Origin of the sequence: Falseniella ignava, assembly GCF_002847645.1 — a bacterium.
Taxonomy (GTDB): Bacteria; Bacillota; Bacilli; order Lactobacillales; family Aerococcaceae; genus Falseniella; species Falseniella ignava.
This window is the reverse complement of the sequence record NZ_PKHE01000014.1, coordinates 1-51075: the sequence shown is the minus strand read 5'-3', so window position 1 is coordinate 51075 and position 51075 is coordinate 1. Positions and strand designations below refer to the sequence as shown.

General features: G+C 36.4%; 44 protein-coding genes, 3 pseudogenes and 1 riboswitch. Of the genes and pseudogenes, 2 read left to right on the top strand and 45 right to left on the bottom strand.

Features of this window, described 5'->3' with window-relative positions; translation table 11 throughout:
* Nucleotides 1-1261: 1261 nt before the first annotated feature.
* The 16 genes from CYJ57_RS05795 to CYJ57_RS05715 form a co-directional block, all read right to left on the bottom strand.
* Entirely contained in the window at nucleotides 1262-2935 is a 1674-nt protein-coding gene (locus tag CYJ57_RS05795; protein ID WP_101954453.1) for a sensor histidine kinase, read from the bottom strand.
* On the bottom strand, nucleotides 2910-3683 hold the full coding sequence (locus CYJ57_RS05790; protein ID WP_101954452.1) for a response regulator transcription factor: 774 nt from the start codon (nucleotides 3681-3683) through the stop codon (nucleotides 2910-2912). The genes CYJ57_RS05795 and CYJ57_RS05790 overlap by 26 nt, the downstream gene beginning before the upstream one ends.
* Nucleotides 3684-3689: 6 nt before the next feature.
* Nucleotides 3690-4796, bottom strand: a complete 1107-nt coding sequence (msrAB, locus tag CYJ57_RS05785) for a bifunctional peptide-methionine (S)-S-oxide reductase MsrA/peptide-methionine (R)-S-oxide reductase MsrB (protein ID WP_101954451.1) — start codon at nucleotides 4794-4796, stop codon at nucleotides 3690-3692.
* Nucleotides 4797-4808: 12 nt separating this feature from the next.
* Nucleotides 4809-5477: a redoxin family protein gene (locus CYJ57_RS05780; protein ID WP_180764412.1), complete on the bottom strand. Its 669-nt coding sequence runs from the start codon at nucleotides 5475-5477 to the stop codon at nucleotides 4809-4811.
* Between the two features lie 15 nt (nucleotides 5478-5492).
* On the bottom strand, nucleotides 5493-6212 hold the full coding sequence (locus tag CYJ57_RS05775; RefSeq protein ID WP_101954449.1) for a cytochrome c biogenesis CcdA family protein: 720 nt from the start codon (nucleotides 6210-6212) through the stop codon (nucleotides 5493-5495).
* Between the two features lie 208 nt (nucleotides 6213-6420).
* On the bottom strand, nucleotides 6421-6894 hold the full coding sequence (locus tag CYJ57_RS05770; protein WP_280522420.1) for a methylated-DNA--[protein]-cysteine S-methyltransferase: 474 nt from the start codon (nucleotides 6892-6894) through the stop codon (nucleotides 6421-6423).
* Between the two features lie 510 nt (nucleotides 6895-7404).
* Entirely contained in the window at nucleotides 7405-9363 is a 1959-nt protein-coding gene (locus tag CYJ57_RS05765; protein ID WP_219525578.1) for a DUF4767 domain-containing protein, read from the bottom strand.
* A 192-nt stretch (nucleotides 9364-9555) separates the two neighbouring features.
* Nucleotides 9556-10032: a methylated-DNA--[protein]-cysteine S-methyltransferase gene (locus CYJ57_RS05760; protein WP_180764410.1), complete on the bottom strand. Its 477-nt coding sequence runs from the start codon at nucleotides 10030-10032 to the stop codon at nucleotides 9556-9558.
* 465 nt (nucleotides 10033-10497) lie between these two features.
* A complete protein-coding gene (locus CYJ57_RS05750) occupies nucleotides 10498-11175 on the bottom strand; it encodes a Crp/Fnr family transcriptional regulator (protein WP_101954444.1) in 678 nt (225 codons plus the stop codon).
* 40 nt (nucleotides 11176-11215) lie between these two features.
* Entirely contained in the window at nucleotides 11216-11449 is a 234-nt protein-coding gene (locus tag CYJ57_RS05745; RefSeq protein ID WP_101954442.1) for a heavy-metal-associated domain-containing protein, read from the bottom strand.
* Between the two features lie 15 nt (nucleotides 11450-11464).
* Nucleotides 11465-11752, bottom strand: coding sequence for an iron-sulfur cluster repair di-iron protein, ric (locus tag CYJ57_RS05740; protein ID WP_101954441.1), 288 nt, complete (start codon nucleotides 11750-11752; stop codon nucleotides 11465-11467).
* A gap of 58 nt (nucleotides 11753-11810) precedes the next feature.
* Nucleotides 11811-13676: a heavy metal translocating P-type ATPase gene (locus tag CYJ57_RS05735; RefSeq protein WP_101954454.1), complete on the bottom strand. Its 1866-nt coding sequence runs from the start codon at nucleotides 13674-13676 to the stop codon at nucleotides 11811-11813.
* Nucleotides 13677-13974: 298 nt separating this feature from the next.
* On the bottom strand, nucleotides 13975-14928 hold the full coding sequence (locus tag CYJ57_RS05730; RefSeq protein ID WP_101954440.1) for a hypothetical protein: 954 nt from the start codon (nucleotides 14926-14928) through the stop codon (nucleotides 13975-13977).
* Between the two features lies 1 nt (nucleotide 14929).
* Complete coding sequence (locus tag CYJ57_RS05725; protein WP_101954439.1) at nucleotides 14930-15769, bottom strand: hypothetical protein; 840 nt, start codon at nucleotides 15767-15769, stop codon at nucleotides 14930-14932.
* A 311-nt stretch (nucleotides 15770-16080) separates the two neighbouring features.
* Entirely contained in the window at nucleotides 16081-17490 is a 1410-nt protein-coding gene (locus CYJ57_RS05720) for an aldehyde dehydrogenase family protein (protein WP_101954438.1), read from the bottom strand.
* Nucleotides 17491-17706: 216 nt separating this feature from the next.
* Nucleotides 17707-18045, bottom strand: coding sequence for a winged helix-turn-helix transcriptional regulator (locus CYJ57_RS05715; RefSeq protein WP_101954437.1), 339 nt, complete (start codon nucleotides 18043-18045; stop codon nucleotides 17707-17709).
* Nucleotides 18046-18153: 108 nt separating this feature from the next.
* Here CYJ57_RS05715 and CYJ57_RS05710 point away from each other — a divergent pair, with 108 nt between their 5' ends.
* Nucleotides 18154-18708 (top strand): NADPH-dependent FMN reductase, encoded by a 555-nt coding sequence (locus CYJ57_RS05710; protein WP_101954436.1) that lies wholly within the window; start codon nucleotides 18154-18156, stop codon nucleotides 18706-18708.
* Nucleotides 18709-18798: 90 nt separating this feature from the next.
* Here the strand turns inward: CYJ57_RS05710 and CYJ57_RS05705 are convergent, their stop codons facing one another.
* The 17 genes and pseudogenes from CYJ57_RS05705 to CYJ57_RS05625 form a co-directional block, all read right to left on the bottom strand.
* On the bottom strand, nucleotides 18799-19659 hold the full coding sequence (locus tag CYJ57_RS05705) for a VOC family protein (RefSeq protein ID WP_101954434.1): 861 nt from the start codon (nucleotides 19657-19659) through the stop codon (nucleotides 18799-18801).
* Between the two features lie 680 nt (nucleotides 19660-20339).
* A complete protein-coding gene (locus CYJ57_RS05695) occupies nucleotides 20340-21839 on the bottom strand; it encodes an RNA-binding domain-containing protein (protein ID WP_101954432.1) in 1500 nt (499 codons plus the stop codon).
* 1857 nt (nucleotides 21840-23696) lie between these two features.
* Nucleotides 23697-23999 (bottom strand): hypothetical protein, encoded by a 303-nt coding sequence (locus tag CYJ57_RS08000; RefSeq protein ID WP_244896587.1) that lies wholly within the window; start codon nucleotides 23997-23999, stop codon nucleotides 23697-23699.
* An 80-nt stretch (nucleotides 24000-24079) separates the two neighbouring features.
* Nucleotides 24080-24235, bottom strand: coding sequence for a hypothetical protein (locus tag CYJ57_RS07840; protein WP_180764409.1), 156 nt, complete (start codon nucleotides 24233-24235; stop codon nucleotides 24080-24082).
* Nucleotides 24236-24618: 383 nt separating this feature from the next.
* Nucleotides 24619-25463 (bottom strand): annotated as a pseudogene (locus tag CYJ57_RS05685) (nucleotidyl transferase AbiEii/AbiGii toxin family protein).
* Nucleotides 25460-26047, bottom strand: coding sequence for a type IV toxin-antitoxin system AbiEi family antitoxin domain-containing protein (locus CYJ57_RS05680; RefSeq protein WP_101954429.1), 588 nt, complete (start codon nucleotides 26045-26047; stop codon nucleotides 25460-25462). Before CYJ57_RS05680 ends, CYJ57_RS05685 begins: the two are co-directional and overlap by 4 nt.
* A gap of 441 nt (nucleotides 26048-26488) precedes the next feature.
* The gene (gene abc-f / locus CYJ57_RS05670) at nucleotides 26489-28018 is read right to left on the bottom strand and encodes a ribosomal protection-like ABC-F family protein (protein WP_101954427.1); all 1530 of its coding nucleotides are present in this window, start codon (nucleotides 28016-28018) and stop codon (nucleotides 26489-26491) included.
* 278 nt (nucleotides 28019-28296) lie between these two features.
* Nucleotides 28297-28394: riboswitch (SAM riboswitch) on the top strand.
* 621 nt (nucleotides 28395-29015) lie between these two features.
* Nucleotides 29016-30236, bottom strand: a complete 1221-nt coding sequence (locus CYJ57_RS05665) for an ATP-binding protein (RefSeq protein ID WP_101954426.1) — start codon at nucleotides 30234-30236, stop codon at nucleotides 29016-29018.
* A gap of 167 nt (nucleotides 30237-30403) precedes the next feature.
* Nucleotides 30404-31495, bottom strand: a complete 1092-nt coding sequence (locus tag CYJ57_RS05660; protein ID WP_101954424.1) for an alpha/beta hydrolase — start codon at nucleotides 31493-31495, stop codon at nucleotides 30404-30406.
* 247 nt (nucleotides 31496-31742) lie between these two features.
* Nucleotides 31743-32699: a glutathione S-transferase family protein gene (locus tag CYJ57_RS05655; protein ID WP_101954423.1), complete on the bottom strand. Its 957-nt coding sequence runs from the start codon at nucleotides 32697-32699 to the stop codon at nucleotides 31743-31745.
* 204 nt (nucleotides 32700-32903) lie between these two features.
* On the bottom strand, nucleotides 32904-33926 hold the full coding sequence (locus CYJ57_RS05650; RefSeq protein WP_101954422.1) for a phosphotransferase: 1023 nt from the start codon (nucleotides 33924-33926) through the stop codon (nucleotides 32904-32906).
* Nucleotides 33927-34215: 289 nt separating this feature from the next.
* Nucleotides 34216-34650, bottom strand: coding sequence for a hypothetical protein (locus CYJ57_RS05645; protein ID WP_101954420.1), 435 nt, complete (start codon nucleotides 34648-34650; stop codon nucleotides 34216-34218).
* Between the two features lie 75 nt (nucleotides 34651-34725).
* A complete protein-coding gene (locus tag CYJ57_RS05640; RefSeq protein ID WP_101954419.1) occupies nucleotides 34726-36033 on the bottom strand; it encodes a uracil-xanthine permease family protein in 1308 nt (435 codons plus the stop codon).
* Between the two features lie 14 nt (nucleotides 36034-36047).
* Nucleotides 36048-37409: a guanine deaminase gene (gene guaD, locus CYJ57_RS05635; RefSeq protein ID WP_101954418.1), complete on the bottom strand. Its 1362-nt coding sequence runs from the start codon at nucleotides 37407-37409 to the stop codon at nucleotides 36048-36050.
* A gap of 315 nt (nucleotides 37410-37724) precedes the next feature.
* A complete protein-coding gene (locus CYJ57_RS07835; RefSeq protein WP_180764408.1) occupies nucleotides 37725-37868 on the bottom strand; it encodes a hypothetical protein in 144 nt (47 codons plus the stop codon).
* Between the two features lie 75 nt (nucleotides 37869-37943).
* Nucleotides 37944-38297 (bottom strand): hypothetical protein, encoded by a 354-nt coding sequence (locus tag CYJ57_RS05630; RefSeq protein WP_101954417.1) that lies wholly within the window; start codon nucleotides 38295-38297, stop codon nucleotides 37944-37946.
* A 68-nt stretch (nucleotides 38298-38365) separates the two neighbouring features.
* Nucleotides 38366-38608 carry a hypothetical protein gene (locus CYJ57_RS05625; protein ID WP_180764407.1) on the bottom strand — a complete coding sequence of 81 codons (243 nt, stop codon included), beginning with the start codon at nucleotides 38606-38608 and terminating at the stop codon, nucleotides 38366-38368.
* 443 nt (nucleotides 38609-39051) lie between these two features.
* On the opposite strand from CYJ57_RS05625, the gene CYJ57_RS05620 reads away from it, so the two are divergent.
* Nucleotides 39052-39468, top strand: a complete 417-nt coding sequence (locus CYJ57_RS05620; RefSeq protein WP_006701849.1) for a helix-turn-helix domain-containing protein — start codon at nucleotides 39052-39054, stop codon at nucleotides 39466-39468.
* 59 nt (nucleotides 39469-39527) lie between these two features.
* Here CYJ57_RS05620 and CYJ57_RS05615 read toward each other — a convergent pair whose 3' ends face one another.
* From CYJ57_RS05615 to CYJ57_RS05550, 12 genes and pseudogenes are all read right to left on the bottom strand, one after another.
* On the bottom strand, nucleotides 39528-39746 hold the full coding sequence (locus tag CYJ57_RS05615) for a hypothetical protein (protein WP_101954415.1): 219 nt from the start codon (nucleotides 39744-39746) through the stop codon (nucleotides 39528-39530).
* 21 nt (nucleotides 39747-39767) lie between these two features.
* Nucleotides 39768-40001, bottom strand: coding sequence for a response regulator transcription factor (locus tag CYJ57_RS05610; RefSeq protein ID WP_101954414.1), 234 nt, complete (start codon nucleotides 39999-40001; stop codon nucleotides 39768-39770).
* Between the two features lie 400 nt (nucleotides 40002-40401).
* Nucleotides 40402-40851, bottom strand: coding sequence for a GNAT family N-acetyltransferase (locus CYJ57_RS05605; RefSeq protein ID WP_101954413.1), 450 nt, complete (start codon nucleotides 40849-40851; stop codon nucleotides 40402-40404).
* Nucleotides 40852-40928: 77 nt separating this feature from the next.
* Nucleotides 40929-41643 (bottom strand): annotated as a pseudogene (rhuM, locus tag CYJ57_RS07895) (RhuM family protein).
* 186 nt (nucleotides 41644-41829) lie between these two features.
* Nucleotides 41830-42840 (bottom strand): virulence RhuM family protein, encoded by a 1011-nt coding sequence (locus tag CYJ57_RS05585; protein ID WP_101954408.1) that lies wholly within the window; start codon nucleotides 42838-42840, stop codon nucleotides 41830-41832.
* A gap of 420 nt (nucleotides 42841-43260) precedes the next feature.
* A pseudogene (locus CYJ57_RS05580) lies at nucleotides 43261-43542 on the bottom strand (phosphoribosylanthranilate isomerase); the annotation flags it as partial.
* A gap of 54 nt (nucleotides 43543-43596) precedes the next feature.
* Nucleotides 43597-44964: a 23S rRNA (uracil(1939)-C(5))-methyltransferase RlmD gene (gene rlmD, locus CYJ57_RS05575; protein WP_101954405.1), complete on the bottom strand. Its 1368-nt coding sequence runs from the start codon at nucleotides 44962-44964 to the stop codon at nucleotides 43597-43599.
* Between the two features lie 145 nt (nucleotides 44965-45109).
* Nucleotides 45110-45463, bottom strand: coding sequence for a hypothetical protein (locus tag CYJ57_RS05570; protein WP_101954404.1), 354 nt, complete (start codon nucleotides 45461-45463; stop codon nucleotides 45110-45112).
* Nucleotides 45464-45534: 71 nt separating this feature from the next.
* Nucleotides 45535-45843, bottom strand: coding sequence for a DUF4298 domain-containing protein (locus CYJ57_RS05565; RefSeq protein ID WP_101954403.1), 309 nt, complete (start codon nucleotides 45841-45843; stop codon nucleotides 45535-45537).
* A gap of 64 nt (nucleotides 45844-45907) precedes the next feature.
* A complete protein-coding gene (gene msrB / locus CYJ57_RS05560; RefSeq protein WP_101954401.1) occupies nucleotides 45908-46855 on the bottom strand; it encodes a peptide-methionine (R)-S-oxide reductase MsrB in 948 nt (315 codons plus the stop codon).
* 513 nt (nucleotides 46856-47368) lie between these two features.
* Entirely contained in the window at nucleotides 47369-49144 is a 1776-nt protein-coding gene (locus CYJ57_RS05555; protein ID WP_101954400.1) for an ABC transporter ATP-binding protein, read from the bottom strand.
* Nucleotides 49144-50859 (bottom strand): ABC transporter ATP-binding protein, encoded by a 1716-nt coding sequence (locus CYJ57_RS05550; RefSeq protein ID WP_101954398.1) that lies wholly within the window; start codon nucleotides 50857-50859, stop codon nucleotides 49144-49146. The genes CYJ57_RS05555 and CYJ57_RS05550 overlap by 1 nt, the downstream gene beginning before the upstream one ends.
* Nucleotides 50860-51075 lie beyond the last annotated feature (216 nt).

Here is a 51075-nt window from a genome sequence, read left to right as displayed (position 1 = left end):
TGATTGTTTTGTCGTAACTACAATCTTACAAGATAAAGGTCCCTTTTTCTATGGACTTTGGAGGTTACACAAGAAATTTTACACTATGTTCTGGCTCCGTATCTATAAAATTAGTTGTCACTTTACTTTCTGTTATCTGTAGTAAAGGATTCACACACGAGTTTAAGCGAATCTGTCACCTCGCTTTTTATTTGAAATACACTTCAAAGTCTTGATTCAATAGTGTTTATCCTTATATATAAGAGTCGCAGCTCACATTTTTGAACTGCGACTTTTTGAAATTATAATTATTTACTTACTGTTCAATTCATCTATTAATCTCTGTATAAGATAAGCCTGAATCACTGAATATTTCGTTTAATTGTTCTACAAATGCTACGAATATATCTGTTTTCGCTTATAGTAAATAAAAGTAATTGGGTCTTCAACTGTATCAGGTTCATTTAGAATAATGTTTCTTCATTTTCATCTATTAAATAATTAAAACCTCATCGAAAAAATTTTATCAAAATTCACCAGTTCTTGCCGAAGTCAGCAATCCAAGCTTATCCATTATACGGTACAGTATTCCAATTATTAGTTTTTCATTTATCTTGTATAGCTTTTGCTACACCATGCTCATTCTTCACTACCATTAACCAAATATTTTTTTACATGTTAGTTCTCTTAAGACTAGAGTGCCTCGATTAATATAAATGGTAATTTATCTCAAATGGATTTCTTTATCCATGGTTAATACCTAGTAAATAAAGCCATACGAAACATTTAAACCATAATTGTTAATATATGAGACAATTAATCACGTCCTTTGTCAGATAAGATTTATAGAACACTTTTTAGTACTCGGCTTTCTGAGTTTCAGAAGAAGCTATCATTGCTTGTAGAGGGCACTTCTTTTCGTCCGCAATCGCCTAAAAAATCGATGCATCGCTAATCTTTTTATTATCATTCAAATCAAATTGAATATAAAAAATTCCTCAAATGATGTTCGTTGCGGTAGGTCTTGATTGTAGCTAATCTCCTTCCGAATTCCTCTACTTGATATATGTTATCGTGCTTAGTAATATTCATACAATTGTTGTCTCCTTAGAGTAAAGTAAATAACAAGGTTGTTTTTTCTACGAATCGGTCATTCCATACTATAATTTTTTAGCAGTACGTTAGGAGATCGTCAAAAAGACCAAACAACCATTCGTTGCTTAGTCTTTCATGTCCACTATACAGATAATTTAAAGTCACGCCTAAATGATTGAGTGCTTTCTTATAAACTCAATCGATATTCAACTACCGTGACCTCATCTTGCCGATACATTTTAATACCGTATTGATTGCCACAGAGAATCTTAATTCTCTGTTCAACATTCTTCATTCCGATGCCACCCAGTTTCGTTTTGATCCGATTTTGATGGTCTCTTTCAAAGTCTACCCCATTATTTTCTACTTTAATCATTAAGTCTCCATTCTCAATATAGGAAGAAATTTTGATAAATGATTTTGTTTTTTTAGGTTTGATTCCATGATAAATTGCATTTTCTACGATGGGTTGCAATATTAATTTAGGGACCATTATTTCAGGTGTATTTTCCTCAAGATCCAATATATATTCAAACTTATCATCATAGCGAACTTTTTGGATGTCCATATAATTTTGAACATGTTCGATTTCTTTGGCTAGAGGGATAAAATCTTGATTAATACTCAAAGTACTTCTTAAAATCATTCCTAGCGCTTTCGTAACCTCGATTGCTTTTTCATTTTCACCAAATTCGATAAGCCAAAGAATTGTGTCTAAAGTATTATAAATAAAATGGGGGTTGATTTGGCTCTGCAATGCTTTCAACTCAAAGTTTCTTTTAGCATTCTCTTTTTCTTCGATGTTTTTTGTCAGAATTTTAATTCGATCCAATAAAAGATTGTACTCTTTTTTTAAGGTATGAATTTCAATCGAGTCGCTGTCTTCAATCTCTATCTTCGAAAAATTCTCATCAACCTTCTTCATTTCTTCGGCTAAACTCGTGATTGGTTTACTAATCCACTTCGAAATAAATAGTGATAAAGCAACCGTTAAAAATAAAATAATCATAGACCATGTCACTGTATTTTTAATTAATTTCTTTTGAAGCGTATCAATTTGCTCAGTTGAAGCAACGCCTACTAGTAACCAATCGGTATTTGGAATGTAGACATGTGCCCCGACAAACCCTTTATCTAACGATTTCATTCTATTATTAATCAGTTGTAAATACTTATCTTGTTCTACCAATGAGCTAGTGCCCTTCTGATTAGAGTCAAATAATAATTTTTCTTCAGAAGTTGTTATAAAGGCATAACCATTTTCGCCAAAATTAATCACGGATACATAGTCTTCAATCAATTTATAGGACAGATCGATGACGACATACCCTTGAACTTCGTTATCTTTGACGATTTGACGACAAATTGAAATGACTCGTTCATTTTTATCCATTGAAAATCCTTTGTGATTTTCCGTCGTGACCATGGCCATATTATTTGATTTCTTTAGATTTTGATACCATTCCAGATTATTCATATCATCCGATTTTTCAAAATCGATTGGCGAGGTTGAAATCAATTTGCCGCGATTTGAGATAACCGATATTCTCTTGATCAATGGGTCATTTTGTTCAACTAAATCAATGATATTTTTAATCGAATCGCTACTAGAATTCTCTATTTTTTCAATTTCTGGTGTCATGACTAATACACTTGAAATGCCTTTTATTTTCTCTAAATAGGAAGAAATATAAATGCTGGCATTTTTTAATTGTTGCTCTGTTTGTTGGTACTTACTATCTTTTAAAATAGTGACAGAATATGTGTAATAGCGATACGACAAAATCGTTACCAATAATATTGAAATAACGAAGAAATAAGCGCTTATTTTCGTACTAAATTTTCTCAGTTGATTCTTCATCGCTTAATCCTTGCTTAAACTGCTTTGGAGTTATATTGTAATATTTCTTAAATTTGGTCATGAAATAATTCACATCTTCAATTCCTATACTTTTAGCTATTTCATAGTTTTTCATATCCGTTGAAAGGAGAAGAAGCTTCGCCTTTTCCATCCTTTTCTTATTAATATAATCTTGAAAAGGAATGCCATAGATTTTCTTAACAAGCACACTTAGATAGTTGCTGTTATAGCCTATGTCTTCGCTCATTTTAATCAAGGACAGATCGATATTAAATAGATTCTCTTCAATATATTCCTTGATTAACTTATTTTCCTCATCGATTTCAACATTTTCTGTCTGCTTTAAATCTTTAATGGATTGTTCTTTTCTTAAACTATCAATGTTATCGATGGCATTTTTCAAGATATATTCAATTTCTTTTTTGGAGATCGGCTTTAAGATATACTCATCCACTTTTGCTCTAATGGCTGTTTGTGCGTATTCGATGTAATCATATCCGGTCAGAATAATAATATAGACATTGGGATTGTTGTCTTTAATTATCTTTGCAGCGGTTAAACCATCCATTTCAGGCATATTGATATCCATCAAAATAATATCTGGGTGATGAGTATTAGCCAAGTCTACGGCTTCTTGTCCTTCTTCAGCTTCTAAGACTTCTGAAATATTTAGATTGTCATAGTTAACTAATTTTTTGATCCCTTTTCTGATGATCGATTCATCATCTGCAATTAATAATTTATACATATTTACCTACTTTATTAAATGTGTTAAATAGCCATACCCTTCTTGCTCCATCTCTTCTAACGGTATAAAGCGGATGGAGGCACTATTGATACAAAATCTTAATCCACCTAACTCCTCTGGTCCATCGTCAAATACATGACCTAAATGTGAATCTCCAGAGCGACTTCTAACTTCAGTTCTCTCCATATTATAACTTAAATCTTTGTGATAAGTCACAACATCCTTTGCTATCGGTTTGGAAAAAGATGGCCATCCACAACCTGAGTCAAATTGATCAGTTGAAGTAAATAAAGGTTCACCTGTGGCTATATCTACATAGATTCCTGGCTCCTTATTATCCCAGTATTCATTTGAAAAGGCACGTTCGGTATCATTTTCTTGTGTTACCTTGTATTGAATGTCTGTTAATTTTTTCTTTAGCTCTTCATCTGAAGGTTTTGGATACTTCGATGGGTCAATGATTACTTCACTGGCTTTAGAAATATCAATGTGACAATAGCCATCTGGATTTTTCTTTAAATAATCTTGATGGTATTCTTCAGCTTCATAGAAATGTTCTAAGTCTTCAACTTCTACCGCGATTTTTGCTTCATATTTTTCTTGTTCTTTGTTCAATCTCTCTTCGATAATTTTTCTTTCATTTTCATCGGTAAAATATACACCCGATCTGTATTGGATGCCGCGGTCATTTCCCTGTCTATTCACACTCGTAGGATCCACCACTAATAGATAATAGTCTAGAATTTGTTCCAATGAGATTTTTTCGGGATCATAGTCTACTTTCACCGTTTCTGCATGTCCTGAATTTTTATAGGATACATCTTCATAAGTTGGATTTTCGGTATCACCATTAGCATAACCACTGACTGCATTAGCGACGCCGTAGATTTTTTCCATATAGGCTTCTAATCCCCAAAAACAGCCGCCTGCTAAATAAATCGTTTTTAACTCCGCTTTCGAATAGTCGACTCCATCATTTGGATTTTTATTTGCTGTTTTCTTTTGTTGTTGGGTAATAATTTCATCAATTTTATTGGTCGTATCAGCTTTGACGGTATATACTGAAACTAACAACGTTGCCACCAATACTATGAATAAAAGTATTTTTTTCATTTTTATCCCTACCTATTGAACTACTTCATAAATTTGGTCTAATATCTCTTTATTTAATTGTCCTGGAATGACTTTAACTAAAACACCATCCGAACCGACAATCACACTTGTTGGAGCTGAACGAACGTGATAATCTTCAATGAATTTGCCCGATTCATCCAATAATACTTTCATATTTTTATAGCCTAAGCTCTTAAACCATTTGATAAAATCTTCTTTATTCATTTCACCAAAATGCCCTGGTGAAACTACCGTTACAACTTCATAGTCTTCTGCGTCCTTTGATATTTCATCCGTTTCTGATAGTCCAGCTAAACAAATCGGACACCATGAAGCCCAATGTTTTACATATATTTTCTTTCCTTTTTGATCACTTAATTTGTACATATTGCCATCTAAATCTGATAAATTGAAATCAGGCGCTAAATTACCTTGGTTCACTTGCTTGCTAGCCATGCTATCTTCCATTTTAGTTGTTTCATCGGCTTTAGTCGTTTCATCTTCGGTCATCTCGACCAATTCGATATCCTTCGTTGTAGTTGATTCTGCCTGATCCATTTGTTCTTCTAGCTTTGTCTCTTCTCGATCATTCATCCCCTCATTCTTTGACTGGTTTTCTGTTGCACAACCACTTAATATGACTGACACCGCGACTAATCCAACTAATAATCTTTTTTTCATGATTGTCCTCCTTGTTTACTGATTAAATAAATTGTTAAAGAACGCTGTTAAATTCGGTAACTGGTTGCTCATTAACACAATTCCCATTAAAGCAACTAAAAATCCACCAACCCGTTTTATTGTCACTAAATGTTTATTAAGTTGTTCGAAGTGATTCATCAATGCACTTGAAGCAACGGCCATTATTAAAAAAGGGATCATCAAGCCGAGTGAATAAATCAACATTAAGAACGCACCATAAAATTGTTGTCCACTACTTGCAGAGGTTATTAATACGGCAGCTAAGATGGGGCCAACGCAAGGCGTCCATCCCAAACTGAATGACACTCCCATTAAATAGGCCCCCAATGCTTTCGGCTTATTATTAGAGAAATGAATGCCGTTGATTTTATTTATTTTATCAAATTGAATTAGATCCATTTGATGAATACCCAACAAAAATACTAAAAACCCTGCGAACATCAATATCCATCGATTGTTTAATAATTGTCCAATAATACCTGCTCCAAAGCCTAGGATCACAAAGCTCGTGGAAAGGCCTAAAACAAAGGCCATTGTCTTGATAATCGCTCCTTGATTAATCTCTAAACTTCCAATTGTAATTTTTTTGTATTCTCCTGCTTTATCTGTCATCAGCCCAATGTATACCGGCATCAGTGGAAAGGTACACGGTGCAAAAAATGAGAGAAAACCAGCTATAAATACCGAACTCATCAACAGTTCATTTTGTACCATAATGATACGCCCCCTTGAAATACTAATTTATACCTTTATTATAAGCGCAATCATTTTACCAGATAATCGAAAATAAAGTTTAAAAACTTGAAAATCATTAGATGCCCAGTAATATTATGTGAATTATATAGGGAATAAGCATGAATTGATCATGATGACTATGTAGATATGAGAATCCGACGCAGGTTCTCGTAATTAATGATCTGTTTTAATCTCTCCTCTTAACCCGCTGTTCCATCGCTAATAACTCTCTCTTCATAGCAATTCCCTCTCCGTAACCTACCAGCTTGCCATTTGTACCGGTCACTCTGTGGCATGGGACAACTATCATCAGTGGGTTTTTATTGTTAGCCATTCCAACAGCACGACTGGCATTAGGGTTTCCAATCGCTATGGCAATTTCTTTGTAGGTACGGGTTTCGCCATAAGGAATTTTTGTCAGCTCTTGCCATACTTTCTTCTGAAACGCCGTTCCTTCCAGCTCATAGGCAATATCAAATGTTGTTCGCTCACCCTTTAAACATTCCATAATTTCTGTATAGACGCGTTCCGTAAAATCCGTCTTCTTTCCAACATTCTGTGATTCGTCAATCTTTTGTAGCAACAACAAAGCTTCCACTTGATAGCCAATTTTTAAGAATCCAAAGGGAAACGCATAAACGACGAAATCCAATCTTTGCACCTCACTCTTATTATTCCTATCGCATATAATGCTCAATGTAATTAGCGACTATATTAATTCTATTCTAGTTTATATTATTCATGATACAATACACATTTTATTTGTTTCAAATGTGGTTAATGATATTCAAGATCTAATCTATTCCACTGTTAACTCGAATTTCTCTGATTACACCTAAACCTACTCCTAAACATATTAAAGTAACCTTTATATATTTAATATTCGATTATATTGTACCCTAAAAAAACAGCTCGTTTTGAGCTGTCTCTAATAAGGTTCTATAATAAATATAACCGACGAGCGTAAAATTAAATTTTACGCTCATCGATTTTTTAGAGACTTTTGTCCCAGCCTCGTTTTAAGTCTATACATTCTTCTTCGGATAATTACTATTTTTTTGTATCCTCAATATATTATTTTACAATATTTTGTAGATAATATGTGCGTATTATCTATATTTTTCGTATCTAGCAACGATTATAGAGCGAATGTCTCAGTCTCTCTTTAATTTTATTCCTGATAAAGTTCCTTCACGAGGAAATTGAAGCGTCCGATGAGATCGGAGTTCTGAGTGTCCCAGAAGAGGGTATGGCCATCGGCATCTGGTCCCTGTAACGCTACAAGGACTCTAGGGTGAGTTGGGTCAGCTACAAATAAGTATAAGTGTCGTTCATCAGATGAATTTGCAGTATCTTCAATATCTGAGTAGACGGCATCAATTCGGATACCAAGAATTCCGTCACCGTCGTGCTGATAGTGAATCGTTGTAATCTCACCGTCGAGATTGATTTCGAACGTCTTACGCGGGAATGTTCCGCCATAGAAATCAACCGGATGTTCGAGAGTATATTGTTGATAGACTTGATTCATCGTGCTTCCCCAACTTTGCATAATATTGCCTAATCGTTCATGAGCCTTAGCATCGAATGATGGTGCCGGTAATTCAGGGAACTCAACAGGTTCAAAAGCTGGATAATGATTCGTCACATCTACTTGATAGTATGCTTGATAATCAAATGGATCAATCTCTTTCGGATTATTAGTGTTCCCTAGTGTTGCGAATTGCATTTCACCAGTATGTTTGTCAATGAAGAAAATCCCGACCCCACTAATATCTTGTGCACCAGCTGATGTTCGCATCGATACAATATGGTGCGTGCCTTCTGGATATGGATTCTGGAAATATTCCATTTTCCAATATTTGAAGCCAAATCCATTGATTTCTGCGGATTCTCCGGCAACAATGCTAATGCGATTGAGTAAGTCGTATCTGGCATCATCCACCGTGAACAGTTCTGCGACATCGTATTTCATGCCATCTAAAGATTCTAGTATGAAGCCGTACGATAAGAATCCAGTTTCCTTTTCTGCCTGATTGATAGCTTCATAATAAGCCGCTAAGCAATAAAATCTTAAGTGATTGAGTGCCTCGAGTGATTCATCCGTTAATTCAGGAAGAAGCATCTTCTCAATCGCAAAGGTATTCTGGGCAATCGTCTTTAAATCGGAAATATTTCTAATCCGATAATGTGCGTCTTCCGACTCGTCATATTCAGCAGCAACATCTTGAGCTTTGCGATACATTGCTGGAATAATGGGGTGATAAACATTCGCATCATCAAATACTTGAATATCCAATGCCATCAAGTCGTGTACAGTGATTCGCTCCGTATCCCATGATGTATCAAGCAACTCATACCAGCGATGATTCAAATCCCGCAGTCGGTTCAAGTAACCTTGCATCTCTTCGGAGAAGGCCACATCAACTTGGCTTGACTCTTGGACACTCTCTCCGCCGCCAATCTCATACCATTGCCAATCCTCATAAATATCAATCAATTCATCATCTCCAGGCATGATTGAACGGTATTCATCTTCTGTTAGGAATTTTTGATGTGTTTTATCTTCGTACACCATTGTGTCGTTTTGTGAGTAAGAGGAATATTCGGCAATCGGGACAATATCGTCACCCGTTTCATTGAATGTAACAAATGCATAGAAATTTCCGGTGGAAGAGGACTTTAATCTATAACCTAACCTACCATCCTGATAGAAATCTAACCCACTTTTAGGAGATAGATGAACATATGGGGCTTCAATTTCTCCTGTATCAGGTCTTTCTGGATAGTCGTAACCGGCGACAGTAACAACTTCTTCTCCATTAAAGGTAAAGATATGGAACAAACTCCGGTATTCATTCACACCAGTCAATAGCAATTCAGGAATCCCATTATGGTCTAGGTCCTGAATAGAATAAATAATTTTATCGCTAGGACGCGCATTTGCAATTCCTAGTTCAGAAATATAAGGACTATCATAAAGACCCGTGAAATCAGCATCCAATATCCGGTCCAAATTCTTCTCATAATCCTCAATTACAGGGCGATAGTATTCAGGAAGCTCTTCATTTGCTCTGACTGGCTCGCCTGTTAACAAACTCATCCCTGTCACTAACATTATCCAACGCATGCATTTCAACATTTTCATGTAGTACACCTCGGTTCTATATTGTCACTTTATGAATAAATATAGGTCATAATAATTAAAAATACAACTGACAGAACAAATGAGAAGTAAACAGAACCTCATCATTCAAATCAAATTGAATATAACAATTCCTCAAATGATGTTGATTGCGGTAGGTTTTAATGTCTTTTAATTTCATGAGGTAGCATGATCCCCTTTCATGGCCCGCCTTTCCATCGCTAACAGCTCTCTCTTCATAGCAATTCCCCCGCCATAACCTACCAGCTTACCATTTGCACCAATCACTCTATGGCAAGGGACAATCATCATCAGCGGGTTTTTGTTGTTGGCCATTCCAACGGCACGACAAGCGTTAGGGTTACCAATCGCCACGGCAATCTCTTTGTAGGTGCGTGTTTCACCATAGGGAATCTTTGTTAGTTCTTCCCAAATTTTCTTTTGAAATTCCGTTCCTTCTAGCTCATATGCAATATCGAACGACGTTCGTTCACCCTTCAAATACTCCATAATTTCTGTATAGACACGTTCTGTGAAGTCTGTCTTCCTTCCAGCATCAGCGGACGCATCAATCTTCTGTAGCAATAATAAAACTTCTCCCCGATAGCCAATCTTCAAGAATCCAAAAGGGAACGTATAAACGGCGAAATCCAATCTCTTGCACCTCACTTTTTGTAACATAGCATCTTAAAATACTTTTTCTTATATATGGCGTTTAATATGGCAAGGGTATTCTTAGTAATGCTATCAGCGCAGTATTTCAATTAGAAACTGAATCGATATTTCTGAAATATAGACTAAATATTATAATTAAAATTCCTGAATACGTATTTTTATTAAAAAAAGCATCTTTATATACGACAAAATAAATTAAATTTAAGAACACAATTATAATCCCCATGATCAAAGTTATTTTAAAAATATTTTCATTAATTTTTTTCATTTTGGTTATCCTTTCTCTATCTCATTAACCTTCTGTCGAGACTTTCTTCTTTATTTTAACATTAAATCAGCTGGAAAAATATTTTTCATTAACCTTATTTATTATAGAACATCAAAAGACCCGACTCATTTCGCATTATCCAGCGATGAGTCGGGCCATAACGTGAGTTTATATATTTATTCAGAATAATAGACTAAATCATCGAGATTATTTATTTTAATTAAGGAGGAACTTTCTTGAATAATCAGTCCTTTTTCCTCTAGTTCTTTAAATTTTCGGCTGATTGACTCTGGGGTTGTACCTAAATAATAAGCAATATTTTTTCGTGAAGTAGGTAGCGTAACGGTTGGACTTTCACTATCTGAATTCACTAGATCCACTAGGTACATAGCCAAACGAACGCCAATACTCTCCGTGGTGACTTGCGTCGTTTGCTTATAGGAATCATTCAGTCGCTTCGACATTTGTTCAATAATTTTGAGCGAAATCTCTGGGTAGTCTTTTAAAATTTGAGTCAGGTCTTTTTGCTCGATTACACACACTTCACTATCCTCTAATATTTCAGCGTAATCTTCATGATAGGTATCTTTTTTGAAAATACTAGTTTCTCCAATAAAGTCACCTGTTTTTAAGATTTTGACGACTTGCTCGCGGCCATTTGCTAAGAGTCGATAAATTTTAATACTTCCTTTATGAACAACATAGAGCTTATCTGTTTGGTCTCCTGCTTGAAATAAAAAGTCACCTTTCTTAAAGGACTGATGTTTAATCTTTTTGGCGATGAGTTGCATGGATGAGTCATCCAAATGATTAAATATGGGAACCAGATACAAGCACGATTGGTGCTTTGTCATCTTTAATCGCCTCCTTGTCTCCTATTATCCCTATTTTACTTTATTCACTCTTAGCTGTCGATTTTAATACTTGATACCCCAAGGATTCAATCATATTTTCTATTTCTTCAAGTGAAGTTTTTTGGTCATCAAATCGCACCTTTACCTTACTTGCGTTAAACATGACTTTCACGTCCTCCGGATCAATCCCGTTCAATGTTTTGATACCTGCTTCTATTTTTTGTAAACAAGATGGACAAGCCAATGTCTCTAATTTTAATGTTGCTTTTTGCACAATTAAACACTCCTTTTATTTTTTATTTCTTAATGTGTCTGCTTGGTGTAATACTTGATATACGGTCGAAAAGGCTTCGCATGCATCATCGGGTATTTCATAATTCGATGTTACTTTTCGTAACGAATCAAACTCAGCGTCAAGATTATCGACTCCGCCGTTTAATTTTTGGTCAATTTGTTGGTAAATTTTTCTTACTTCAATCACTTCTGGGTGATGATTTCCATGGACCTTCGCGACAGCCTTCGTAAAAGTATCTAATTGGTCATGGTGATTCTTTAAAAACTCAATACTTTCTTGCATTTTGATTCCCCCTTACTGTTATCTTAGCTAGTTTGGTCGAAACCTTCCTTGATCACCGTCAAGTTATCATTTTATATCGGAGTAATCTCATCGCATTGAGAATCACCGCTAAAATACTTCCTTCATGAATCAACATTCCAATCGACATGCTCATCCAAGGTGTAAACAGCAACATTGACACTAAGATAACGACAACCCCTATAGAAATAACAATATTTTGCTTCATATTTCGATTCGTTGCCTGACTCAATCCTAAAGCGTGATTAAGATGGTCAAAATCAGATTGAACAAGCACGACATCAGATGTTTCGATCGCGATATCTGTCCCTGATCCCATCGCAATGCCAACTTGAGCATTAGCTAAGGAAGGACTGTCATTAATTCCATCCCCGATAAATGCAACGGTATGGTCTGATTGAACGAGTTGTTTAACTAGATTTGCCTTATCCTGAGGTAGCATATTTCCCATGGCTTGTGTCAGACCAAGTTCACTAGCGACTATGTCGACGGAACCTTGATTATCTCCTGATGCGACAATCAAGTCGTTAACACCTTGTTTTCTTAGTTTCTGTAATTGCTCTTTCACACCCACTCTAAGTTGATCTCGAATTCCCATTAAAATTTCGATTTCCCCATTCACAGCTGTTAGAACAATCGAATTCCCTCTACTTTCAAAATCTCGCACATCATTTCTAACTTCCTGTGAGATTATATAACCTTGTTCCTCCATCAATTTTAAATTTCCAACCGCAACTTGATTCCCCTCAATCGTAGCGAGTATACCTCCACCTTTTACCGCTTCACTCATATCAATCTTTAGAAGCGTATCATCATTATCTAGATATTCAATAATTGCTCGTGCTAATGGATGGTCAGATTCTTTTTCAATCGCCAATAAGTAACGGAGCGATTGTTCCTTCTGCTCTGAATAGAAGGTTACATCAGCTACTTTGGGTTTTCCTTCCGTTAAGGTTCCGGTTTTATCGAAAATCATAGTATCCACAGCTGCAAAATCTTGAATCGTTTCTGATCCCTTAAGGAGAATCCCATTTTTTGCGCCATTCCCAATTCCCGCAACATTCGATACCGGAACACCAATCACAAGCGCACCAGGACATCCTAGGACAAGAATCGTCACTGCGAGTTCGACATCTCGTGTTAGAAGCCCTACCATCAAACCAATCACTAAGACCGCAGGTGTATAGTATTTTGAGAACTGATCGATAAATTTCTCTGTCGAACTCTTAGCGTCCTGAGCTTCTTCAACCAATTCAAGAATTTTACCAAAAGTCGAATCTTCCGCCACTCGGTCTGCTCGAAGATAGACGGTTCCATTTTCTAACAGCGAGCCGGAATAAACTTCATCATCGATTGCTTTATTCACTGGGATCGACTCACCGGTAATTGAGGCTTCATTTAAATAACCTGCCCCCTCAATAATGGTTCCATCCACGGGGACTCTGCCGCCCGTTTTGACTTGAATGATATCATCAACCTCGACAAAATCGACGTCGATCTCTTCAAATGAACCATCCGCTTGTTTAACCCAAGCAGTATCGGGTGCCATCTCTGTCAAATCTTTAATAGAAGAACGCGTATAATCGAGCGTTTTCGCCTCTAACCAACTTCCAAATAAGAATAGAAAAGTAACAATCGCGGCTTCCTCAAAATTTTGGATAAAGAAAGCAGCCAATGCCGCAATCGAGACTAAAACGTCAATGGAAACAACCTTTACCTTCAGCGCAGAATAGGCCTGGAAGAAGATGGGTAAAATCCCAATAATCGAAGCAAATATTAAACTCAAATTAAAAAGATTCATTGAATGGATAGTAAATCTTGCTCCAAAGCCAAAGACGAGAAAGATGAGCTGGATGACCATTATCTGATTTTTATGCTTTAATATCCATTGAATAAATTTCTGCATCATAATTACTCTCCTCTGTTTGATTTCTTTAATCTAATCATACAGGGGAAAACTTTAACGCACCTTGATCGCTGTCAATCGATAGCCGTCACAATCTCGATAGAAGAAAATCACAAAAAAGGAACTAAGCGGTAAAATGCAACTTAATTCCTGAAAAATATTTTATCAACCCTATTTTGCAAAGAGGCTAGTTCGTTCTTCATTTAATAATTCAATAAATGTTTTCCCCATAATACAATCCTTCTCTTTCTATAAAATAGGAAATCAATTTGAATAGATCATACCAACTCTACTGTACTCACTCCGACTGAGAAGGCTTGACCATAAAGATATCCGTATCTCTCGGGAGGTAGATAACCTCAGCTTCGCCTTTTTTCAGTTGGTGTAAATCAGTCAGAGGAATGATTTGCTTAAACTTTTTACTTATCAAGTCTCCTCGGTCATTTAAAAAATGAACATCAAATCGTACTTGGGGCTGTTCATTAATATACGTTCCTGTCTGAGAATAGTTAATAATTTCACCTTGCGTTGTTTTACCATATAATAATAGTTCGCCAAAATCTTTATCAGAACGAACCGAGGTAAGTTGGTAGAATTTGCTAATAATATCTTGGCTGCCTAATGTTTTTAACAAGAAATTTATAATAAATATTCCGAAAACGGGTGCCCACAACCATGACGAAAATGGATTTAGAAAACGCCAACCGTATCCGTCGCTCTGAAAGTAATAGGAAGCAAGAAAAAAGCCAATCATATAAAGAATATTAAAAATCAGCCAAAGCCAGATCCAAGGTCGAGGCGATGTCGCATATTCTCCTTTTCCAACGGTAAATGGCGGTTCAAAACCTTTTTGATTTAATTTTATAGTAATTTCTTTTCCAGGCTCGAACCTTTTTTCATGTTCCTTAGTGTCAACAAGATGCAGATAGGTCTTGACTTGACTCCCCGCTAAATTCGTAAAGGTAAGCAATATTTTTTTGGAAGGATCACCTTCTATCAATCCGTCATGCTCCCAAGCTATGATTTCAGCTTGGACTGCCTTTCCGTTTTGTTGAACCTTTTTATGTTGCTTCGCCTGTTTCTTAGGCCCCGTGATAAACTTTGAAATCATATAAGTTTGTACCAACCAAAGAATTACACCAATAACTAAGAGCACTGTAGCAACAATAGGCGTTGTCCGAACAACTGGTACGGCAAGAAAAAATATAGGGAAAATATACATGAAAAACACGAATAAAAATATAAACGCCATATTATTTCCTCTCTTTCTCGATTAGATTACCCTTTGCATCAAATGTTAAATTATAGTCTTCTCTAACACCCTTCACTTCAGCTTTAAAAACTAAATCCTCCCCCTGCCAATGCGTACTAATCATGTTAATTCCGAGTTCATTATTCATTATATTGAACTCTCTGTAATCTCCTATTTCTTTCAAGATTTCAATACCGGCATCCATAATCTTGTTAAAATTCTCAAAATCAATTTCTGATAATAAAATTGCTCCTGCCATGGGATCAACATTCGCACTCAATTTTTCTGGTAAGACCGTCCATGAGCCAATTCCTGAATTATAATAATACAGATCTACGTATTCAGGGTGGTCAGGATTCACGATATAAATATAGATACTACTATCATAAAGTCTAAATCGAGCTTCATAAATATAGAAATCTCTCGTACCTACCAGTTCAAATAACTCTTCCATCACTTCATCACGTTTATCAGGATTTAATATGAAGTTATTTTCGTCAAATTTTTCAACGATCTCAATTACTTCTTCTTCGGATAAATACCGTTGAATTTCATTCTCCGTTAGATACCTCTTAAAATAGGAATCGAGTTCAGTAGAAAATTCAAAGCCTATTTTATCTTCTGCATCGCTAATGATGTCTAATATAAAAACGGGGTCATTACTTTCATCAAAAAAGAAATCCTTAACTTTGTCTAAAAAATTTTTGTCTTCTTTATCCTCTACATTTAGCTTTTGAGGCTGCGTAGCGAATGTTTCTTCTACTGCTTTTTCAATAGTCTGACAAGAAGTCATCATCGTCGTGAGTCCAATCATTATTCCGACCAATAATTTTCTTTTCATTTTTTCGCTCCTTGTTTTTTACATTTTACACAAGTCCAGACCATACACGATTATTTTGTTAAGAAATAAATTTCCTGCTTCTTCCCATCCAGTTTAATGTCCGTTTCAAAAATCAACTTATCAACCTATTTGGCTTCATTTTAACATCTCCAGGCATAATTAGAAATTTTTTTGAACCATGTATGTGTTGAATCAAAACACTTCCATATCAAGGTTGTCTATTATATGAAAAGAAAAAAAGAACTAAGCTGCAAAATGCAACTTAGCTCCTTATAAGTGTTCATTAACCTGATCTACAAAGAGTCCCGATTCTATGCTTTCACATTAATGGTCTTAGTTTCTAAGTATTCTTCTAGACCTTCAATGCCACCTTCTCTACCATAGCCACTCATCTTGTAGCCACCAAAAGGTGTACCCGTTTCGCCAGGTCCATCATTTACTGTAATCGTTCCTGTACGAATCAACTTCGCTACTTCAAGCGCTTCGTCTTGTTTGCCAAATACAGCACCGGCTAGGCCATACTCTGTATCATTCGCAACTTCAATCGCTTCTTCTTTGTCTTTCACATAGATGACGCAAAGTACCGGTCCAAATATCTCATCTCTCGCGATAATTGCATCATTCTTCACATCATTAAAGACAATTGGATTTACATAGTAACCTGTTTTTGGGAAGTCATAATCACCTTCGACTAAAACATCAGCGATTTCTCGACCCTTTTCAATATAATCTGTAACCTTATCATATTGTTTTTTAGAGGCTAAAGGTCCAGCGATGCTGGTGATGTCCATTGGGTCTCCGACTTTAAAGTCTGGGAATTGTTTCTTAACCTCCGCTTCAAATTCTTCGCGCACGGATTCTAAAACGATCGCACGAGACCAAGCTGAGCAAGTCTGTCCGGTATTGCGGATGACGATACCTAGCAGTTGTTTGACACCGAGTTCTAGATTTTCCTTATCTAAGAAGATAGCTGGCGACTTACCACCCAATTCGAGCGTCGTTCTCTTAACCGTTTCTTGGGCGAGTTTTGCAACTTCACTTCCACCTTTAGTCGATCCAGTAAAGGAAATCACATCAATATGTTTACTTGTGGCGATCGCATTACCTACTTCACCACCCGCTCCTGTGACGAGGTTTAATACTCCTTTTGGAAGTCCTGCTTTTTCAAAACCATCTACGACGTAATATGCAACAAGTGGTGTTTGCTGACTAGGCTTCAACACAATTGTATTACCCGCTAAAATCGCAAATACAACTTTTTGAATAATTTGTCCAAGTGGATAATTCCAAGGCGTTAAACATCCGACAACCCCTGCCGGTTCTTTAACAATCAGGGCGCCACCATCTCTTCTTGAGAACTCATAATCTTTTGCGATGTTGATATATTTTTCAACACGGTTTATTTGAAATTGTACGTGTGTCTTTTTAGAAAAATCAATTGGAGATCCTAATTCCTTGGTAATTAATTCAGCAATTTCATCAATATTCTCTTTTAGGTACGCTGCGAATTTTTCCATTATTTCAATTCGTTCATCAAGACGGGTTAAACTAAACGTTTTAAACGCTTCTTTCGCAGCTAGAGCAGCTTTGTCAACATCTTCTGCATTTCCTCGAGGAACTCTTCCGATAATTTCGTTTGTGGCTGGGTTTTCTACTTCGATAAATTCCCCAGAAGTAGAATCTACATACTCACCATTGATATATAATTTTTCGAATTTCATAATACCTCCATCTCGTTGCTTATCAACATTCAACTTCTTTAGACTGTTAATTGAAATATCGCTGCATACCTCCTTTTTGTTTTTCGTGATTTCTACTAATATATACTAACTAATATTTTACAAGGGTTTTCATTCAATGTCTAATAACTCGATTGAACACTGTTAAATTTATGAGCTGATTCCCAAAAGTTAGATTTATTGTCTAAAGTTTTAAGTTTATTCATTTTGAAGTTTCTTTTTATGTTCTATATGCAAAACACCCCATTCATGCATCGCATCTAAAACATGCTCAATAGACTTTCCGTACTCCGTAATGGAATATTCTACTTTCGGTGGAACTTGTGGATAAACTTCTCGGTGTACAATACCTTCTTTCTCTAGCTCGCGTAATTGTGTTGTTAACATCTTCTGTGTGATTCCAGGAATCGCACGTTTTAGTTCATTAAAACGCATTGTTTGATGTTCAAATAGTTGAAGTAATATGATTGGTTTCCATTTCCCAACAATAATATCTAACGCCTCATCAACTCGACAGTCCGTTATTATCTTTTTCATTTTTACCCTCCTACAGTTTCTTTTAAGATACTATACCACTTAAAAGTGCCTACTTATAAAATTTGTGATTATTTATTATAATGATATCAATAGAAAGGAAGATATCAAATGAAAAAAATCGGTATTCTAGTTGGTAGCTTGAGAAAAGATTCTTTTTCTAAACAAATTGCAGCGAATGTTGCAGATTTATTCCCAGAAGGATATGAAACAGAATTTATCGAAATCGGAACCCTCCCATTCTATAATCAAGATGATGATAATGAACCTGATACTCCAGCAGAATATATGGCATTTCGTAACAAAGTGAAGGAATTCGATGCTTTCTTATTTGTAACACCTGAATATAACCGTTCTGTACCTGCTGTATTAAGTAATGCACTTGATATAGGTTCGAGACCTTATGGAGAAAGTGTGTGGGATGGTAAAGCAGCTGCTATTATTAGTCAATCTCCTGGTAACATCGGTGGATTTGGGGCTAACCACCATTTACGACAAAAACTTGTATTCTTAAACATGCCCGTGCTTCAACAGCCTGAAGCTTATATTAGTAACGTTTCAACTTTATTGGATGAGAACGGCAAAGTAAGCAATGAAGAAACCGTTCAATTTTTACAAGCATTTGTCGATGCGTTTATTGATTTAATTGAGAGATTTCATAAGTAGGAAATTGTACCATTAAAAGTTTTATCATATTAAAAATGCAACCGAGGAGTAATTACTCCTCGGTTTTTTTGACTAGCATATTCATCCTTATTAATTGGATGTATCAACAGTTAAAATTAGTTTAATGTGTGATGGATCATACGTATAATAAGCACCATTTTCTTCATGGATGGTTGCTCCGATTTTCTTTAATTGTGCTATTTTCTCATTTCTCACTTCTTCACTTGGAAAAAGAATGGTATAAGCGTTAATGCCTGTTTCTGATTTTTCAGCATGTCGCGCAGATCGACTTGCCCATGTATTAAGTGCAATATGATGATGGTAATCATGATCTGAAATAAATAACGCTGAATCCCCATGACGATTGACCACGGAGAATCCAAGCCCATCAATATAGAACTTTTCATTTTCTTCGAGATCATTTACTTGTAAATGAATATGTCCCATGACGGTATTTTCTGGTAACCCTTGCCAGACGTCTGTTATTTTCTCTTGCAATAAATCTTCAATATCAACTGCGACAGTCGTCATTGCAACTTCACCATCTTGCCATTCCCACTCAGCTGGATCACGATCTGCGTAAATTTCGATTCCATTCCCATCAGGATCCGCTAAATATATTGCCTCACTCACTAAATGGTCGCCCGTAGCAAAGTGAATTCCGTCTTGAATAAAGTGTCTAACGACTTGTGCTAAATCTGCACGCGTTGGCAGTAATAAAGCAAAATGATATAGCCCGGTCGTTTGTCCTTTTTTCGATTGTATATCTTCTGGTTCAATAATTGTTAGTAAAGTGTCTTTCCCATTCGTTGTAAATGATGCTTGAGATGCTGACTTATCTTTAACAGTTAACCCAATGACTTCTTCATAAAAACGAATCGATTCACTTAAATTACTTACTTTCAACTGGACTTCCCCAACATAGGTTGCGGGTTTCTGATGAAATATCACTTTTATCCCTCTCTTTCCTATCGTATGTTCGTTATTCTTTCTAATTAACTGTATGGTTATATTGAATTAACTTCAAATAATTTACTTGAGAATAGCGTATTGAAATAGCCCCCAAAAGTTAGAAGTTTCATCTAACTTTTGGAGACCATTTTGTTTAAACGACTTTCTTCTTGTTCTATTTATAATACTTATATTAGATGACCTACAAACATTGCTATCGGGAATAACAAAATTAGAAGTAGATTCAATAGCATAGATACCCTGTCCTTTTCTTTAATTCCAAATATTAATCCGACTAGCCCAATGATCGGACAAACAAACATCGATGTGAGTCCCGTTGGTCTTAGATGTGTGTAGCTTTCAAGTATATCTACTGGAAGTAGGTAAGAAATCACAAAAATTACGAATCCAATTAGAAATATCTTCTTACTAAAATTCTTTTGCATAAAATCTCCTCTACTATGCTAATGTTTTTATTTTATCACTAAGCCCTCTCTCTATAGTGCATCTAATGATTTCCTTGCTATAAGCTTCGCTGCGTTACACATACTGTGTTTGTATAACTCACTATTCTTGGAACATCTTTACATGGATAAGATATTTGATAAGAATAAAATATGAATCGATATTATCACTTAAAATATGCAATACGATTGATAAACAAAACCTGTCATGATAACCTATCCTCTGTTAATAATGTTATCTTCTATTGACCTTAAAATTCTTTTCAATTTATAAGACCGTTCTGGTGAAGAAAGCTTCAAAATATAACGAGTTGATCTTCCTTTACCCATAATATCAACCATGTCTTTCTCCAAAAGCTGATTGATCGTTATTCTAAATGTATAATTATCCATCGAAAGTTGATCTTTTGCCTCACTTCTAGCGATTGATTGATTTTCGATTAGAAAATAAAGTATCTTTTTCTGATCTTCTGGATACCCTCCAAATGTTTTTTCTAAGTCAACCTTCCATATTCTCAATTTTGTTTGATATTGATCTCTAATAATCTCTGGTAGTTTTAAATTGTACTTGGAAGCGACATCAAATATTCTGGGGCCTCCACTACCTGCTTTCTCAGAAATACCTATCCTACGCAAAATTGTAGACATGGTGTGGTTTCTAATGTCTGAATGACCTCCATGAATAAATTCTTCCACAGTAATTCTCATTTTTCCTGGATTAGAAAATTCATAGTAATCTGGATAAGCTGTTATCACGATAGGACTGTTCGAATCATAATAGGCATGCATAAGCGAATTAACTAATGCTTCTCTGACAGCTGTGTATAAATCTGTTCTAAATGGAAGCCTTGACTGAGTATCTTTGTCTAGCATAAATTCATCTTTAATCGTTGCTTTTAGTTTATCCATTGCCATTCTATAGAAGCTATACACATTCAGTTGGGGGAATGCTGCATCCCCTGATGAAACCCGATCTTTCCAATCTACATCAAGTGACGATTCTTTTTCAAAGTAGTCCAACTGAAAACCTGGAAAACGATCTGTAATCGATGTATATTTCCCAAAGAATAGTAATCCTCCAACAGTCAAATAATATTGACCGTCGCCTTGTCGATCTTTTCGAAGAGCACCCACTTCTATTAACATATCTTTATAATCTATATTTTTGTAACGAGTATTATTCGTTTGTTCGTATAATTCTTTTCGATAAAATTCTAAATCATCATCACATAAATCAGATAAATCATAGTTCAATAACAACTCGTTGTCGGTCTCAGACTGAGATCCTACCACTAATTCTTTATATTTATCAGGGGTTAGTCTTCTGTCCCCTTCACCTAATCGTTCAAAAGTGAGTTGAGGATTACCTTTTAAATAGACTGGTTTCAGCTGATAAGGAGCTTCTGGTATTTTTATCATCATTATTTGAACGCCGTTGTCTACATCTATAATATGCACATCATTATCACTAATCAGATTAGCACTTACTTTTTGTGGGTTGTTCACCATATTGAATAAATCATCTCTCATTCTTTCTGGCTGTTCTACTCCCACAACTTGCTTTGAGTTTTCATCCACACCAAAAATAACAATCCCACCATCTGTGTTTGCGAATGCAGAGTATGTCTCCCAAAAAGAATCAGGAATTTTATTTTTAGCTTTCTTCAGTTCTACATATCTTCCTTCAATAAATTCTAGCACTTCGGACTCTTTCACTAAAATACCTCCATTCTTTATCTCTATTCACTCTTGATTATTTTCGTTTAGAGCCTTATCCACATCAAATTTCTTGACTTTATTTCATATGATTTTCGCACGATTCACTCACGATTATTTTCGTTTCAGACAGCATCAAATCAGTATTCTTGATTTATCCTTTACGATTTTCGCACGATTCACTCACGATTATTTTCGTTTCATGTAGTAGCACATCAACATTCTTGATTTATTCCACACATTTTTCGCACGATTCACTCACGATTAATTCTTTATCATTGTACCAAAAAGAGAAACACAGAACTATGATATCATCACAATATGATTGGGATTTCTCTTGACTAACTCTTCTAAAAAATTCCCCTGTTATTTCCTCCAATAGAAAAAACTTCCCCTCAGGAGCCTCCCTCAACATTTAAATCCTATACATAGCCTATGTTCCCTATCATCAATTATTTTCAATCAATACGACGTTACTGTTACCGTTAAGTGGTCCATCAAGATTGAGATTAGTAAAGCAGGACTTTTTCCCTTCTTTGTTAGTAGTGCTGTCAACGAACAATCCAAGGATAGAGAGTGTATTAAACATATTCAAGTGACAATTGTTATATTTTTGAAATTGATGACTTCTCCAAGTCATCAATTATATGAGGCGAGATTTAAAGAGTTATTGCTATCTAATTTAGCTGGAACTTTTCTGTTTCCAAAACCTGACCTCACTTGGTACTACTGTTATTAGCTGGATTTCATTCCATCCTCAAGCACAGCCGCTTTGTTGCCCTTATTAGGCCCTGAAACGATGCTTTCCACAGCTCCCTGAATCTTTCTAGATGCTCTAAAACTTCACCTGGCTATGCTCCATTTTAAAAGAATTGCGCTCCATAGTCTTCACTTCCCATTACAATCATCATATTTGGCATTAATTTATAAAGGTCTTCAACCTCAATTATTCAGTTACGAATTATCTGAACATAAGCATTTCCTCAATATAAAAGTAGAGTCATTAATTTTTCTCTAAAGACAAATGAAGTTATTTCAGTATTTAGTTCATCATTTAAAAATAAAATATATAGCTTATTCTTTTACTTTTTACTCTGAAGTATAATTTCCTCTTCCTGTCTTTGGGCTTGTTCCTCGATTAAAATTTTAAATTTAAAATGTTTATATTACCACCTTCTAGAAATACGCATAAGAAAAGCACCTACTTTTGTAGATGCTAATAATCTTAACCTTTTCTCGCCACTATGGCGCAATTGGCGTATGTAAATCAATGATGGCGAGATTAAAATAATATCAATCTTTGATCATCATAAGAATACTCACTTATATTGAAAGAGTCTTTTTTTAAAGAGCATGGAGCTAGCTAAGTTTTATTGAAATATAAAGATTCCAAATCTACTCCATTCTCTTTATTTGTCTATCTTATATTTCTTTACACAATAGTGTCTGATGAAGGGAGATCTTCAGTTTAAGGATATTTTTCTAATTAGAACAACATCAAGACTAGCAGAAGGTTATATCTCATATTCCTATGTAAATAGTCCACTTACACATTCTCTCGTCATGTAATACGCCTCGCAAAACTTATCCCACTGAACAATGTAATCCTCATGTTCAAGTAAGATCAAATCTTTTACGGTGTGAATATTTCTTTGTCTTGCTTCATCCAAGAAATAGTCAAAGACATCGAAAGCTTCACTAAGATAAGCGTATACACGCTTGAACCCAAGGCTGTCTGCCAGATAGAGACGTGTGTGCCCATCTAGCGACGCGTATGTGCCTTCATGCTTAACAACTGGGATGATCACGCCTTCCTCGCAATTGACAAAACTCTTAACCGCTTCTAATTTATCTCGATCAACAAAAAAACTGTATTGGTTGGATGTTATCTAGATCAAGCTCAAAAAGCGCCAGCTCTTTGAATGTCTTCACAAGTTTACCGCTTTGATCATAAAAATTGGTGATGTGCTGTGCATTAAAGCGAAAGGCTTCAATGACCTCATCAAAATAGATTTTATCAACTTTTATAAGTGCCTCGTTCTGTGAGGTGATGATAATTTCTACAGGTGCATCGCCATCTGCGATATAGCATCCGTGCTGATTGAGCGCTTCTTGACTGAAGCGATGATCATCGTAGGAATTGATTCTAATTATGCTCATTGGTTCTCCTTAAAATTCGCATGTAGTCCCGATTCGATATTTTCACTCACCCAAATACTTTACATAGATTCGCTTTTTAACTACCTAACATCATCTCTTGTTGGGTTCCACCCCTCAATCATATTAGATGAATTAGAATAAAGGGCAGCGCGATATTTCTTATCAGAATTGAATATTACACCCATAATATTTTTCTGACTTTCATCAACAGAAATTAACTTGGAAGCAATCTCCATAATATCTCCTCCCCTTTCTCAATTTAATAGTGCAATGAATTGCTATTCTATTCAGCTCTGCAAACTGATTTTATTCTATAGAAAATTTTTTGCTTACGATGAATTGCAATAATTATTGAAATTCATCGTTTTAAAGAGTAAAAATGTATATACTTTACTTCAATAGGTCTAGGTGGATCTCATCTATTTGATTCTGAGTTTTTTAAATTATCATTTAAACCTCTGAGCAATTTACGAGCAGTCGCATCACTCATTTCAATAATTTCTGATGCTAATTTCAATGTAATCTGTCCATCTTAAAAAAAGAAAAATCAGCTCATAGTTCCACTTCTTCTACCCTTAATATTTTCTTCCCTAAGATTTGTCAAACAGTGTCTGTTAAATTACATCTCATTGATCCTATGTGATAAAATTGTAACTACACCCACAACCTTATCAAAGGTCAAATCTCCAATATACTTATTTTCATTAAGGTATACTTCCCACAAAGATCTTAGATATAAGTCTTCCTTAATATCCTCGATTACTTCCTCATAGTCTCTCATTATCTCCTGACTTTCTCTTTTATTTGAGGTTCTTTCTATTGCTTCTTTTAAAATTTCATAATCTAACTCATCTTTTTTTAGTTTATAGAGAGTATATAGGTCGTAAAAGTATCTCATTCGTGTTGTTGTTATATCTCTTCTGATTATGGTTTCATATTTTTCTGCTAGAATTGTTTCTAATGGATATGCCATTATTTTTATATCTTCTTTGCTAAAAATACATTGATAGGTATATTCTATTTCTTTGGGTGTTATTGCGTCTCCTGTTGTTAGATCTAGTTTCATTGGATTTTTAGTTTTCCCAACATTTGCTATTAGGGATATTCTAAAGTTTTCGTACTCGTCCTCTTCTCTTATATAACTGATGTCTTTTATTTCAAATTTTATTCCGTCATCGACATCTATATTTATCATTTCTTCTACAATTTCTTTTATTCTTTTTTCTTTTAGAGCTATGCCTTTAATGGTTGTGTCCATGTCCATAGTTGTTCTATTTCCAATACCGATCAAGGATGATATTAAGAATCCTCCCTTTATTACAAAATTACTTTTGTATTGTGATTTAGATAGTCTTTCTAAAAATCTTTCGTAAAAAAATATATTTGTAGAACTTCTTGCGACTTCAGATTTTTCTTCTCTGCTAGACTTCTTATCTTGCCCTTTATACTTTCGATATTAGTCACGATAATACCTCCATATATTTCCTAATTTCCTCCTCTATTTTTAATAATCTACTGTATTTTATGAGTCGTCTTAGATTTTTATGCGGTAATTTAAAGTATCTTTTTAAGGCATCTGTGAAAATCTGTTTATCTATTTTTTCTCTGTCAATTATAATATCGCAAATTGTTCTTTCAATATCGTAAATTGGTATAAAATTGCCTTGTGGTGATTTTATTTCTGTCTTCCCAAGTCCGTATAAATCTTTTTTTGCATAGTGAACTTGTAGATCCTCATATCTTTTTTTGATATGGCTTGCATTGTAACCTTGGGGTACAGATATATGAAATACATTTGGGGTCCTATCAGATAGGTCGTGAAGATATAAGGCTGTTTGATGGGAAAATATAATTCGATTACTATTAGATGATATTAAAACAAAATCGTCTATTACTTTTCCTTTTAATTGATATAGTCCTGGTCTTAATCTCTCTAATTGTCCGATCTTTGTTAATTCTGATAGATTATGCCTGGTATATCCAAGTTCTTCTGCTTCTTTGTTAGTGATTACTAAATTTTCTTGTATATATTCTTTAAGTGTATCCATAGTTCACCCCTCTCATATTCGCTTTTATTATATGATACAAAAGCGAATGTGTAAAGTTAGCTTGTGATTGTTTTATATTTTGAGAAGGATGTAACGAATCCTTACTGCCTTTAATAAAAAAGAGCAGCCTTGTAAGCTACTCTTGTAGAAAGTATAAAATGAGTTTATCTTATTTTTGTGTTCCCTCATACTAATCTCAAAACTACTTCTACGTCCATGTAGTTTTTTTTGAGTTTTTTAAACGTATCCTTCTTCATCTTTATCAAAGACAAACTGCTTAAAATACAGGATTTCTAAATTTACAGCTTTTGTATCAACGCTACCGTCTCGACAGTTCGCTGTTTCCGCTTCCCTCCGTCACTTCGTTCGTCACTCTTCGACAGCTATCGCACAGGTCTCCGTAATGACTTACTTCGTCGCAGACCGACTACGCGTCTAAGCTTAGTCATTGCTTTTTAATTTTGATATTTTTCTCTGAATCTCTCTTATATCTTCTAACTGCGTCTCTGGATTCATAACCATTTCATCTAATTGAAATTGTAATAATAATAGTTCTTGTTCAACTTTATCTTTATTTTTAAATTGATAGGCAGTAGACAATAACTGTCCACTTTCAATAAAATAATGCTGGTCCGTCGTTGTTTCAACGAAGGTCTGATCATGAGAAACTAAAACAACAGCTCCAGGATAATTCTTAATAAAGCCTTCTACAGACTTTAAAGTATCAATATCTAAGTAGTTAGTGGGTTCATCTAATAATAATAAATTATGGTCTCCTAATAAAACTTTAGCAAATGACAAACGTACTCGCTCTCCACCTGATAAAACATTTGCTTTTTGATAAATTACTTTATGGTCAAAACCTAAAGAAGCTAAAACATTTTTTATAACAAAATCAGACTGTAAGCTTCCTTTTCTTACATTGTGATAAATCGAGTCATTCAAATCAAGTACATTGAAATTTTGGGAAAAATAACCGATATTTAATTGTTGGGAGTAGTAGCCTTTTAATGATTGTCTTAATATGGCTCTCAAAAAAGAGGTCTTCCCTGATTGATTAGGTCCAGTTATAGACAACTTATCCCCAAAAGTGATTTTAAAGGGAGGATAAGAAAATAACTCAATCTTCTCAATAAATAACTTACCTTCATTTAAGTTAATTAAGGTAGAAGCATCGTTATCCAAGTTTCCTACTTCTTTGAATATAAAAGAACGCTCTCTAATCAAAGCTTCTACAGGATTCAACTTCTCAATCCTCTTTTCTAGAGCTTTAGCTGATTTAGCCATTGCTTTTTCTTGAGCATCATATTTCCCTGCAAAAGAATTTACTTTGTAGTCCGATCTGCTTACATTCTTCTTTCGCTTTTTGAAAGTTGAGGCTTTTTGTAAACGTCTATGAGCTTCGTTTTCTAATTGCTTAACTTTATTTTGATACTCACTATAAGCTTCTTGATGTTGTCGGGTCTTTAACTCTTTCACGGCATGAAAATCATCATAGTTTCCAGAATAAGTTTGCACTTTTCCTCGATCTATTTCCCAAATGTTATTAACTAATTTATTCAGAAAGTGTCGATCATGGCTTACAAGGATTAAGGTTGCTGCTGACTCGCTTAACAATTCAATCAATAAATTCAAATTTTCTACATCTAGATTGGAAGTAGGCTCATCCAAAATCAAAATATCTGGATGTGATTGAATCGCTTTTTGAATCAAGGCCATAGATTGTTCTCCACCAGACATGGTGGAAGTTTCTTTTAACTGGGGAACGTATGCCTCTCTGCCGTGAATGTCTATCTCTCCATGAAAATCATTGTCTTCAGCCGCTATCATTTTTAAAAGGGTTGATTTTCCTGAACCATTTCTGCCTACAATCCCGATGCGATCTGTTTTCTTAATTATCAATGAGTCTATTTCAAATAAAACACGATCTGCAATTTCTTTTTTTATATTATTTAATTTAATTGCTTGCATTAAATTAGCCTCCTTTTCATCTTAAACAAAAAGCTAGACTAAAAATAAGCACACAAAAAGACATGGCTAGCTATCAACTAACGGTCTGACTGCATACTTCTCCCTTGATTTAGGAAGAGAAATTTAGTCTAGAGAATTAGTTAATCGATAACTCCATGTCTTTATACCTCTCGTTTCTATTTATTAACTATATTTTAACATAGATGTTCTATTTCATCATCTATTTGCTAGTAATCATCTAATTATTATGCTCCCATCCTATTACAATTAAAAACCACAACTTATTTAAAGTCATCAGAGGGAATTGGCCCAATGAAGCTGCAGCAACCTACGATAGGTAAGGTGCTAAATCCAACTCGAAAGAGAAAGATGAGTCTAAACTAGTTTTTCTAGCACAACGCATCCGTTGTGCTGTTTTAATTGAATAAATAACTAGTAGTAGTTGATATGTTACCAAAAAAGAAAGTTACTTTTGAAGAGTTTGTTGAGGGAATTAGGCGATTCTACTTTTTTACTCTTTAGTCATTATGACCTCATTCCACGCTTCCTGCTTACCAGTTTCTGTGTAGCCTTCTGTTTCTAATAAATACTTCATGGCTTCATTTCCTACCACATAATCAGATACGATCTTTTCATATTCTTCTTGAGTATGTACGTACTTTTCAACAGCTATTAGTGCTTTTCTTCCAAATCCTTTTGATTAAAATTGTTCACCAATAACAATCCACCAAAATAGATTGTTTTATATGAAGCTGATAGTTGCAGTTAGAAGGAAAACAACTTTATGGTTTCGAAACATCAGTAGCACCATACTTAATCATAAAAACAGGTGAGCTAAATTCATAAGCCGAAAGTTTATGTGAAGTTTGAAAGATTATTGACTGCACCTGCACCTAATTCGACGATTCCGGCAGGCGTACGATATAGAAAAAAATCTCAAAACGTTATTAATGCAGTGACTAAACCATACTAAAGGACGTTTTGAGATGTATCAGCATTATAATTCTTTTATAGAATATACGAGTGTATCTTCTGCCAATAAATAGTTTCGCTCTACTTGTGCCAAAATGGTTTTTAAGCCCACTTCGTAACCTTCTGCTTTGTCTAAAATCGACATATGCTTGGTCATTTTCACATTTGGACTTGCTGTATGCTTGATTTCAATTGGATATAAAACTCCAGCGTCTTCAATAATTAAATCGATTTCTTTTTTATCTTTGTCGCGATAAAAATAAATAGGATAATGACTGCTCCCTTGATTACTATAAGATTTGATGATTTCGGATACACAATAGTTTTCTAATATCGCTCCAGCAAAAGCGCCATTCTGGAGCGTCTTGGCTGTGGTCCATCTTCCTAAATATGCAACTAATCCAGTATCAAAAAAATACAAAACAGGTGCTTTTGTAACGCGCTTTAATTGATTGTTGGAAAAGGTTGGAATAATATATATCATTCCACTTGCTTCCAAGATACCAATCCAAGCTTTTACCGTCTTTTGATCCACTCCTACTTCTTGTGCTATATTTGCATAATTCACTTCTTGACTGGTTCTTGCAGCTAAAATTGAAATAAATCGATTAAAAAGATTTAAATCTTGAATAGCTGTCAATTGTCTAACATCTCTTTGAATGAAGGTAGTCAAGTAACTCGAGTAATACATTTCCCAATCCATCTCTGGTCTGCGATAAAGTTCTGGTAAAGAACCACGATGAATAATTTCCCATAGTTGTGAGTAATTTAACTCAGAATGCGAATCGTGTATTAACGTCGTAGAGGGAACGAATGCATTAGTTTGACTATGTCCTATAATTTCCTGGGTTGATAGTGGCTTTAATTCCATTATTCCGACTCTACCAGCTAGACTTTCACTGACATTTTGCATTAATGCAAATGTCTGTGACCCTGTTAAGATAAATTGTCCGACCTCATCCGTTGAATCGACAATTCGTTTTAATTCTGAAAAGATTTCAGGACACAACTGTACTTCATCAATAATCAATTTTCCTGGATGATTGATGAAAAACAATTTGGGATCACTTGTTGCTAAATGTAACTCATTTATATCATCAAAAGTTACATATTCATATTCTGCTCCATACAACTCTTTTAATAATGTCGACTTCCCTACTTGACGCGGTCCTGTCACTAATGCGATTTTAAATGTTGACACGATTTTTTCTATTACTTTTTCGGCTGTTCGTTTAATGTATACCATACTCTCACCTCATGTTATATATTTTTTACGTCCAATCTGGAATTCAATTCCATTTTAGTCGAAAAAACAGTTATTTTCAAGCAAAAACCGGCCAATCTGGAATATAATTCCATTTTGGTCGGATTTTTTCATTTTTTGAGCTTTTTTGTTCACTTTATCCTTTCTAACTACAAAGCCGAATCATAGAACTCTACAAACTTTTTCACAATAGACTCTTCCAATGAATGACTCCATTTCTCGAGGTTAAGATGTTCTAGGATATAGCTTGTTTTCGCTTCATCACGTAATGCTTCGCCTGTTTCATCATCATTAAACGAGTATGAATTGACGTAAGTGTTCATGCCGTCTAAAAACTCATTGATATAAGTCTCATCTCTGAATAGGTGATTATGACCTCGATCTTCATAAAGCTCAAATTGAAAACGATTATCTTTACTATACTGCTCATAAAACAGATTATATCCATAAGCCATCGGTACCACTTCATTATCTTGACTTTGCACAATCATAATCTTGGCATTCATATTGCTAAAACCTTCTAAAGCCGTCTTAGTGGCATAATCTCCAAATTTAATGCGTTCATATAGATTAACAAATGGCATCATCACTTCAATACCGTCGCCAGCTTCTTGCCGGCCAACCACTTCAAAATTATCCGAAGATTGATTAAATGCCGCTACCGTAATGACCGCTTGAACATCGGGTTGAAAATTTAAGACATTGCCCGCACTATAACCACCCCAACTGTGGCCAAATAGCATGAGTGGCAAGTCCTTCAACTGGTCTTGAGTTTTAACAAAACGAATCGCATAATCCAAGTCAATAGTTCCTTGTGGGAAACCACCTATACCTTCCCCTTCACTCTGATCAGTTCCAGTCGCATCACAAGTAAATACATAATAACCATTCGTCGCAAAATAATCGGCTAAATCCATGTAAGAATTATGTCCGCCGTCACCAAAGCCATGGGCTAAGACAATGACCCCTTTTTGATTCGTACCTTTTTGATATAAATACCCCATGAGTTTTTGTTCTTCATTAGAATCAAAAGGGATTTCCGTTCGTTGTAATCCGTCAAAATCCTCTACTGCTAACATTAAGGGCGCAAAACCTTCTTGTCGTCCTGGAATATTCTCCCGATAGATAAAGACTGAAAAAAATGCTAATGCCATTACTAATACCATCATCACTATAGCGAGTCCAATAAGTACCTTTTTCCAGATTGAGCCCTTTTTCAATGTTTTCGTTTTATCATGCATGTTCAAGACCTCTTCTCTTTTGACAAGCAACATCTTTCACGAAACAAACAACATATCTAGCGTCAAACATCATTTATAGAATTGTCAAACATATGTTACACATACTGAAACTTCTGATGCCCTAGACCTAGACCTAACGACTAACGATTCTTTCAGCGTGCTTGAACCGCCAAGTTAACGCCCATGCTGGGCGCACCTAGACAAAAAATCACCTGTAGAAACACGTTCTCCAGGTGATTATCTATATCTAAATGTCTAAGCTAATTGCAGGACCTGCTGGAATAATACCGTTCGGGTTGATTGTTGGGTGGCTTCCGTAGTAATGGTGTTGGATGTGATAGAAATCAACTGTGTCAGAAATACCTGGCATATTGTAGATTTCACGTGTATAACGCCATACATTTTCAAAATCAGTTAAATGTTTAATATTGCACTTGAAGTGACCATAGTAAACATGCTCGAAACGTATTAAAGTCGGGAATAAGCGAATATCAGAAGTAGTAAATTTGTCGCCTAGTAAGAACTTGTTATCAGCTAAAATGCTGTCTAATTTCTTTAGGGCATCGAATACATGACCAACTTCTTCTTCATAAACTGCTTGATCTGTCGCAAAACCAGCTTTATAAACACCGTTGTTGATGTTGGGATATACAAAGTCATCCATTTCTTTAATTTGGTCACGCAATTCTTCTGGATAGTAGTTGCCTTCTTTAGCACCAATTTCATCAAAGGCTGAGTTTAACATCAACATAATTTCAGATGATTCGTTGTTGACGATGGTATCTTTTTTCTTGTCATATAAAACAGGAACAGTTACTCGACCAGTGTACTCAGAGTCAACACAGGTATAGACTTGGTGTAAAAAATCAGCGTTCAAGATTGGATCAGGAATTACACCTTGGTCTGGTGCAAATGTCCAACCGTTTTCTAACATGATTGGGTTTACGATAGAGATTGAAATTATATCTTCTAAACCTTTTAATTTACGCATCATTAAAGTGCGACTAGCCCATGGACAAGCCAGTGAGACGTATAGATGGTAGCGTCCAGCTTCCGCTTTAAAGCCACCTTCACCAGTCGGACCTGGTGAACCATCTATTGTAATCCAATTTCTGAATTGTGAATCTTTACGTACAAAACGACCACCCGTTGATTTTGTATCATACCATTGGTCTTTCCAAACACCGTCTACTAATAATCCCATAATACATCTCCTTTTAGAAATAATACTCAGCTTCAAACTATATATTCCTATTGTAATATAATCACAGACACATCTCACGTATTAGGGTTTGGTTAGGCTAAAGACCGCATAACTCAAACACGAACTGTTGAATTAAATAACAATGTGGCTTTATAAATAATATAGAATCTGTACACAACTGATTGATTTTTCTATTTAGACTTATTACTTCATGATTAATCGAATCAATTCGATAATTTTTTCTACATACTTATTCTCTTCCATCATCTTTGTCCTAAGAGCAACACTGGGCCATAAAAAGAGATCAATAATTTTTCGATAATCATGCCATACACTCAATTCAATTGCATCCAAGGTATAACATTCAAACATTTTGTCTAAGATTGATTTACGGTAATTCGTCATTAATTCAAAAATCTCTTTACTTGAAAACTCCTCAAAGTGTTCCATCTTCAAATCGAAACGTGTTTCATTCAATATATTATTGATATTGACTTCAGTTCCTGCCATGTTAAAGTCAATTAATCCTACAAAACGACCTCGATCAACTAGAATATTAGATGCATTTAAATCTCCTTGTATCGAACATTTTCTGAGCTTAGAAAATACCGAATGAATTCGATCTCTACACAATCGATTTATCGAATCCAATTGTTTAACCAGTTCAAATTCATTAATGGTTCTAAGGGCACTAACAAGTAATTGAAAATTCTCTTCTTTCTCATCAATCCCTTCATTGAGTACAGGCAATTCGATAATAGACCACATACTATAACGACTCATTAAGTCTTTTTGATTATATTTCTGCATATAATCCGCTGTTGCGATTAATGCCTCGAGTTTTATCTTATCTGTAAATTCTCCATCTTTACAAACTGGATAAGGAGCATACTCTTCAACATAGGCAATCAAATTTTTCCCACTGTATTTAAATTCATATAAATATGTGCCATTAATTGATTTTCTATTTTTGGGAGCATAGATCCCACTGCTCCTATAATTTAGAATCACTTGATTTAATTCATTAAAGCTTGCTTCATTTATATTATTTTTTGAATTGATCTTAACAACCCAATCATTATCGATAAATATATTTAATCGAATATCATCAAGGGAGTGACTAGAATCTATAAATTGAAGCGTTGAATTATTATTGATATTGAAGTGATCACATATTCTGTTCAGAAGCTCGTGGTCTTCTTTAAGTTCATTAATTAAACGTTCCATTCTTTCACCTACCGATAAGATTAATCTAAAAATTTCCCTATTTATTGACCCGTTTCTCTAGACTCGTTCTTAACTTTGGGTATTAAATCCCAATTTCAATCGCTATTCACACTCATTATACTAAAAATCAGCTTCCTGAATATGACTCACACATTCAAAAAGCTGATATAACAACATTCTACTCTTTTATCTTTTGCATCAATACTATACACTCAACATGTGTCGTGGATAAGGCAAGTATATAAAATGATATGTGGAACATAGTGATTTGCTGTAAATGATTCGCTAACTACTTTAGTTTTTTATACAAAGTATAAATCGGATATTTTATTATTTTTTCTTTTATATCTCCGGAAATTAGGTCAAAATATTTGTCCGCTAAAGTAGTATTTCTTAGTAAAACTGATGAGGCAAACTTTTCATTATTTCTTGATATATAGCTTTCGATTACTTCAATAAGTATTTTATTTTCATTTGCACTTAATGAACCTAGACGATATTTTACTTGCAGAATATTTAATTGATCAACATATGAACTATCTTCTTGTTTTCTTGTTGAACATAACCAATTAGCAAAATTTAAACATGCTGATAAGCTTAATGATGCTTTATCCTCATTATCTAAATAATCACAATAATTTATCATTTTTAATAATAAAAGTTCAATACCATCAAATGGTTGCTGTATATATACTCTCTTATGAATTTCAAAAATATTTTCCACTTTAAAATTTTCTATATTCTAATTAAAAAAATCAGCTTTAATGACCTTTACATATAGCCATTAAAACTGATTCTGTTAAATTTCAGGTAATAATTTATTCATAAGCATTGAAATAATGGCACTAATCGCAATCGGCGAATCCAATAAATATTGAATCATTGTAGGTGCTGATTGTTTAACTTCGACTGGTAAAAAAATCAATCCCATTGCCACAATAATTGGTAAACCGACAATATAGGTTTGTCTTTCGTCAAAAGGTTCTTCCTTAATCACTTTAAATCCAGCTAATAAAATAATCATTGTCACGACCGAAAAAATACCGCCAATAACAGAAGAAGGAATCGAATTAATTAAGGCAGAGAATTTTCCCAAAAATGATAAAATAATAAACCAAATTGATGCGCCAACGAATACCCGTTTACTTGCTACCCCTGTTACTGAGATAATCCCCGCATTCGTTGAGTAACCTGTCACAGGTGTCGCACCGACTAAGGCCGCAATCATACAGCCAATCCCTTCACCTATAATCCCCATATTTAATTGATGATCAGTGATTGTTTCATCGATAACACTACTTACCGCATACCAAGTTCCTGTTGTTTCGGCGGTTAATACTAAATAAATGATTAACATCGTAAGAATAGAAGATAAATCAAAACCTAATGGGTAATCCACAAATGCAACCATCGGTCTCGTAAACCAACCGGCACTCGTAACACTATCAAAATTATACCCTCCCATTAAAGCGGCTACTACTGTTCCAATCGCAATCGCTAAAATTACCGATCCAATACGTAGTAAGTTACCGGTTTTAGGAGCATAATAACCTATCATTGAAAAAACAATCAATAAACTACCAGAAATAACAGCTAATAAAATATTTTGATGCATACTTAAAACGTCACTTTGTACATAAATATTAGAGTTGAAAGCAGCTGGTAACAAAGATAAACCAACAATCATAATAATTGTTCCTGAAACAATACGCGGAATATATTCAGCAATCACTTTTTTTATGATTCCGGTAACACCCAAAATTGCCAAGATTAAGCCTCCCACTAGACTGGCACCAAAAACATTGTTGAAGTTACCATTCCCAAAATAAAGACCAATGATTGCCCCAACTGGCACAAAAGAAGGCCCCTGACACACTGGTAATTTTAAGAAAAACAATACTTGGATTAAAGAAGCAATCCCAGCACCTAAAAAACATGATTGAATTAAAGCTGTTGCTTGATCAGCGGATGCACTTACCGCTGTTGCTATAATAAATGGTACAACATAGACATCCATTGCTAAAACATGTTGTAAACCTAAAAATAATGATTGTTTAATTGAAATCGGTTCATTTGGCCCAATTGTTAATTTTTGTGCTGTTTCCATTAATAGTCATTCTCCTATCCTCTACTATGTACAAGTTTGCTTTGGACATAGACTTCTTTAATATTTTCAGAATTGGCTAAATATAAAATGCGGTGTAATAATTGTTCTGGCTCATTAAAAACACCGAAATCTGGTAATGGGTGCGTTATGGCTTGTAAATCGATAACTTGGAAGTCACAGGCCATACCGGGTTCAAAGGCTCCAATAGGTAAGTCTAACGCTCGTCCACCCGCTTTAGTCGCTAAATAAAAAGCTTCAGTCATCGTAATACGGCTATCTTTTTTGCCTCTTGTTTCAATCGGCAATTGTACATCCACTCCATCTTCTAACATTCTAGAAGACATGACCGCTTGTTTTAAATTGTCATATAAACTAGGTGAAAATCCACCGGAAATATCACTACCTAAACCTATTTCAACCCCTTTTTGATGGAATCTTTTAACCGGTAATACTCCATTAGCAAAATAAGCATTAGAAATCGGGCAATGAGCAATGGCCGTTTGGGTTTCATGAAAAATTTGACAATCATGATCACTTAGATAAGGTGCATGAGCCATGACTGACTTCTTCCCTAAGAGGTTAAAATCTCTTAACGCTTCAGTGTCTGATTTTCCATATCGTTCAAACACAGTATCATGCTCCCATTGACCTTCACTACAATGCGATTGCACATGAACATCATATTTCTGTGCTAATTCGCCCAAGCCCTTTAATGCCTCATCAGTACAGCTAGGTATGAAACGAGGTGTCACGACTGGATATACTCCTTGATATGTACATTCATTTAGTGCTTGCACCTGTTGAATAAACAGCTCTGTTTCAGCTAAAGCTACTTCCGTCGTTTCGTCACGATAGTAATCCGGACATGAGTCTTTTTTATCCATCACTACTTTACCAACTAATCCTCTTTGTCCTAATTCCGCACAAATTTCCGCTAATTTATAGGATGCTTCACGGTGAATAGTCGCAAAGTATAACGCAGTGGTGGTGCCATGTGCTAATAAATTACGAACTAAATCCTGATAAACTAGAGTGGCAAAGTTTAAATCTTGATATTTACCTTCAAGTGGAAAAGTACATTCATCCAACCAGACATTTAAAGGCTCGTCTAAGGCAATACCAGCTTGTGGCCATTGTGGTGCATGAATATGTAAATCGATAAACCCTGGTAACAATATATGCTGAGAATCAAACTCTACCAACAAGTCATCTTCTTGTGCTATGGACAAAATGTGTTGATATTGCGTCTTATCTTTTTCAGGGTCGTAAATAGACTCAATGTAGCCTTCGTCATTGACGACTATTAATTGATTTTCCCCATAAATTAGCTTTCCAAATTCAGGGGTACTAAATAAATTCCCTTTAAAAATTTTCATTTCTCTACTCCTTTTTTTACGAACTACATACGTAATTTTAGTTGTAACATTTCGTTTTTAAAAGCTTTTATAGGTATATTACTTTTTTCTTTTTATAATCGTTCGTGTTTTATTTACATTCAAAATGTCCTATCAATTCCTTATGATATCATAACAATTAGAAATAACTTGAAATATTTTTGATACTAAAAATAACTTAGTAACCTTCAATCACAAAAGTCTTGATAATACATTTCATGTTTCCTAAATACAAACAAAAAAACCTAAGTTAGATATTGCTAACTCAAGTCTATATAAGAAAAATAAGACACCCAACTAATATAAGATATTACTTACTAATATCATCACGATTAAAGCAACTAAATGATAGCCCCCTACAATAAATACTTGATGGATAAAACCAGCCTTAATAGTGGTGCCTAAGTTATTATACGTAATATTCACATCTGAATGTGGCATTGAAGTCGTAACAGCAGCCGCTACAACAGCAATTCAGTGTACTAATTCTGGATTTAAACCATTCGCAATATAATCTCAGGCAATACTATTCATGACAATCCCCAATGAATCTGAAGCCGAATCGGTTACCGCACTTAATAATGCCGCTGCCACCGATGGTCCAATTAAGGGACTTCCAGGTATACTAGTAATCGCATGTTGAATAATCATAAAAGCAAGTGAAGCGGTCAAGACCGATCCAAAAGCAACGGATGATGAAGTCGCAAACGCTGACCCAATAGAACCATTGGCTCCCGCATTTAATAATGGCATTTGTTCTTTAATATAGGGTCTAAAAATAATCGACAACATCACAATTGCCACTGTTAAGGCAATTAAAATAAGATGGTCCACTTTCGAAAATAATATAATGATAATAATTAAGGTCACTAAGGGTAAAACCGATAATAAAATCGACGGTAATTTCGTTTCATCAATTTGAACTTCTTGCTTACTAGTTAATTCGTCGGCTTGGCGTTCGGCTTCGCCCGCTGAATAGCTATAAAAACCTTCCCTTTGGCTTTAGACGCTTTTAATTGAAGATATAAGTATAAAACGCCGTAAGCTAGGGCTGCAGCTGTCCCAATTAAAGATAAAAGAGGTGCTGCCGTTAAAGTCGTGCCAATAACAGAAGTCGCACCGAATTTTGCACTGAGGGCGCTCCCGGTAACATCGACATCGTGACGGTCGCCATCCCTCAATCATATTAGATGAAATAGCGTATAGGGCAGCACGATATTTCTTATCAGAATTGAATATTAGCCCCATAATACTTTTCTAACTTTCATCAACAGAAATTAATTTGGAATCAATCTCCATAATATCTCCTCGCTTTTTTCAATTTAATTGTACAATGAATTGCTATTCTATTCAGCTCTGCAAACTGATTTTATTCTATAGAAAATTTTTTGCTTACGATGAATTGCAATAATTATTGAAATTCATCGTTTTAAAGAGTAAAAATGTATATACTTTACTTCAATAGGTCTAGGTGGATCTCATCTATTTGATTCTGAGTATTTTAAATTATCATTATTCATTTTATTATTTAATACATGTGAATTTTCTTCACATCAAGCTTTGTGAAAGAAAAGAACACAATATAATTTGTTAATCTTGTAAGATAAAATCATGGAGGGGAAAAATGTTTGCATCAAAAATTAAAGAGCTTAGAAAAAATCAGAATTTAACACAACAGGACTTAGCTGATATTTTAAAAGTTTCAAGGAGTTCTATTTCGAAATGGGAAACCAAAGCATCTTACCCAGATATAACAACCTTGGTTCAAATTTCTGATCACTTTTCAGTTTCTCTTGACTATCTATTGAAAGGAGATGTAGAAATGACAGGTCAATTGGACAAGGAAGTAAATAGGGGCCGATTTATCTTAAAATGGTATATTGAGCTGCCTTTATTTATCATCTCATTTTTTGGAATAACTTTAATTCTCAACAATTTGTTAGGGATAAAATTCAATATAGTCACTGAGTTGATTACAGCCATCGTATTTTACTGTGTATACAAATATTTAGATAGGAAGCAAAAAGATAAACTAAAATAATTAATAGAGTGACATCGATTATTTGTCGAATCATCTTACTCACAACCTTTTTCTAATATTTATGGACGCTTATAGGCCTTCTGAACCTTAGCAACATCTTCTAAATTTATCCACTCTTCAGTAAAGCCGCATGTTGCACATACATAGCGATTCACCCGGACAGCAGATAGTGTGGTCAACCCTATCATAATATTATTACCCACACCATAGGCGACAGAACCTGGAACATAAATCAAATCGGATTCCCCGCATTTTGGACATTTACCTGTATTTTTCATAGTTGATCCCCCCTTTAATAATTACATCACTGGATTAATATAGCCCAATTCCATGGCCTTATTATAGGCTTCGATTAAGTTACTGGCATCCAACTTACTATAAATATTCGTTAAATGATTATATAAAGTTCGTTCGCTAATATACAATTCTTTGGCTAGCTCTTTCATGCTTTGACTCTGGACGAGCTTTTGCAATAATTCAATCTCTCGAGGTGTTAGACGATCAAGAATTTTCTCTGGTCGATATGTACTCATTCCAAGTTTAGCTGCTTTAAGTCGTTTAACTAATTCATCAATTTCAACGGATTTATTGATAAAATCCTTAACACCGAGTTCATAATCTGCATACTCTTTTTAAAGCTGATAGTTTTTAAAAACTTTCAACTCAATTCGTCGTATCATTTCTCTAGCTCCATTTCGCGCATTAGATCCGTACGTCACTACGTTTCTGCGGCTAAAGCATTCGACAGCTATCGCACAGTTCTCGGTAATTACTTACTGCGTCACTTCGTTCCTTGTAAGCAATACTACCCGTCTCAACATGTAATTTCTGGCTTATTGGTCATAAGAAACTAAGCCTAAAAAGATTACTGTATCAATAATTTGAAATAGTCACATTATTTTTCAATTCCAATCAAATAATAATTATGCTATTTTATCTCTCTAGTCTTTTAGCCATTATGATTTCATTCCACTCTTCTTGCTTTCCAGTCTCAATATATCCTTCAGATTCTAATAGATGCTTCATAGCCACATTATTCATCACATAATCCGATACAATCTTTTCGTATCCCTCAAGGCTACGGACATAATCTTCAATGCTTCTTAGAGCTTTTCTTCCATATCCTTTGGACTGGAATTGATCTCCTATAACAATTCTCCAAATATAAACAGTCTTTTCTTCGATTTCAGTAATTAGAGACAAAAAGCCGACAACCTTGCCCTGTTCTTCTAAAGCGAATAAGAGCACAGTATCATCATCTCGGTAGTAATAACTCTCCGCTAAGGAAAACTGTGGATCTCTTACAAAAGTTTCTTGATTATTTTTAAGTTTCAAGGCCATTACATCATAAATATTTTTATCTGTAATTTGAGCTAATTTCATTTATTCCTCCCAATAAGAATAATTAATAAATAAGTTCTATTTTCACTACACTATAATAAACGATTAATTAATAACCTCTATAAAATAATTTCATCTTTAATCTTAGCGATTTCAGCTGATACTTTCCCTGCATCTTGTAAAATGCCGTATTCGAACATTTCAATAAAACTGTTAAGTCTTTTCTCCCAGTCTTGCATGGTAAGTGGGATATGCCTTAATGTCATAGTCTCAGCAAAATCCAAGTACGCCGTTACCATACGATTTAGTTGTTTTATTTCATTTTGACTTAAGTAGTTTTTGGCAATCGTTACATCACTTTTCTTAATCTTTCCGTCAAGCGCATCCGATCAAGTCCGTTAATTCATATGCTTTCTGGAGTGATTTGCTCTTTCTACAATCAATTCAGCTGCTGTGTGCCCATGAACTGCGTAATGCATTTTTTTGAACGGAAGCGTAAAATCGTCGTGTTGTCGCGGAATTTCTGTCGTAATCAATGGCTGTAGCATACAAATCAGTTATTTTTTGATAAAACTTTCTTTCGCTTGCGCGAATTTCCCGAATACGTTCTAACTGCTCATCGAAATATTTATCTATCAGAAAGGTGCCGCGTTTCAGTCGTTCATCATCCATGACTCACCCTCTGATCGTATAATCCTTTGTAATTTGATTCACCCATTTACGAAATTGGACTGCGCGTTCTGAATTAACCTTGAAACCTACAGCAATTATCATTTGAAGATTATAGTGCAAGGTGTTACGAGCTACCTGACGAGAGCCTTCTGTTTGAACTATCCGGAATTTCCGGATAGTTGATTCTTAAGGATGCTCTGCTCCTATCGTCGCAGACCGACTTCGCGTCTAAACTTAGTCTTCGCTTGCGCTCGACTTCGTTAAGACAGCGCATGCCTCCACATGTGTCGTGGATAAGGAATGGATTGATTTTGGTATGGTGGATAGGGAGTGTGGTTGGCGAGATTATTATTTACCTTCATTCTTGACCTCTTGCTCCAGTGCTTTAATTGTCTGCAAGTAATCCTCTTCCACTGGTGACAAAGTATTCTTTTGATACTCACGATACTCTTTCTTCGCTTTATCCATGGCCTGTCGGTGACTGATCTTGCCTGCGGATTGCAGGACAGGTCGGCCAGTCACACTGAGGACACGATCCAAATGGTCAACGTAATCACTCATATGCATGGGATTATGTTGTATAGCTTGAACCTCAGCAAAATCAAAGTACCCAGAAACTAAGTTGTTCAAAATTTTTAATTCATCTTCCTTTAAGTAGTTCTTAGCCACTTGAATATCTTTCAGAGTCGGGATGGCACCTAAAAAGGTAGTCAATCCCATAAAAGGTTGGCTTGCATCCGCTCTTTGGTAAATCACTTCAGCTGCTGTATGTCCATGAGCTGCATAATGTAATTTATTCTGAACCATCTTGAAGAAAGCGATGGATTCTTGGCTCTTTGGATCATAATCAACACTGGTTGCATATAAATCTAGGACTTGTCGGTACATGACTTTTTCTGATGAGCGAATATCGCGGATACGATCCAATAATTCTTTCCAATAATTGCCACCTGCTTGCCCTTTTAGTCGTTCGTCATCCATGGTAAAACCTTTAATGATATATTCTTTTAGACGGTCAGTGGCCCAACGACGAAAGTGCGTAGCGACTTTAGATTGGATGCGGTAGCCAAGGGAGATAATCATATCCAGATTATAATGTTTAATGTTACGAGCAACATCTCGACTTCCTTCTCGACGAACTATTCGGAATTCCCGAACAGTTGAATTTTCTTCAAGTTCTCCTTCATCGAAGATGTTTTTTATATGTTCATTAACATTAGCTTTACTAGACTGAAATAATTCTACGAGTTGTGCTTGTGTCAACCAAACTGTTTCATCTTCAAGTTTAACGTTTAATTTACTAGTTCCATCTTCACTTTGGTAGATGATGATTTCCCCGTTGCTATCCTGATTTTTCATTCATATTCGCCTCCTCATTATGCAATTTCAAACGAATCGCTCACATTTATTAATGATTTAAACCGCGTTAAATCAATAATCTCATTTAATTTCGCACTATTCACTCACGACGACTACTTTCTAGATCGTTAGGTCAAAAAGCGATTTTCAATCCTTTAAAATATCTTTTTCTAAAGGATATATATTTAAAAAGGACTTATAATACCAATAATTTAAATTAAATAACATTTCTATTTTAGTTAAATATTCTTTTTTAATCACTTATCTAACCCCTTCCCATTGCTACACAAGATGGTTTTTTACCACTGCTATCTTTTTATTTCTATTTAATTCCCTTATAACTTGCTATATATATATTAACTTAAAAGTAAAAGCTCCACTTAAGGTTAGGAAAAATACTTGTCTAACATTAACTCTTAACTATATATGCTTTTTCAAAAAATCAATTTTCTTAAAATCTTTGTTGTTATTATTGTCATTTCTATAAGAATCCTTTGAAGAAGCTTGATAGATTTTTAAAAACTGCCTTAGGTTGGGGAGACGAAACGTTATACCATCTACTTGAATAATGTCTAGGTCTGATACTCTTATTCCAGCAAAGTCGTATAGGAAATCAATGCTGCCATACTCTACACTAAGGCCATTTTTTTGAAATTCATGTTCATGAAGGTCTATTAATTCATAGCCTAGGTCCTCCATGATAATGTACTGCTTTGGCATTTTATTGCTTTTGTTTCATATTATTGTGCTAAAAATCTAAACACTCCTTGTCAGCAATACTACCGTCTCCACATGCACTGTCTGCGGGAATAAATCGACGGGTTGGACGTACTTCAATTGGTAGCCTGCTTCGCATAGTAGCTTGACGTCACGCGCTTGGGTAGCTGGGTTACAACTAACGTAGACGATACGGTCCGGTGAGAGTTCGATCATTGTCTGAATAAAGTCTGCATCCAGTCCTTTACGCGGTGGGTCCACAACCATCACATCAAAATGAAGACCTTCGTCTTGCCACTGGCGAATCCAATGATCGGCACTTCCTGCTTCAAACGTCGCATTGGATAATTGATTCAGCTGGGCATTCTCCCGGGCCATTTCAATGGCTTCAGGAACAATCTCCATCCCATAGACTTGTTTGGCATGGCGGGCTAGAGCTAGCGTAATGGTTCCGATTCCGCAATAGGCGTCGAGAACGGTCTCTGTACCTGTCAGTTGTGCCGCGTCAATCGCCTCCTGATACAGTCGCTCAGCCTGCAAAGTATTCACTTGATAAAATGAACGGGCGGAAATCTTAAAGGTCAAGTCTAACATCTGGTCGGTATAGTACGGTTGACCCCATAGCAGATGAGTTTCGTCGCCCATAATTGCATTGGTACGTTGAGATTGAATGTTTTGCACCACTGAGACGACTTGTGCCAGCTGTTCGGTAATTTTCGCTACCAATTCATCTTTTTGAGGTAATTCTCGCGTATTGGTTAAAATTACAACCATCATCTCTTCTGTATAGTGACCACGCTTAACGATTAAATGACGGACAACCCCGGTGTGCTGTGTCTCGTTATAAGGAGCAATCTTTAGCTCACGTAAAATATTGCGGAGCTTCACAATGGTCTGATCGATCTCAGGGTGTTGAATATAATAATGTTCAACCGGAATCAAATCATGGCTATTACGGCGGAAGAAGCCAGTCTCTAGTTGCCCATCGATCTCTCGCACCGGAATTTGTGCTTTGTTGCGGTACTCCCAAGGGGTGTCCATTCCTAATACGGGACGGACCTCTGCATCCGGTTGCCCGCCAATGCGTTGGAAGACATCTTTGACTAATTTGCGCTTATAATTAAGTTGCCCTGGATAACTTAAATGTTGCAGCGTCATCGTTCCGACTAAATGCCCACTCGGGTCTTTAATCGGAACACGTTCGGGACTAGGTTGTAGGATTTCTAATAATTTCCCGAAGCCAAATTTCTTGCCGACTTTAATGACTTTGAAACGAATTTCTTCTTCGGGTAAAGCTTCTGGAACAAAGATTGGATAATGATTGATCTTAACGACCCCTTCTCCTTGAGAAGTTAGGTCGGCAACCGTGCCGGTTAGAATTTGATTTTTATGTAAAGGTTGTGTCATGGTAGTCTCTCTTTCTATTAACAAGATGCTGAATATTAGCTTTATTATACCATGTTCCATCGGATAAATATGCTCAGATCGCCATGCGGTCTCGCGTACACAAGATAAATAGACCTAACATACAAGATGCTAGGTCTCGATTAAATTATTCGACTTGCCAAAACTTCAAGCGCTCGACAAATTCAATGGCACGAATCTCATCCAATGGGATGCACTGTTGATCAATCACCACTTGATGATCAAAATACCCTTGAATGCGTCCTTCTAGTTCACGATAAATTCCATTTAAATCGACTTGATTCAACGCTAACCAAACACGGTAGCCTTCATGGTACGCGCAGTGGAGTCGCGCTTGGATCTCCTCTGGCTCCATTTGAATGGGAGCGACATACTCTCGAGTATGCTCTGCAATCAATTGGTCCAGCACTTCACGATGCTCGGACAAAATCAATCCTTGCCATTTCATCATGCCACGGTCTCGGTATACTTGTTCATCCATCGCTTGCATCTCCTTTGTTCCATTATACGAACAAATGTTCTTGTTTGCAAGGGGATGATTTTTTGATTCGACTAATTTTTCAAAATTTGCGCTGCCATATCCACCATCTGCACCGCAAGTTGATAGTATTCTCCTAATAGATTATAAGTCAAATCTTCAGATAAGACGCCATGCGGTTCATCGGCTGGAAAGTCCGCTGATTCCGAAAAATCGAGGTCGTCAAGGTAGTCTTGGCTCCCATAATATTGGCTGAGTTGTTGATACTCCGGTATTTGTGCTTCTAATTTTTCAATCACGGGAGCGAGCTCGTCCATAAAGGCTTGTTGGCGGCTTAGTATCGCTTCCATTTTACGGATGCGTTCGAGAGCTTCATTATTCATTCCATCGTCTCCTTTTTCAATCGGTTGCGTTAATTTGTTCAGTCCATTGATTCGATAGGGTCAGCTAGATGAACGGAATATATTCTCCGTATCCTTCCGCTTCCATCTCTTCGACGGGGATAAAGCGTAACGCTGCCCCATTAATACAGTAGCGCAAGCCACCTTGTTCTACAGGGCCATCGGTAAAGACGTGCCCTAAGTGAGAGTCACCTTGTTGCGAGCGAACTTCAACTCGGCGCATACCGTGTGAAGAATCATCAAGATAATTCACACTCGGTGTAACGATCGGCTTCGTAAAGGACGGCCAACCACAACCAGCATCGTATTTATCGCGTGAACTAAATAGCGGTTCGCCGGTTACGATATCGACATAAATCCCTGCATCATTATTTTGATCATATGGGTGACTGTGAGGGCGCTCGGTACCAGATTGTTGCGTCACACGATAAGCTTCAGGTGATAAGTTGGCCTGCAGTTCTTCGTCTGATGGTTTCGGATAGTCGCCTGATTTTGCGAGAGGTTGACGCGCTAAGGCCAAGTTAATATGGCAGTAGCCATTCGGATTTTTCGTTAAATAATCTTGATGATAGTCTTCAGCATCTACCCAATTGGCTAGCAGCTCATTCTCAACGGCAATCGGCTGATCGTATTGGCGTTGGAGTTGATCGAGTGAACGTTGAACACGTTGGACAGTTGCTTCATCGGTTGAATAAACCCCAGTTCGATACTGGCGTCCACGGTCATTGCCTTGTTGGTTCACACTGGTCGGATCAATAATACGGTATAGATGCAACAGTAGCTCTTCTAGTGAAATCACGTTCGCATCGTAAGTTAGCTTAAGTGCTTCAACGTGGTCCGTTTCTTTCAATTGTTGGTAGGTGGTCGTCTCAGTCTGGCCATTCGCATAACCCACCTCCGTCTCTAAGACACCTGGTAACTGCTGATAGTAGCCTTCTACACCCCAAAAGCAGCCCCCTGCTAGATAAATCGTTTCAATCTTTTGTCGGTTCATTGTTTTCCCTCCTCTTACCTTAATCATATCACAATTGGGAAATGGCGTATCGGTGGACGCTCAAAAAGATGGGTGTGGAAATGTGGTGTGCGAGAGCTGGAGCGGAGATTAGGACAACCGGAGTGCGATTCTCGTATTCCCCGGCGAAGTTTGGGAGAACCAAGATGCGATTCTCCTATTCTCGGACAAAGATTTGTAGAACCAAGACATCGTTCTACTAATTTTCAACGAAGTTTGGGAGAACCGATAAACCATTCTACCAATTCCCAGCAAAGTTTGGGAGAACCGAAACACCGTTCTACCAATTCCCAGCAAAGTTTAAGAGAACCGAGACGCCATTCTCATATTCACCGGCGAAGCTTGAGAGAACCGGGACACTATTCTCGTATTTACCTCCCTAGCAAACCCAGCCGGCTCTCTATATACCTCCCAATATTTTCCCTCAAAAAAAAGAGTCAAGCGCACAACGGCTTGACTCCCTCTAAAAATCTATCTAAAACCACACGACCCCGACTATTGGAACTGCGCTTGATACAAATTAGCGTAGAAGCCGCCTTGTGCCATCAGTTCGTCGTGGTTACCGTGTTCTACGACATCACCTTGATCCATCACAATAATCGTATCGGCGTCGCGAATCGTTGAAAGACGGTGTGCGATGACAAAGCTCGTACGTCCTTCTAAGATATTACGCATCGCATGTTGGATCATGACTTCCGTTCGTGTATCCACACTGGATGTCGCTTCATCCAATATAATCACGTCCGGATCGCGCAAAAATGCACGCGCAATCGTAATCAGTTGACGCTGACCGTTAGAAATATTGGTCGCTTCTTCAGAGAGAACAGTCTGATAACCGTCCGGCAAGGTTTGGACAAAATCATCGACGTGCGCTGATTTCGCTGCTTGCAAGATTTCTTCATCGCTGCGACCTTCTGAACCGTAGCGGATATTATCCCAGATCGTTCCGCTAAATAACCATGGATCTTGCGGTACGATTGAGAAATGTTCACGCAACTTGTTGCGCGAAAGATTGCGGATATCTGTTCCTTGGAAGTAAATCGCCCCATCATTAACGTCATAGTAACGTTCTAGCAAGTTAATCAAGGTTGATTTCCCAGCACCGGTCGGTCCGACAATCGCCACCATCGAACCCGGTTCAACTTCTAGACTGAAATCTTTTAAGATAACTTTATCCGGTAGATAGCCGAAACGTACATGGTCGAACTTCACAATCGCATCCGTTACTTCATCGTCACGGCCTTCAGGATTAGCCACTTCTGGGTGATCCAAAATCTCGAAGACACGATCAAGAGAAGCCACAGTCATCTGAATGGTATTAGCCAATTGCGCTAACATATGGAATGGATTACTGAACATATTAACGTATTGCAAGAAGGCTTGGACCGTCCCAATCGTCTCAAGTCCAGCGATAATTCGCATTCCACCGACAAAAGCAACCGTAATATAAGCCGTATCCTTGGCGGTTAAAACAAGTGGATTCATCAGCCCTGAATAAAATTCAGCACGCCACGATGATTCGTTCAATCGTTGGCTGTGCTCTTCGAAAGCTGCGATCTCATGCGCTTCTTGATGATAGACACGCACGATTTCTTGTCCGGCATAACGTTCTTCCGCATAGTCATTTACTCGTCCTAAATCGCGCTGACGCTTGCCAAATTGTCGTTGCGCGCGCGGTGCAATAACTGCAATAATAATTAGAATCACGGGGGCCATCGCCACTACAATTAGCGCTAACGGTCCACTGAGCGTTAACATCGAAATGGACACAGCGGTTAATTGTGCCAAGCTCATCGAAATCTGGTTAATCGATTGGCCGAGTGCGTTAGAAACTTGGTCAATATCGTTAATCGTCCGTGAGAGGATGTCCCCTTTACTATTTTGATCGAAAAACTCAATTGGCAAGCGACTCATCTTCGCTTTCACTTCATAACGCAACTTATAGACTGTATTTTGTGCGACTTGGGTTGTTGCATAGTGCATAAAATAACGTGAGACCGACATCAATGCATAAGTCCCCGCAAGCACCAAACTCGCATGGAGCACCGCCTCAAAATCAATCGGAAACTGTCCATCCGTCATCCCTTGCTTAACACCGTCGAAGATAATATTGGTAATATTCCCCATCATCCTCGGCATACGGGATTGGAAGAAAGCCCATAGACCCGCTATTGAAATGGTCAGCAATAATAGCCAGGCTCGTTTCCCCATAAAGCGAATCAGCTTTCTCAGTGTTTTAAATAAATCGGTTGGTTTTACTTTGTTCTGCATTAGATATCCTCTCCTCTCATTTGAGAATCAATAATATCTTGATACACTTCATTCGTTACTTTAAGCTCCTCATGCGTACCTTGACCTACAACGCGTCCGTTGTCTAACACTAAAATCGTATCGGCGTCGATTACCGTATTGACTCGTTGAGCAATAATAATGGTAATCGCTTCTCGCGTAATCGGACGTAAAGCTTGACGGAGCTTCGCATCCGTCTTAAAGTCCAGTGCTGAGAACGAGTCATCGAAAACATAAATATCGGGTTGGCTCACAATTGCACGCGCAATACTGAGTCGTTGCTTTTGACCTCCTGAGAAGTTAACCCCACCTTGTTCCACTCGTGAATCTAATCCGTGTGGTAAGTCTCGGACAAAGTCAGCTTGTGCAATCTCAAGTGCATCACATAGCTCTCGGTCGGTTGCATTTGGCTTTCCATAAAGCAAGTTCGAACGAATGGTTCCAGCGAAGAGAACCGCTTTCTGTGATGCATAGCCGATTCGGCTGCGTAGTTCACGTTGGGTGATATCGCGAATATCGACCCCACTCAGTAATATTTGACCGGAAGTCGCATCGTGTAATCGAATTAGTAAATTCACAATGGTCGATTTACCCGATCCAGTCCCACCAATAATTGCGACGGTATCGCCTGGATGAGCTTCAAAATTAATATCGATCAGCGTATCGCGCTCAGATCCTTCGAAGCCAAAGTCGACATCTTGATACTGCAAGCTCAGTGGACGTCCTGAAAGCGATACAGGTTCGATCGGATCTTGAATGGAAGATTCTGTCTCAATCACTTGATTAATACGTTCTGCCGCAACTTGTGCCCGCGGTAAGAAGAAGAGTAACATTGAGAACTGCAGTACGCTGAAGAGTAATTGAACGGAATATTGTACGAACGCAATTAAGCTTCCCACTTGCATATGTCCTGCAGCAATATAGCGTGACCCATTCGTGAAAATCAAAGTATTCGAAATCCCGATAATAGCAATCATCACTGGGAACATAAAGTTAATAATATTGAAAGCGCGAATCGCATTGTCACGATAGGTTACATTCGCTTCGTCAAAGCGCTTTTCTTCGAATTCTTGCGTATTAAACGCACGAATGACCCGAATACCAGTTAATCCTTCACGGAATACTTTATTCAATTGGTCAATTAATCGTTGCATCTTGCGGAAGATTGGATTGGCATTACGGAAAATAAAATACAAGCCAATAATAATTAATGGTAAGGTAATCGCAAAAATCCACGCCAACTGCGGTTCTTGTCGATACGCAAAGACGGCAGAGACAATCATGATAATCGGGCTAATCACTGCCAGACGAAGTGAAATCATCGTCATAAATTGAATTTGCATAATATCATTGGTCGTACGCGTAAGTAGCGTAGAAGTACCGAACTCCGAGATATTATCTCGCGAGAAAGACATTACTTGCTTAAAAATTCCCATGCGAAGCTGATGTCCTAAATTTTGTGACTCTCGCGCTGATAAATAAGTACTAATGATTGCTAAGATCAATGCCACCACGTTGGCACTCATCATAAAGAATCCAATTCGTTGGACCATCGCTTGATCTTGGTTCAGTGAGCTGACGTTCAGAATCTCAGCGGCTAAAGTTGGAAACAGCAAGAACATTAACGCTTCAAATAATATTAATGCCAAGATAATCGCGACGCGCTTGCCATTCATCTTGCGCCATATTTTTAACATTGAATCAATCCTTTCTATATGTAATATTTTTTGTCAATTAAGCTATTTTAGATGTTTTGTAATGGAATGTCAAAGAAGAAGCTTGATGCACTAATCCACTAAAAAAAGACCTCTCCAAAAAAGAAAAGTGATGTGAACCCCAAAAGTTGGAGTTTTATTTAAGCGGCTAATTGAGCGGTATGTTTTCGGTATTCAACTGGACACATACCGTTCAAT

Excerpts from the sequence above, each read along its gene's own strand:
- CYJ57_RS05795 (WP_101954453.1), bottom strand. The coding sequence starts at position 2,935 with ATGAAGAATCAACTGAGAAAATTTAGTACGAAAATAAGCGCTTATTTC.
- CYJ57_RS05790 (WP_101954452.1), bottom strand. The coding sequence starts at position 3,683 with ATGTATAAATTATTAATTGCAGATGATGAATCGATCATCAGAAAAGGG.
- msrAB (WP_101954451.1), bottom strand. The coding sequence starts at position 4,796 with ATGAAAAAAATACTTTTATTCATAGTATTGGTGGCAACGTTGTTAGTT.
- CYJ57_RS05780 (WP_180764412.1), bottom strand. The coding sequence starts at position 5,477 with ATGAAAAAAAGATTATTAGTTGGATTAGTCGCGGTGTCAGTCATATTA.
- CYJ57_RS05775 (WP_101954449.1), bottom strand. The coding sequence starts at position 6,212 with ATGGTACAAAATGAACTGTTGATGAGTTCGGTATTTATAGCTGGTTTT.
- CYJ57_RS05765 (WP_219525578.1), bottom strand. The coding sequence starts at position 9,363 with ATGCGTTGGATAATGTTAGTGACAGGGATGAGTTTGTTAACAGGCGAG.
- CYJ57_RS05750 (WP_101954444.1), bottom strand. The coding sequence starts at position 11,175 with ATGACAAAGCACCAATCGTGCTTGTATCTGGTTCCCATATTTAATCAT.
- CYJ57_RS05740 (WP_101954441.1), bottom strand. The coding sequence starts at position 11,752 with ATGCAAGAAAGTATTGAGTTTTTAAAGAATCACCATGACCAATTAGAT.
- CYJ57_RS05735 (WP_101954454.1), bottom strand. The coding sequence starts at position 13,676 with ATGCAGAAATTTATTCAATGGATATTAAAGCATAAAAATCAGATAATG.
- CYJ57_RS05730 (WP_101954440.1), bottom strand. The coding sequence starts at position 14,928 with ATGGCGTTTATATTTTTATTCGTGTTTTTCATGTATATTTTCCCTATA.
- CYJ57_RS05725 (WP_101954439.1), bottom strand. The coding sequence starts at position 15,769 with ATGAAAAGAAAATTATTGGTCGGAATAATGATTGGACTCACGACGATG.
- CYJ57_RS05720 (WP_101954438.1), bottom strand. The coding sequence starts at position 17,490 with ATGAAATTCGAAAAATTATATATCAATGGTGAGTATGTAGATTCTACT.
- CYJ57_RS05715 (WP_101954437.1), bottom strand. The coding sequence starts at position 18,045 with ATGAAAAAGATAATAACGGACTGTCGAGTTGATGAGGCGTTAGATATT.
- CYJ57_RS05710 (WP_101954436.1), top strand. The coding sequence starts at position 18,154 with ATGAAAAAAATCGGTATTCTAGTTGGTAGCTTGAGAAAAGATTCTTTT.
- CYJ57_RS08000 (WP_244896587.1), bottom strand. The coding sequence starts at position 23,999 with ATGAGCATAATTAGAATCAATTCCTACGATGATCATCGCTTCAGTCAA.
- CYJ57_RS07840 (WP_180764409.1), bottom strand. The coding sequence starts at position 24,235 with ATGGAGATTGCTTCCAAGTTAATTTCTGTTGATGAAAGTCAGAAAAAT.
- CYJ57_RS05680 (WP_101954429.1), bottom strand. The coding sequence starts at position 26,047 with ATGGATACACTTAAAGAATATATACAAGAAAATTTAGTAATCACTAAC.
- abc-f (WP_101954427.1), bottom strand. The coding sequence starts at position 28,018 with ATGCAAGCAATTAAATTAAATAATATAAAAAAAGAAATTGCAGATCGT.
- CYJ57_RS05665 (WP_101954426.1), bottom strand. The coding sequence starts at position 30,236 with ATGGTATACATTAAACGAACAGCCGAAAAAGTAATAGAAAAAATCGTG.
- CYJ57_RS05660 (WP_101954424.1), bottom strand. The coding sequence starts at position 31,495 with ATGCATGATAAAACGAAAACATTGAAAAAGGGCTCAATCTGGAAAAAG.
- CYJ57_RS05655 (WP_101954423.1), bottom strand. The coding sequence starts at position 32,699 with ATGGGATTATTAGTAGACGGTGTTTGGAAAGACCAATGGTATGATACA.
- CYJ57_RS05650 (WP_101954422.1), bottom strand. The coding sequence starts at position 33,926 with ATGGAACGTTTAATTAATGAACTTAAAGAAGACCACGAGCTTCTGAAC.
- CYJ57_RS05640 (WP_101954419.1), bottom strand. The coding sequence starts at position 36,033 with ATGGAAACAGCACAAAAATTAACAATTGGGCCAAATGAACCGATTTCA.
- guaD (WP_101954418.1), bottom strand. The coding sequence starts at position 37,409 with ATGAAAATTTTTAAAGGGAATTTATTTAGTACCCCTGAATTTGGAAAG.
- CYJ57_RS07835 (WP_180764408.1), bottom strand. The coding sequence starts at position 37,868 with ATGCCACATTCAGATGTGAATATTACGTATAATAACTTAGGCACCACT.
- CYJ57_RS05620 (WP_006701849.1), top strand. The coding sequence starts at position 39,052 with ATGTTTGCATCAAAAATTAAAGAGCTTAGAAAAAATCAGAATTTAACA.
- CYJ57_RS05615 (WP_101954415.1), bottom strand. The coding sequence starts at position 39,746 with ATGAAAAATACAGGTAAATGTCCAAAATGCGGGGAATCCGATTTGATT.
- CYJ57_RS05610 (WP_101954414.1), bottom strand. The coding sequence starts at position 40,001 with ATGAGTACATATCGACCAGAGAAAATTCTTGATCGTCTAACACCTCGA.
- CYJ57_RS05605 (WP_101954413.1), bottom strand. The coding sequence starts at position 40,851 with ATGAAATTAGCTCAAATTACAGATAAAAATATTTATGATGTAATGGCC.
- CYJ57_RS05585 (WP_101954408.1), bottom strand. The coding sequence starts at position 42,840 with ATGAAAAATCAGGATAGCAACGGGGAAATCATCATCTACCAAAGTGAA.
- rlmD (WP_101954405.1), bottom strand. The coding sequence starts at position 44,964 with ATGACACAACCTTTACATAAAAATCAAATTCTAACCGGCACGGTTGCC.
- CYJ57_RS05570 (WP_101954404.1), bottom strand. The coding sequence starts at position 45,463 with ATGGATGAACAAGTATACCGAGACCGTGGCATGATGAAATGGCAAGGA.
- CYJ57_RS05565 (WP_101954403.1), bottom strand. The coding sequence starts at position 45,843 with ATGAATAATGAAGCTCTCGAACGCATCCGTAAAATGGAAGCGATACTA.
- msrB (WP_101954401.1), bottom strand. The coding sequence starts at position 46,855 with ATGAACCGACAAAAGATTGAAACGATTTATCTAGCAGGGGGCTGCTTT.
- CYJ57_RS05555 (WP_101954400.1), bottom strand. The coding sequence starts at position 49,144 with ATGCAGAACAAAGTAAAACCAACCGATTTATTTAAAACACTGAGAAAG.
- CYJ57_RS05550 (WP_101954398.1), bottom strand. The coding sequence starts at position 50,859 with ATGTTAAAAATATGGCGCAAGATGAATGGCAAGCGCGTCGCGATTATC.